This window comes from Ferrovibrio terrae, assembly GCF_943371255.1.
Classification (GTDB): domain Bacteria; phylum Pseudomonadota; class Alphaproteobacteria; order Ferrovibrionales; family Ferrovibrionaceae; genus Ferrovibrio; species Ferrovibrio terrae_B.
This window is the reverse complement of the sequence record NZ_CALRUC010000009.1, coordinates 1-57,671: the sequence shown is the minus strand read 5'-3', so window position 1 is coordinate 57,671 and position 57,671 is coordinate 1. Positions and strand designations below refer to the sequence as shown.

The 57,671-nt window shown below is 58.6% G+C and carries 51 protein-coding genes (1 of these 51 running past the window's edge); 2 read left to right on the top strand and 49 right to left on the bottom strand.

Annotated elements, in window-relative coordinates:
* The 41 genes from AAG799_RS03825 to AAG799_RS03625 all read right to left on the bottom strand — a co-directional run.
* Positions 1 to 171 carry the start of an undecaprenyl/decaprenyl-phosphate alpha-N-acetylglucosaminyl 1-phosphate transferase gene (locus AAG799_RS03825; RefSeq protein ID WP_341894475.1) on the bottom strand. 597 nt of this gene lie to the left of the window's left edge, so 171 of the gene's 768 nt are visible here — the first part of the coding sequence; the start codon lies at positions 169 to 171; its stop codon lies off the left edge, out of view.
* Positions 172 to 186: 15 nt separating this feature from the next.
* Complete coding sequence (locus AAG799_RS03820; RefSeq protein WP_341894474.1) at positions 187 to 1,272, bottom strand: hypothetical protein; 1,086 nt, start codon at positions 1,270 to 1,272, stop codon at positions 187 to 189.
* A gap of 9 nt (positions 1,273 to 1,281) precedes the next feature.
* A complete protein-coding gene (locus tag AAG799_RS03815; protein ID WP_341894483.1) occupies positions 1,282 to 2,394 on the bottom strand; it encodes a radical SAM protein in 1,113 nt (370 codons plus the stop codon).
* Positions 2,395 to 2,407: 13 nt separating this feature from the next.
* Entirely contained in the window at positions 2,408 to 3,565 is a 1,158-nt protein-coding gene (locus AAG799_RS03810) for a hypothetical protein (protein ID WP_341894473.1), read from the bottom strand.
* Positions 3,562 to 4,662, bottom strand: a complete 1,101-nt coding sequence (locus tag AAG799_RS03805) for a DegT/DnrJ/EryC1/StrS family aminotransferase (RefSeq protein WP_341894472.1) — start codon at positions 4,660 to 4,662, stop codon at positions 3,562 to 3,564. Before AAG799_RS03805 ends, AAG799_RS03810 begins: the two co-directional genes overlap by 4 nt.
* 4 nt (positions 4,663 to 4,666) lie before the next feature.
* Positions 4,667 to 5,770, bottom strand: a complete 1,104-nt coding sequence (locus tag AAG799_RS03800) for a DegT/DnrJ/EryC1/StrS family aminotransferase (protein ID WP_341894471.1) — start codon at positions 5,768 to 5,770, stop codon at positions 4,667 to 4,669.
* A gap of 14 nt (positions 5,771 to 5,784) precedes the next feature.
* Positions 5,785 to 6,867 (bottom strand): transketolase C-terminal domain-containing protein, encoded by a 1,083-nt coding sequence (locus AAG799_RS03795; protein WP_341894470.1) that lies wholly within the window; start codon positions 6,865 to 6,867, stop codon positions 5,785 to 5,787.
* Entirely contained in the window at positions 6,860 to 7,852 is a 993-nt protein-coding gene (locus AAG799_RS03790) for a thiamine pyrophosphate-dependent dehydrogenase E1 component subunit alpha (protein WP_341894469.1), read from the bottom strand. Before AAG799_RS03790 ends, AAG799_RS03795 begins: the two co-directional genes overlap by 8 nt.
* On the bottom strand, positions 7,849 to 8,847 hold the full coding sequence (locus AAG799_RS03785) for an SDR family oxidoreductase (RefSeq protein ID WP_341894468.1): 999 nt from the start codon (positions 8,845 to 8,847) through the stop codon (positions 7,849 to 7,851). Before AAG799_RS03785 ends, AAG799_RS03790 begins: the two co-directional genes overlap by 4 nt.
* Before the next feature lie 49 nt (positions 8,848 to 8,896).
* A complete protein-coding gene (locus AAG799_RS03780; RefSeq protein WP_341894467.1) occupies positions 8,897 to 10,450 on the bottom strand; it encodes a PfkB family carbohydrate kinase in 1,554 nt (517 codons plus the stop codon).
* Complete coding sequence (locus AAG799_RS03775) at positions 10,447 to 11,442, bottom strand: SDR family oxidoreductase (protein ID WP_341894466.1); 996 nt, start codon at positions 11,440 to 11,442, stop codon at positions 10,447 to 10,449. The genes AAG799_RS03780 and AAG799_RS03775 overlap by 4 nt, the downstream gene beginning before the upstream one ends.
* Before the next feature lie 101 nt (positions 11,443 to 11,543).
* Positions 11,544 to 12,749 carry a TIGR04372 family glycosyltransferase gene (locus tag AAG799_RS03770; protein ID WP_341894465.1) on the bottom strand — a complete coding sequence of 402 codons (1,206 nt, stop codon included), beginning with the start codon at positions 12,747 to 12,749 and terminating at the stop codon, positions 11,544 to 11,546.
* A gap of 36 nt (positions 12,750 to 12,785) precedes the next feature.
* Positions 12,786 to 14,369, bottom strand: coding sequence for a radical SAM protein (locus tag AAG799_RS03765; protein WP_341894464.1), 1,584 nt, complete (start codon positions 14,367 to 14,369; stop codon positions 12,786 to 12,788).
* 28 nt (positions 14,370 to 14,397) lie between these two features.
* Positions 14,398 to 15,492, bottom strand: a complete 1,095-nt coding sequence (locus AAG799_RS03760; RefSeq protein ID WP_341894463.1) for a 6-hydroxymethylpterin diphosphokinase MptE-like protein — start codon at positions 15,490 to 15,492, stop codon at positions 14,398 to 14,400.
* The gene (locus AAG799_RS03755) at positions 15,489 to 16,820 is read right to left on the bottom strand and encodes a hypothetical protein (RefSeq protein ID WP_341894462.1); all 1,332 of its coding nucleotides are present in this window, start codon (positions 16,818 to 16,820) and stop codon (positions 15,489 to 15,491) included. Before AAG799_RS03755 ends, AAG799_RS03760 begins: the two co-directional genes overlap by 4 nt.
* Positions 16,821 to 16,833: 13 nt before the next feature.
* Positions 16,834 to 17,661: an SDR family oxidoreductase gene (locus AAG799_RS03750; RefSeq protein WP_341894461.1), complete on the bottom strand. Its 828-nt coding sequence runs from the start codon at positions 17,659 to 17,661 to the stop codon at positions 16,834 to 16,836.
* Positions 17,658 to 18,596 carry a Gfo/Idh/MocA family oxidoreductase gene (locus AAG799_RS03745; RefSeq protein WP_341894460.1) on the bottom strand — a complete coding sequence of 313 codons (939 nt, stop codon included), beginning with the start codon at positions 18,594 to 18,596 and terminating at the stop codon, positions 17,658 to 17,660. The genes AAG799_RS03750 and AAG799_RS03745 overlap by 4 nt, the downstream gene beginning before the upstream one ends.
* Positions 18,597 to 19,904 carry a hypothetical protein gene (locus AAG799_RS03740; protein ID WP_341894459.1) on the bottom strand — a complete coding sequence of 436 codons (1,308 nt, stop codon included), beginning with the start codon at positions 19,902 to 19,904 and terminating at the stop codon, positions 18,597 to 18,599.
* Positions 19,901 to 20,539, bottom strand: a complete 639-nt coding sequence (gene hisH, locus AAG799_RS03735) for an imidazole glycerol phosphate synthase subunit HisH (RefSeq protein ID WP_341894458.1) — start codon at positions 20,537 to 20,539, stop codon at positions 19,901 to 19,903. The genes AAG799_RS03740 and hisH overlap by 4 nt, the downstream gene beginning before the upstream one ends.
* Positions 20,539 to 21,300 (bottom strand): glycosyl amidation-associated protein WbuZ, encoded by a 762-nt coding sequence (gene wbuZ, locus AAG799_RS03730; RefSeq protein ID WP_341894457.1) that lies wholly within the window; start codon positions 21,298 to 21,300, stop codon positions 20,539 to 20,541. Before wbuZ ends, hisH begins: the two co-directional genes overlap by 1 nt.
* A gap of 12 nt (positions 21,301 to 21,312) precedes the next feature.
* A complete protein-coding gene (locus AAG799_RS03725; RefSeq protein ID WP_341894456.1) occupies positions 21,313 to 22,638 on the bottom strand; it encodes an N-acetyl sugar amidotransferase in 1,326 nt (441 codons plus the stop codon).
* Complete coding sequence (locus AAG799_RS03720; protein WP_341894455.1) at positions 22,625 to 23,332, bottom strand: acylneuraminate cytidylyltransferase family protein; 708 nt, start codon at positions 23,330 to 23,332, stop codon at positions 22,625 to 22,627. The genes AAG799_RS03725 and AAG799_RS03720 overlap by 14 nt, the downstream gene beginning before the upstream one ends.
* Before the next feature lie 8 nt (positions 23,333 to 23,340).
* Positions 23,341 to 24,390, bottom strand: coding sequence for a nucleotidyltransferase family protein (locus AAG799_RS03715; protein WP_341894454.1), 1,050 nt, complete (start codon positions 24,388 to 24,390; stop codon positions 23,341 to 23,343).
* Positions 24,383 to 25,492, bottom strand: coding sequence for an FkbM family methyltransferase (locus AAG799_RS03710; RefSeq protein WP_341894453.1), 1,110 nt, complete (start codon positions 25,490 to 25,492; stop codon positions 24,383 to 24,385). The genes AAG799_RS03715 and AAG799_RS03710 overlap by 8 nt, the downstream gene beginning before the upstream one ends.
* A 16-nt stretch (positions 25,493 to 25,508) precedes the next feature.
* Positions 25,509 to 26,231: an acylneuraminate cytidylyltransferase family protein gene (locus tag AAG799_RS03705; protein ID WP_341894452.1), complete on the bottom strand. Its 723-nt coding sequence runs from the start codon at positions 26,229 to 26,231 to the stop codon at positions 25,509 to 25,511.
* On the bottom strand, positions 26,228 to 26,827 hold the full coding sequence (locus AAG799_RS03700; protein ID WP_341894451.1) for a NeuD/PglB/VioB family sugar acetyltransferase: 600 nt from the start codon (positions 26,825 to 26,827) through the stop codon (positions 26,228 to 26,230). Before AAG799_RS03700 ends, AAG799_RS03705 begins: the two co-directional genes overlap by 4 nt.
* Before the next feature lie 29 nt (positions 26,828 to 26,856).
* Positions 26,857 to 27,954: an N-acetylneuraminate synthase gene (neuB, locus tag AAG799_RS03695; protein WP_341894450.1), complete on the bottom strand. Its 1,098-nt coding sequence runs from the start codon at positions 27,952 to 27,954 to the stop codon at positions 26,857 to 26,859.
* Positions 27,955 to 27,956: 2 nt separating this feature from the next.
* Positions 27,957 to 29,132, bottom strand: a complete 1,176-nt coding sequence (gene neuC / locus AAG799_RS03690) for a UDP-N-acetylglucosamine 2-epimerase (protein WP_341894449.1) — start codon at positions 29,130 to 29,132, stop codon at positions 27,957 to 27,959.
* Entirely contained in the window at positions 29,129 to 30,301 is a 1,173-nt protein-coding gene (locus AAG799_RS03685; RefSeq protein WP_341894448.1) for a LegC family aminotransferase, read from the bottom strand. Before AAG799_RS03685 ends, neuC begins: the two co-directional genes overlap by 4 nt.
* On the bottom strand, positions 30,291 to 31,292 hold the full coding sequence (locus AAG799_RS03680) for an NAD-dependent 4,6-dehydratase LegB (RefSeq protein WP_341894447.1): 1,002 nt from the start codon (positions 31,290 to 31,292) through the stop codon (positions 30,291 to 30,293). The genes AAG799_RS03685 and AAG799_RS03680 overlap by 11 nt, the downstream gene beginning before the upstream one ends.
* A complete protein-coding gene (locus AAG799_RS03675) occupies positions 31,289 to 32,896 on the bottom strand; it encodes a hypothetical protein (RefSeq protein WP_341894446.1) in 1,608 nt (535 codons plus the stop codon). Before AAG799_RS03675 ends, AAG799_RS03680 begins: the two co-directional genes overlap by 4 nt.
* 2 nt (positions 32,897 to 32,898) lie before the next feature.
* Complete coding sequence (locus AAG799_RS03670; RefSeq protein ID WP_341894445.1) at positions 32,899 to 34,653, bottom strand: ABC transporter ATP-binding protein; 1,755 nt, start codon at positions 34,651 to 34,653, stop codon at positions 32,899 to 32,901.
* 13 nt (positions 34,654 to 34,666) lie between these two features.
* Positions 34,667 to 35,767 carry a radical SAM/SPASM domain-containing protein gene (locus tag AAG799_RS03665; RefSeq protein WP_341894444.1) on the bottom strand — a complete coding sequence of 367 codons (1,101 nt, stop codon included), beginning with the start codon at positions 35,765 to 35,767 and terminating at the stop codon, positions 34,667 to 34,669.
* Positions 35,768 to 35,928: 161 nt separating this feature from the next.
* Positions 35,929 to 37,134: a glycosyltransferase family 4 protein gene (locus tag AAG799_RS03660; protein WP_341894443.1), complete on the bottom strand. Its 1,206-nt coding sequence runs from the start codon at positions 37,132 to 37,134 to the stop codon at positions 35,929 to 35,931.
* A complete protein-coding gene (locus tag AAG799_RS03655) occupies positions 37,131 to 38,363 on the bottom strand; it encodes a glycosyltransferase (RefSeq protein ID WP_341894442.1) in 1,233 nt (410 codons plus the stop codon). Before AAG799_RS03655 ends, AAG799_RS03660 begins: the two co-directional genes overlap by 4 nt.
* Positions 38,360 to 40,159: an asparagine synthase-related protein gene (locus AAG799_RS03650; protein ID WP_341894441.1), complete on the bottom strand. Its 1,800-nt coding sequence runs from the start codon at positions 40,157 to 40,159 to the stop codon at positions 38,360 to 38,362. Before AAG799_RS03650 ends, AAG799_RS03655 begins: the two co-directional genes overlap by 4 nt.
* Positions 40,160 to 40,163: 4 nt before the next feature.
* The gene (locus tag AAG799_RS03645; protein ID WP_341894440.1) at positions 40,164 to 41,111 is read right to left on the bottom strand and encodes an FkbM family methyltransferase; all 948 of its coding nucleotides are present in this window, start codon (positions 41,109 to 41,111) and stop codon (positions 40,164 to 40,166) included.
* Entirely contained in the window at positions 41,090 to 41,947 is an 858-nt protein-coding gene (locus tag AAG799_RS03640) for an FkbM family methyltransferase (RefSeq protein ID WP_341894439.1), read from the bottom strand. Before AAG799_RS03640 ends, AAG799_RS03645 begins: the two co-directional genes overlap by 22 nt.
* Positions 41,944 to 42,627: a winged helix-turn-helix transcriptional regulator gene (locus AAG799_RS03635; RefSeq protein ID WP_341894438.1), complete on the bottom strand. Its 684-nt coding sequence runs from the start codon at positions 42,625 to 42,627 to the stop codon at positions 41,944 to 41,946. Before AAG799_RS03635 ends, AAG799_RS03640 begins: the two co-directional genes overlap by 4 nt.
* A gap of 164 nt (positions 42,628 to 42,791) precedes the next feature.
* On the bottom strand, positions 42,792 to 44,144 hold the full coding sequence (gene rimO / locus AAG799_RS03630; protein ID WP_341894437.1) for a 30S ribosomal protein S12 methylthiotransferase RimO: 1,353 nt from the start codon (positions 44,142 to 44,144) through the stop codon (positions 42,792 to 42,794).
* Positions 44,145 to 44,211: 67 nt separating this feature from the next.
* A complete protein-coding gene (locus tag AAG799_RS03625; RefSeq protein WP_341894436.1) occupies positions 44,212 to 45,522 on the bottom strand; it encodes an amidase in 1,311 nt (436 codons plus the stop codon).
* Positions 45,523 to 45,617: 95 nt separating this feature from the next.
* On the opposite strand from AAG799_RS03625, the gene AAG799_RS03620 reads away from it, so the two are divergent.
* Positions 45,618 to 47,372 carry a glucan ABC transporter ATP-binding protein/ permease gene (locus tag AAG799_RS03620; RefSeq protein WP_341894435.1) on the top strand — a complete coding sequence of 585 codons (1,755 nt, stop codon included), beginning with the start codon at positions 45,618 to 45,620 and terminating at the stop codon, positions 47,370 to 47,372.
* Between the two features lie 125 nt (positions 47,373 to 47,497).
* Complete coding sequence (locus AAG799_RS03615) at positions 47,498 to 48,625, top strand: glycosyltransferase (protein WP_341894434.1); 1,128 nt, start codon at positions 47,498 to 47,500, stop codon at positions 48,623 to 48,625.
* Here the strand turns inward: AAG799_RS03615 and AAG799_RS03610 are convergent.
* The 8 genes from AAG799_RS03610 to AAG799_RS03575 form a co-directional block, all read right to left on the bottom strand.
* Positions 48,622 to 48,954, bottom strand: coding sequence for a hypothetical protein (locus tag AAG799_RS03610; protein WP_341894433.1), 333 nt, complete (start codon positions 48,952 to 48,954; stop codon positions 48,622 to 48,624). The two genes, AAG799_RS03615 and AAG799_RS03610, sit on opposite strands and share 4 nt — an antisense overlap.
* Before the next feature lie 197 nt (positions 48,955 to 49,151).
* On the bottom strand, positions 49,152 to 50,825 hold the full coding sequence (hutU, locus tag AAG799_RS03605; RefSeq protein WP_341894432.1) for a urocanate hydratase: 1,674 nt from the start codon (positions 50,823 to 50,825) through the stop codon (positions 49,152 to 49,154).
* A 9-nt stretch (positions 50,826 to 50,834) separates the two neighbouring features.
* Positions 50,835 to 51,596: a histidine utilization repressor gene (hutC, locus tag AAG799_RS03600; protein WP_341894431.1), complete on the bottom strand. Its 762-nt coding sequence runs from the start codon at positions 51,594 to 51,596 to the stop codon at positions 50,835 to 50,837.
* A gap of 103 nt (positions 51,597 to 51,699) precedes the next feature.
* Positions 51,700 to 53,088: an amidase gene (locus tag AAG799_RS03595; protein ID WP_341894430.1), complete on the bottom strand. Its 1,389-nt coding sequence runs from the start codon at positions 53,086 to 53,088 to the stop codon at positions 51,700 to 51,702.
* Between the two features lie 33 nt (positions 53,089 to 53,121).
* Complete coding sequence (locus tag AAG799_RS03590; protein ID WP_341894429.1) at positions 53,122 to 54,423, bottom strand: ArgE/DapE family deacylase; 1,302 nt, start codon at positions 54,421 to 54,423, stop codon at positions 53,122 to 53,124.
* Positions 54,424 to 54,445: 22 nt separating this feature from the next.
* The gene (locus AAG799_RS03585; RefSeq protein ID WP_341894428.1) at positions 54,446 to 56,071 is read right to left on the bottom strand and encodes an ABC transporter ATP-binding protein; all 1,626 of its coding nucleotides are present in this window, start codon (positions 56,069 to 56,071) and stop codon (positions 54,446 to 54,448) included.
* A gap of 3 nt (positions 56,072 to 56,074) precedes the next feature.
* Entirely contained in the window at positions 56,075 to 56,917 is an 843-nt protein-coding gene (locus AAG799_RS03580; RefSeq protein ID WP_341894427.1) for an ABC transporter permease, read from the bottom strand.
* Between the two features lie 2 nt (positions 56,918 to 56,919).
* A partial coding sequence (locus AAG799_RS03575) for an ABC transporter permease (protein ID WP_341894426.1) occupies positions 56,920 to 57,671 on the bottom strand: 752 nt, incomplete at its 5' end.

Below are 57,671 nucleotides of genomic sequence, written 5' to 3'. Positions count from 1 at the left end.
CAGTGCCAGGCCCGCTGCCAAGCCGGGTCCGGCCAACTTCGGGATCATGCCGGCGGTATGCCAGCGGTCAGGCCGCACCTCAGCCATTGCACCACTCAGCGGCGCGATGCGGATACCCAGGTAGACGCCAGCGGCGGACAGCAGGAAGGCAAGGCCGGCAGACCAAAACATTTCGGTTGCCGGCATCTACAAGGCTCTTGTTACGATCGCGTGGAATCGGCTGGCGAAAGCCTCATGTCCCGCCCGGCTGGAGACGAAATGGCGGTAAACGGCCTGTCCCTGATGCGCAATTTCGACCACTTGGTCGTAATCGACCAAAGCTTCTTCCAGCTGTTCAAGCAGGTCGCTGCAATCCCAGCGATGGGTCAGGATGGTTTCTCCGACACGGAAGATGTCGGGCCAGGTCTCCATGTGGCTCATGTCCGGCTTGAGCAGGAGTGCGCCCGAGATGAAGCTTTCATAATCTCGATAATTGATTTCGCCGAATCCGAAGGGAGAAATCACAATGCGGCTTCGTTCCAGTTCCTTGAAATAGCCATGCCGCGACAATCGGTTTGTAGCCACCCGGTCGCCCAGCAGTTGTTTGACCTGCTGCCGCTGCCACGACACTGTTGCACGGGAATATGCCGTACTCATACGGCAGGATACTGCCAGGGATCGGCGTGCGGATGGTGAGCTGTAGCGCTGTGTTGGCGACAGTAATGCCGACCAGTGCAGTCGCCGGAAGAGGTGAGCGCGATACAATCCCATGAAGGAATAATCGGCCAAGCTGGAATTCCAGCCAATCCGAATCTTTGTGGCATCGGTCGGCGCGACTGTTGGCCAGGGCGGTGAAGGCTGTTCGTCGGCTATTCCCTGGACACGATGAGTGTAGTCAGTGTGCAGTCGGCCGCCATATAGAGGCGTGGCGTACAGGCTGCGATCGCGCAGCGCCTGGTTCTTGTAGTAACCCTGTACGAGCGGCAACACGGCGGCATTGACCCAGCCTGTGCTGTCGGTGGTGTCGAAGAACAGCACGGCGGTCTTGCCGGCCCAGACGGCAATGCGACTGAGCGCAGTTTGGCGGGTCTGGCTGTCGGCCCACTGGTCGCGGAAGGCCTTGCTGTCGACGATCAGGACGTCGCAATCTGTCAGCGCTTCATCGGCTGCGGCAAACAGCCTGACGGTCAGGCCGGCATCGCGCAGCAACCGGCGATGCAGAACAACCGGATACAGGAACGCCAGTCCATTCGGAGACGCGAAATCATCCGACAGGATATGGACGCGGGTCACGTTGGCCGGTCAGATGAAATTGAGGTGCTGCGGCTCCAGCCCTATGGGCCGATCCAGTTCGACCATGCCCTTGCGATGGGCATCGAGGGCTTCGTTGACCTTGTGTTGCAGGCAGAGCGAGCCGCACATCTTCTGGGCGTTGAATTCCGGTGAGGCCAGGTAGTTCATCACTTCCCAGTAGCGGTCGCTGGCCCAGATATCCTTGAAGCGCTGCTCGCAGATATTGCCGATGTGGAATTTCTTGTAGCGCTCGTTGAACAGCATGCCGCAGGGGGCGACCAGGCCGGAACCCGACATCTGGATCATGAACGGGGCGCCATAGCAGCGCTGATAGCTGCGCTCGTTTTTGGCCTCGATTTTCGACCATTTGACGACGACTTTATATTCGTCATCCGACAGGGCCTCGGCAGCGCGCAGGGTATCGTACAGCCGCTCATAGCCGTTGTAGTCGACGCCCAGGTCGCCATCCTCGTTGTCCGAACAATGCTTGATGACCAGGTAGTCCGGGCGCAGTTCCTTGCCCAGCTCGGCCAGCGGCATGATCTGGTCTTCGAATTCCGGCATCAGAACCATCTGCAGGCCGATAGTGACCGGCAGGTTGTTGCGCTTCTTGATGTCGACCATGTCGCGGATATTCTGGCAGACACGGTCGAACCAGTTCTCTTTCACGCCCATGATCTCGGCATAGCGTTTGCGCTCGCCGGCCGAGATGTTGACGCGCAGATAGGTCATGTGCGGCAGAATCTGTTCCAACTTCGGGCGGGTCAGCACGAAGCCGTTGGTGCCGACGGCCATGGAAAGGCCGAGTTCGGAGCCGCGACGGATGGTGTCGACGAAGACCGGCGAGATCGTGCTTTCGCCATCGGACACCAGGCTGATGCCCTTCACGCCGATCTCGGCGCAGTCTTCAAGGAAGTCGTAGATGATCTTCTGATTGATCACCTTGCGGTCGTTTTCCTGCAGCATGGCGTAGCAGTAGCCGCAGGCAAAGTTGCAAGCGCGTGTCAGCGCCATATCGATGGTGATCGGGGCGATGCGCTCGCCGCGTTCCCAGGCGCGCACGCGATCCGCGTGCCAGGCGATCTTGGTGCCGTCGAGGATCAGGTCCGTATGCTCAACCATGCCGGTCACGATGTCATGCTCCTGATTCGCTGAGGCGGCGAAGCTTGTTGTGGTCTTTAACTTCTGCCAGGAAAAGCTCCAGGCGGTTGTCGACATGCCGTTTGATGCTGCGTTCCAGCACCAACATATGATCGGCCGGATTCAGGGCACGATCCCCGTCGAGTGATATGACCACCCTGACGTCGTATTCAATGGCAATAATACTGACTTCCTGCGGCGAAACGCCGTCCTTTGAGAAGGCATTCTGCAGCATCTGGCGCCGTTCCGGTTCGCTTGCCTGCATCCAGACCGGCCCCGGAACGGCATCAAACAGGTTGCGCCAGGCAGTATAGCCTGTTTTATCCCGGTAATCTGCCAGTAACTGGCGGGCCAGGTGATTGACTACGGCAAAGGCCGGATCGCTGGCCTCGGGAATGCCGATGCCGGGCACCGGGGGCGGCACGGCGTCGCCGCGCAGCCGGTATTCCAGGCGGATGGCGCCGTGATTGGCGATCTCCAGAATCGGCAGGTCGACCAGCATCTGACACATGGCTTCGGCCAGGCCTGCAGCAACGGGAGTGCGTGCCCCGTCGTGACGCATGGCCAGGACCGTGTGGTCGGTGGAAATTGTCGCCTCCAGGCGCAACCCGTCGCAGATAGCGGTCACGATGGTGTTGTTGGTGGCGGGCCGCAGGTCCGGCGCCGGCTTTGCCGCAGCAGCTAGGCTGGCGATGGCACCGGCATAGAGTGGGCCGATCTGTGCCGGTTGCTGCAGGGGCAGGCGCGTCTTCGTGGCGCTGGTTTCCGGGCGGGCGTCAGCCTGCGAGGTCTGCAGGCTGCCCAGTCCGGCAGCCACCGGCCCGCTATCACCGGGCAGACGGACCTGGTCAAATTCCAGCACCAGACCTTCACTGTCGTCGCGCAGGCTGCAGGTGCAGCGCTCGGCCGCCTGGGCCATGAAATCGCTCTGGCGCAGCTCTGCGGCCAGGCTGGCCGGCAGCCGGACGGCCAGGGTTTCGCGTCCGGCGGTGGCCGCGGCATCCAGCAAGTTGAGCAGGCTGCGGCTGATATCCTCGTCCGGGACCCACAGGTCGAGATAGTCGGTCTGGAAGCCGAAACCGCGCAGGTTGTCGACCAGGTCGGTCTGGTAGCGCGAGACCAGCTTCACGTAATCGAGGGCGGGGTCGGTCATGCGCAGAACCCGTTCACCGTCTCGGCGACGTAATCGATGTCGTCGCCGGTCAGGAACTGGTTGATCGGCAGGGTCAGGATGCGCTGCGCCTGCCGCTCGGTGGCCGGGAAATCGCCGGCCTTGTGGCCCAGGTCACGCGCGGCCGGCTGCAGGTGGATCGGTACCGGATAGTGAATGGCCGTGCCGATGCCGCGTTCGCCGAGATGGCGCTGCAGCTCGTCGCGGCGATCCACCTGGATCACGAAGGTGTGGAAGGAGTTGAATTCCGCCGGCAGGCAGGGCGGCATGAAGATCGTCCTGGCATTCAGCCGCTGACGATAGGCTTGGGCGTTGGCGCGACGGGCGGCGACCACGGCATCGAGATGAGTCAGGCGATGCGACAGGATGCCGGCCTGCACATTGTCGAGCCGGGACACCACGCCCCATTCGGCCACGGTGTTGCGGTCGATCAGGCCGTTGTTGCGCAGGCGGCGCAGGCGATCGGCGACAGCGGCATCGGACGTGGCCAGGAAGCCGGCATCGCCCATGGCATTCAGGTTCTTCAGCGGATGCGCCGAAAACGCGCCGATATGGCCGATGGCGCCGGCATGGCGGTTGTTGTAGCGCGATCCCATGGCCTGGGCGGCATCCTCGATCACGGCGAGGTTATGCTTGGTGGCGATGCGCATGATCGCATCCATGTCAGCAACGCGGCCGGTCAGGTGCACCGGCATGATAGCCCGGGTGCGCGGCGTGATCGCTGCCTCGATGGCGGCCGGATCGATATTCTGGTCGGCCTGCACATCGGCGAAGACCGGCGTGGCGCCGGCAAAGAAGATCGCGGCCGTGGAAGCCACGAAAGAATTCGGCGGGGTGATCACCTCATCGCCGGCACCGATATCCAGCGCGCGCAGCGCCAGGATCAGGGCATCGGTACCCGAGGCGACACTGACCACATGCGGCACGCCGATATAACGGGCTGCGGCCTGCTCGAACTGCTCCACCAGCGGACCGCCGATCCACTGGCCGCTGGCCAGCGCCGCGTCGATGACGGGCGCCAGCACGGCTTTTTCCTCGGCATACTGGGCTGGCAGGTTGACATAGGGGACGGTACGCATGGGTTCAGCCACGCCCGTAGAAGCTGCGAACGGTTTCGATCACGTAATCCTGCTCTTCGCGGCTCAGATGCTGGTCGCAGGGGAAGGTGATGATGCTCCTGGTATGCGCATCGGTGACCGGGAACTGGCCGGCCTTGTAGCCGAGGAACTTGAGGCCATCCTGCTGATACAGCGGAACCGGATAATGCACTTTCGCCTCGATGCCGCGGTCGATGCAGTATTTCAGCAGCTCGTCGCGCTGCTCGGCGAACACGATGTAGAGGTGATAGACGATGCGCATGTCCGGCCGGCGGGGCGGGATGCGGATCTGCCTGATCTGGCCCAGCTGGCTGTCGAAATAGGCGGCATTGGCAATGCGGCGGTCGGCAATCGACTGGGTCTGCGGGATCAGCCAGTTGCCCACCACGGCCTGGATCGTATCCAGGCGCGAGTTGTAGCCCAGCAGCTCGATCTCGTCGCGATTGCGCATGCCGTGATTGCGCAGCAGGCGCAGCTGGTGGTCCAGCTTGTCGTCATCGGTGACGATCACGCCGCCATCGGACCAGACATTCAGGTTCTTCAGCGGATGCAGCGAGAAGGCGCCGGTGTTACCCCAGGTGCCGGCATTGCGGCCGTTCTGGGCGCCGAGGATCGACTGGCAGGCATCTTCGACCACCGGCAGGCCATGCTTCTGCGCAATCGGCATCAGCTTGACCATATCGGTCATGTAGCCGGTGAAATGCACCGGGACGATGGCCTTGGTTTTCGGTGTGATCGCCGCCTCGACCTGATCGACATTCATGCAGAAGGTGTCGTCGCAATCGACAAACACCGGCCGTGCGCCGATTTCGTTGATCGCACCCACGGTGGCGATGAAGGTATTGGCCGTGGTGATGACTTCGTCGCCATGGCCGACGCCCAGCGCCTTCAGGCCCAGCTTGATCGCATCGGTACCCGAGCCGACGCCGATGGCATGCTTGGTGCCGATCAGCTTGGCAAAGCTCTGCTCGAATTGGGTCAGCGGCTTGCCCAGCGTGAAATCGCCAGTCGGCACGAAGGCCTTGAGCTGGGCCCAGAGGTCATCGGTATCGGCGAACTGCTGGGGAAGATAGGAGTAACGGACCTTCATGATGCGTCGAACCTTCAGAACGGACCCTGGAAAGAGGGGTGCGGAATATCGAGCGGCACGCTTTCGCGGCCGGCGGTGAGCTGCTCGCGTAGCGCGGCGACGCGGCCGGCATCCAGGCCGACAGTTTCGGCAATGGTTGCCGCGATGTCGGGCGAGCGGGCATAGAAGGTGGCGGCCAGGGAACGCGAACTCGGCGTGGGGTGCTCAGGCAATCCGATGCGGCGCGGCGCTGCCTTCATCTGCAGGCAGCATTGTTCCATCACGCGCGATACGATCTCGGCGCCGACGCCATAGGTGGTGAAGCCGGTATCGACCGTGACCAGGCGACCGGTGCGGCGCACCGACTCAACGATAGCCGTGACGTTGAGGGGGCGGATTACCCGCAGGTCGAAATGATCGACCTGCACGCCGGCAGCCGACAGGGCCTCGACGGCCTGGATGGTTTCGAGAGTCAGGTAGGAGTTGCTGACTACCGTGACGTCATCGCCGCTATGCAGCTTGGCCGGACCATCGAGCGAGATCGGCGTGTTGCCGGTTGGCACATGGCCCTTCACGTAATGCATCCAGCGGTGCTCGATGAAGACCACCGGGCTGTCATCGGTAATGGCGGCCAGCAGCATGCCCTTGGCATCCTGGGCCGAGGCCGGCATGACCACTTTCAGGCCGGGCACATGGGCGAACAGTACCTCGAGACTCTGCGAATGCGCCGGGCCCTGGCCCCAGCCGCGGCCGACGATCATGCGCACGACCAGCGGCACGCGATGGGCACCGTTGGAAACGTAGTGCATCTTCGCTGCGTTGTTGACCAGCTGCTCCATGGCGAGCAGGCAGAATTCGACGCGCTGATGCACGATGATCGGGCGCAGGCCGTTGATGGCGGCGCCGATGGCAATGCCAGTAAAGCCGTTTTCAGCCAGCGGCAGCTCCACCACGCGGTCAGCGCCGTATTTATCCAGCAGGTTGGCCGTGGTGCCGAAGATCGCCTTGGGATCGGCCACGCCTTCGCCCATGACGATGACGGACGGATCAGCGGCCATGGCAATGTCAGTAGCCTCGCAGATGGCCTGTGCTGCGGTGATGACGCGTTGCTCAGGCATAGACGTGATCCGTGACAGTGCTGGGGTCCGGGAAGGGCGAAGCCTTGGCAAAGGCGAAAGCCTCGGCGATTTCGGCGGTCAGTTCGACGGTCAGCGTCTTTTCGGCAGCGTCGCTGAGGGTGCCATCCCGCTTGAGGCGAGCGGCAAACGTGGTTACCGGGCAGCGTTGCTGCCAGGACTCGAACTCGGCCATGCTGCGATAACCGATGTCGTTGTCGTAATTCGGTCCGCAATGCTCGCGCCAGCGATAGGTGTCGGCAACGATCAGGGTCGGGCCATGGCCGGCACGCGCGCGGTCGACCGCGCGTTTGGTGGCCTCGTAGACCGCGATCACGTCATTGCCATCGACCTGCTCCGAAGCCATGGCATAGCTGCGGGCCAGATCGGTCAGCGGCCGGTCCGGCTGGCGGTCGCTGAGGCCGGTGTAGCAGGAATACTGATTGTTCTCGAGGAAGAAGATGACGGGCAGTTTCTTCAGTGCGGCAAAATTTGCGCTCTCATGGAACACACCTTCTTCGGATGCACCATCGCCTAGAAAAGCGATGCAGACGCGGTCCTGCTTGGTATAGCTATATGACATTGCCGCACCGACGCCGAGCGGCAGGAACGAGCCGACGATCGGAATGCTGGCAATGATGCCGGCGGCATCATCGAACAGATGCATCGACCCGCCACGACCGCCGCAACAGCCATCCACACGGCCATAGATTTCAGCCAGCATCGCCTTCAGATCACCGCCCTTGGCCAGATAATGGCCATGACTGCGATGGCTGGAGATGATCTGGTCATTGCGGCGCAGAGCGGCACAGGCGCCCACTGCGGTCGCTTCCTGGCCGATCGAAAGATGCACCGGGCAGCGCATTTCCTGTTCGGAATAACGTGCGGCGATCTCTTCCTCGATCAAGCGGATGCGCAGCATGGCGCGATACAGGTCGTGCGAGAAGGCGGCTTGTTGCGGCTGATTGATCTGGGGCGCGGTGTTCATTGCAGGTGGACCTGCTGCATACGCTTGATGTTGAAATACATCGGGTTGTTCATCGGGTCGACCAGCTTGCCGGTCTCAATGGCCGCCTTCAGGCCCTGGACCGCGTCCTCAATGGTGTGTTTCGGCGTGAAGCCAAGCTCGCGCTGGATCTTGGTCGATGATACTTGGTAGGAGCGCAGATCGTCGGTCGGCAGCACGTCGACATTCACCTTGCCCACGACGCTGCGCACGATATCGGCGATATCCATCAGCGAATGGTTCTCGTAGCCGGCATTATAAATGCCGCCGTCGATCTGTTCAGCTGGCAGCTGCAGCGTCAGCAGATACAGGTCCGTCATGTCCTCGATATGCAGGTTCGGGCGCAGCTGGCTGCCGCCGAATACCTTGATACGGCCGGCATTGATGGCGTGGTTGGTCAGGATGTTGACGATCACATCCAGGCGCTGGCGCGGGCCATAGCCGCAGACCGTAGCCGGACGCAGCGTCAGGGTGGTGAAGCCGGGCTCGCGCTCTTCTTCCAGCACCTTCTCGCACATCGCCTTGAATTTCGAGTAATCGGTCAGCGGCTCGAGCGAAAGCTCCTCGGTGACCTGGGCTTCCTTCTTCACGCCATAGACGCTGGAGGACGAGGCGTAGATGAAGCGGGTGACGCCGGCGGCCTTGGAGGCTTTTACCAGCGGGCGGAAGCAATCGAAGTTGATCGACTTGCCGAGCTCCGGATTGAGTTCAAAAGAAGGATCATTGGAGATGCAGGCGAGGTGGATCACGGCGTTGCAGCCCTTGAGCGCCCGTGCCACGGCAGCAGGATCGCGCAGGTCGCCCTTCACCTCGGTCAGGTTCGGGTTGCCGCGATGGGGCGCGAAGATATCGTCGCCATAGAGGTAGAGGTCGAGCACGGTGACGCGATGGCCGGCCGCCAGCAGCTTGGGAACCAGCACTGATCCTACATAACCGGCGCCGCCGGTGACCATCACATTCCAGATCTTGTCAGTCATAATCGCCTTCTTTGTTCGAATAAGCGTCAAACCCGGCCAGGGAGGCGCTTTACTTCAGAAGTGTCGTGAGAAATTTCAACAACGGGATTTTTTCCACCGAACGGCGATGCCCGACGATGCCAACCTTAATTGCGCCCGCCGCATTTCCGATAAAAGTCAGTTGGTCCATCTCGCCGCCAGCTGCGGCCAATGGGGCTGTCACGGCAAAAAAGGCATCCCCAGCGCCGACGGTGTCGACCACGGTTTTGGTGAAAGCAGGTGCATGGACTACGCCCTTGCCGCGCTCATACCCAACGCAGCCATGCTTGCCATGAGTGACGACCACGCGCGGGCAGTCTATGCGCGATGGCAATATCTCGCTGGCGATGGCTTCGATATCGCTATAGCGATCTGAAACTGCCAGTCTGGCCTCTGGTGCGTCGATGCAGATGTAATCTGCACTCGCATATTTTGTAATCAGATTATAGCCCATGTTTGCGCTGTTCGACTGGGCGTTTACGGCGAGAAACTTGCTGTGCTGCCGCAATGCTGCAATCAGCGACGTGCTCAACAGGCCGTGACCAAAATCGGTGACGATAACAGCATCAAATTCCGCAGCTCGGTCGGCAATCGCCCGGTCAATGCCCGCTTCAAGTTCGGCTGCCAGCGGAGTGTCGTCCATGTAATAGACTTCAAACAGCTTGCGCAGGTAGCTTTTGTCAATGAAGCGAGCCTTGCGTGTTGTCGGCGCATTGGGTCGACGATAGGCATGCAGCTTCACATTTGCCTTTAGGGAGCGACGAATCAGGTCTTCATATTCGCAGTTCTCGCCAATCGTGGTGATGATTTCCACTTCTTTGCAGAAATCGGCAATATGATTGGCCGCGGCGAAGACACCACCTGCAAATACTTCACGGTCGCCAAACAGAGTCGCGATCATGTGCTCTTTGGGCGATTTCCCCATTGCGGAGACGTAATTGTAATCATCGATGATCGCATCACCGATCATCAGGATTCTGTAGTCCTTGATGCGGTCAAGCAACGCGGTGAAATTTTCGAGTGACTTCTGATTGCGGCGCGCTTCAAGGAATTCATCCAGGGTCGGATCGAAGACCGCCAGATGGCGATTGATCAGCGAGGATGAACTGAAGGTGATGTCGTCGGTGAACGCCACGGTGCCGCCATGGTTTTCCACGGCATGGCGCTCGGTGATGATGCCGCCCGTGATGTCGTCCTTGGCATCCTGGTAATCCTGACCCTTTACATAGACGCTGGGCTTGATGGCATGGATCGACGGCAGGGCAGTGGCATCGTGCACGATGCCGACGAAATCAACAAATTCCAGCGCGGCCAGCATTTCGGCGCGCATGTTTTCGGAGAAGACTGGACGACCGGGACCCTTGTTGACGAAGGCGTCGGCGGTGATGGTCACCACCAGTATGCTGCCGTTGCGCTTGGCCTGACGCAGATGACGCAGATGGCCGATATGCAGCAGGTCGAAAGTGCCATGCGCGAGGACGACGGTTTCGCCCTTGCTGCGCAGGCCTGCGACAATGCGGCCCAGTTCTTCGAGTGGCTTGAGCTTGGCGAGCGGCGACGAGGGAATAGCAAGCGAAATGGTCACTGGGCTGCCCCGAGATACTGGAACCAGTCGGCTGTTGCGGTATGGATACTGTCGGGAGTCCAGACCGGAGCCGTGCGCCAGTAATCGATATTCGCAATCATTGTGGCGACACCGGCCTCAAACGAAACCTTGGGTTTCCAACCAAGCTTCTGGCTGATCAGGCGTGTGTCGGCGAAGGTGCAATCGGGTTCGCCGGGACGCTTGGGGATATAGGTAATGGGGCCGCCGAGCAGTTCCACCAGGCGATTGACGCTGTAGGTGTTATCCGAGCCGACATTCATGCACAGGCCGGCGATATCTGATTCGGCAGCCTGCACGACGGCAGCAACGACATCTGTGACATAGGTGAAGTCGCGCGTCTGGCTGCCGTCACCCACCACCGTGAAGGGTTTGTTGGCGAGTTTCTGGGCAAGGAAGACGCCAAAGACGGCGCCATAGGTGCCGCTGGTGCGTGCTCGCGGACCATAAACATTGAAGAAGCGCAGCGAAACCGCAGGCAGCCCATAGGTCTGTGCCCAGTGCATCACATACTGCTCGCCGACATATTTGGTCAGCGCATAGGGGTACATCGGCCGCTTGTCGGCATTTTCTGGCGTCGGATAGACATCGGGAATGCCGTAGCAGGAGGACGAGGCGGCGTAGACGAAGCGCTTAACTCCCGCTGCCCGGCTGGCTTCGAGCACGCTGATCGTGCCATCGACATTGGCGCTGTGATAGGGGATTGGGCGCTGGATCGAGGGCACGATATCGGCCAAGGCGGCCAGGTGGAAAACCCAGTCGATGCCCTGGAACAGCGGCGCAATTGTCTTGCCGTCGGCAATATCGGCCACATGCAATTGGCAGCGCGGATTCTGGCGGGCTTCTGCCAGATTGCCGTCCGAGCCGCAGGCCAGATTGTCGATGACCAGCACATCATGGCCATCGGCCAGTAAACGGTCGACCAGGTGGCTGCCGATGAACCCGGCGCCGCCCGTCACGAGGGCTTTAACCACAGCAAAAACCTTCGATTAAAAACAGGTGGCGAAGTTATAGCCGATGCCAGCGAGGGGGGGAAGTTCGTTCTGTGAACATCGTTGTGTCTCCATGCAGGCGGCTAGCCCAGAAACCCGGGATGCCGGCGTAAGTAGCTGGTAGAAAAGGTAGATTTTAGCGGCCCGCCAAGCTGAAGCGGATAGTCTTCGTAAAGAGCAGCTATTCTCTCTCTACGTGCAATATCCACGTCATTTTCTACCCATTTCCCAGCAAGGCGCTCATTCATTTCAATCGCCAGGTCGAGAATTTCTTCAGGGCTGTTGTCCTCAAGCCGAAGGCCATGGCGGGCGGCATACTCTGGCCAAACGGAGGGAGAGGATGGGCCGCCGCCATTGGCAAGCAATTCCGGAAGAGTGAAGAGCCGGTTTTCGCGTTCAACGATGTATTTCTTCGGCATCAGCAGGCCGGACCAACTGTGCAGGATGCCCATGTTGAACAGATTGGCGATGGCTGCTGGCCTGCGGAACATAAACGACAGGTCGCACAGACCGGTGGTGTCCGACAGCAGCATGGCGCAGTGCGAAATCAGATAGATATCCAGCAATTCGCTGCGGAAGCGGCTGGCATAGTCGATGACGCAATTATGCTGGGCTGAAATGGTCTCGTCCACCACGGCGCCCATGCGGAAGCACCAGTAGCCACGGCGTGCGAGTTCCTCAGCAGCCGGCAGAAAGGTTTCGATCGCAGAATCGCGGATATTCTGAGTGGGGATTTCATCGGGGCGACGGATGCTCCCGGCTTTATGAAGTTCGCGCAGATAACTGCTGGTGCGTGAAAAGAAGCAGACAAATTTTGCATCGTCCGGTATTCCGCAGTGCTGTCGCATCTGCCGCCGCGCCTCGGCAATTTGCGTCGGAGTCAGCATGAAATGCTGCGGCGTTTCAGTGTACGCGCGAAAGTGATTTCTTGCCGCATCGCGTTGAGCATCACCAAGTGTCACGACATGTGCTGCCCTGCCAGGCAGACGTGCGTTGATGGCGCTGCAGTACCGAGCAAGCGGGGATATGTGCAGGTGTTGCTCGAGCAGTGTATCTAACACGCGATTCGCGCGTGGCTCAGTATGGAAGAAAAGATCGAGTGTATTTCTCGGGATAATTCCAAGATCGCGATCGGCCATATAGCCTTCCGCATGCAACGACAGGGTACCAATCGTATGATTGCGCAGGTTGCCGAAGCGTATCAGCAAAACCGGGCGAAGAAGGCGTGAGGCAAGTACAATTGCAACCGCCGCACAGGCATATAGAAGCGCCTTGATGAGAGGGCCCACGAGGATCGCTCGTCAGAGAGATTTAGCGCAATTGGCTCAGGCTGCTACAGCAGGTTTCTTTTCTCGAACGGCTTTGCCTGCCGGTGCAAACAGCGTTGAAGGCTTGCCTTCCGGGATATTATGGTTCTTGCGCCAGATCTGCTCGTATTCATCTATCCGACGGGTTTCCATATTGATCATCATTTCGCGCAGCCCGAGCAGTTCGACAGCATTGAAGTTATGAGATATGACGCCGGTTATGCGTGTCGCATCACCCAGTGCCAGTATGTAGGTCTCAAGGTCACCATCAAACTGCGCTTCGATCTGCTTCCGATAGACAGTGAACCACTCCGACCCAGGATATGCGGTGGCGTAGAAGGGTTTGACCACGATGCCAAGCCGCTTCCAAGCTTCCATATTCTCCCGGATCGACTGGAAGTCTTCATTGGGGAAACCGATGATTTGGTTTGGAATCGGACGGATGCCGGATTCCAGAGTCCAGAAGAAGCTGCGGATATTCGATTCTGGTGTGGCCCCCTTGCCGATGGTCTTCATCACATGAGGTGAGAAGCTCTCGTAGCCATAGACGAGATGCGAGCAGCCGGCATCGCGCATGACATTCAGGATGTCCTTTGTCACCAGGGTGGCGTGACTGGTGCCCGACCAATGTATGCCGGTCCAGGTGCCTTCCTCAGCATCCGGTGAGGTATCGAGGCGCGGCGCGAGGCCATTCTCGTGCCACAGTCGACAGATTTCCTTCATCCAGGTGCGCCCGGAATACTTGTCCATTGTCATCAGATTCTCGTCTAGGAACGTGATGAAATTGACATTGTATTTGTCGTAGACATGCTTGGCCATGCGCACGACGTATTCCGGACTGTGATACCGAATAGTCCGGGTGTAGTTGCCGGGCTTATCGAACTCGACATTCTGGCTGCCATCGGCATCGGTAACGTAACGCATATCGCCAGCGATACCGAGATGATAGCAATAACGGCAAATCAGCGAGCACCCGTAACTAACATTGAGATCGATGCGGCGGGTTGCCAGCATGCCTTCTTCAGAGAAAAGCACCTGACTGTTGGGGAAATACACATCCTCGAGCGGGAAAAGGTCCCAAGCAGGATAAGGCAGGCTATCAAGGTCTTCCAGCAGATCGCGCGCGGGACCCATCAGAATCTTGCCTTGAGCATCGCGGCTGATGGTGCCTGCAATTGATGGCCAGCTAGACTCGCCGGCATCGATCATCGCCAGCAGCTCAGGAAACGTGGCGAAGGCCTCGCCGATCACACCGACATCGACCTCCGGCAGGAAGCCCATGACTTCGCGCGGCAGAGAGGTCAGCACGCCGCCCCCAAGCATGATGATTGAGCGGGGGCATTCCTCACGCGCGACTTTCACGATTGACTTGATGGAGCCATAGGCTGTTGTGATGCCGCCCAGCGCAACAACATCCCATTCATCAGCGACCAGAACCTGCCGCAGCACGTCCTCGCCCTTACGCCATGCATTGGCGTCATAAACTTGGACCAGATGACCCTTTTCCATAGCAATGGAAGCAAGCAGGGCAATGCCATACGGCACATGGCGCGGAACGTCCTCTTCGCGCACCACGGGATTGATGAATAGTACCTTTGCCATCTCACTTTACCCTTTTGGTCCGACCGCCCTACGGGTGGCCGCTGTTGGTCGCATGCTCGGTGAGGAAAGTCACCAAATTACAGAACGTAATATTAGGGCCGAAAAGAATGCCCCCTTCTGTGCAATTGAATGTCTGACATTCACCATCGGCGACCATTTCAAGAAAACACTCCCTGTACCATTGATAGGCCGGATCGCTGATAAACCAAGCCTGAACATGCGGATTATACAGACGTGAGAATAATTCACCGACCCTAGATTCTCCAACTAAATCAACGGCTTCTCTGTAGTATTGGGTGGCTGAGTAGGGGGTGCTGTCGTAATAACCGAAATCCATGCCGGTGAGGGCGACGCGTCGCTTGCCCAATACTGCATCGGCGATCATCCAGGCGGCAGATCCGACATTGCCGCCAGCATTGAGAGCTGGAAAGCCATTCAGGTCGATCAGCTCCCGAGTGCGGCTGCCCGGTTTGTCGGGATCATCGAGCATGGGATTCCACCAGTAGATCGGCATCCCTGCATCCAGAACCCGTTCAACAACTGCAATAGAAGTCGAAGTGCTGAGCGCAATAGGCATATCGCGGGCATGTTGCCGCATTAGTGCAATGATTTCCTCGTTTGCACGAACCTCATTCGCGAAAACTGGATCGAGGTCTTGGCGTCGATAATAGTCATCTTCTTCGAGATCCTGCTCGCGCAGACTGGGGTCGCCGAACCATCGCACGATCCGGGTTGGATGCGGGTCAAGGCTTACCACCAAGTCGGGGACGACCCCATTGCGTAAGCAGTGGGCAATGCCGCTGTCGGTAGAGATGACGGTGTCACGGTAGCCATGGTCACGAAGAATCTGGGCCGGGTTCTGCCGACGAACACTGGGGCCAGCGGCGATTACGACAGCATTGTCATTCTGTCGCATGCGGTTCTTGCGCAGGGCAGCCAGTGACTGGCCTTGGGCTTTGAACTGGAAGTTGCGTTTGGCATTATCAATCGCATGCTCGCCGATGCGATCCCAAGTCATCTGATCCATATCAGAGATCAGGCTACGGACTAACGCACCATCTTCGCGCAAGGGTGCATCCACGACCTGATTCATGGTTTGGCTATCGGTATCTTCTACGGTCACGATCCGCCCTTTTTGCCGTCATCGCCCCAGACGACGCGCTTCTTTGCCACATAGGCGACAGACCCCCCCAGGCGAGCTTTGGCAGCTTTCTCGAACTTCTCTTCGAGAGTGTCCTTTTTGTCTGGCTCGACGACCACTTTCGTTTTGGTCTGGAAGTTGCCCTTCAAAATGTCCTTCACAGTGGTGTTTCCTTTCACGTTTTCAGGACGCTTGGTGCGTTCCGCGTAATCAGCATGAAGAGTCGCAAGAATAACATCCGCGGCCCCGGAGGGCGATGGCAATTTAGAATGGATCTGCTTCCAGAGCATATCAGCCGTTGCCGGATCCAGGCTGTGCCTTAGATCATCGGAAAGCGCCTCAGGTGATGTGGAAAGCAGGGCAAAGCCGGCGGTGGCGAAAGGGGGGTGATCGATGCCTGTGTCATGGGCGTGATGCTGCCGGATTGCGGGCTCGGTTAACAGATAAAGCACGGTGCCGATCGGCTGCCGAGCCTGTTTCTGAAGATGAATATGGTCGGCACCGCAGGATGAAAAGCACGTAACGACGACATCGGCGGCGCAAAGCGAGACTTCAGCTTTGTGGTTGGGATCTCTTTGCAAGGCGATCTGATGAGCTGCGAAAATATCCTGCATGCGGGTCAGTTCCGCGCGGGTTTCCTTGGGGTGCGGTCGGTAGAAAATCTGACCGTAAGGCGCCCGTAGCGCAATTGCTGCAGCGAGCGCATTGATACTTCGCTCATACCCATCCAGGAACCATGCCGGCTGCCCGTAGAAGCCGATGATCGGCCGACCCGGATCGAAGGCCTGGCGAGCCTTTTTCCGAATCGCCTCGATATCAAGCAGGGCATAGGATGCATGTTTGGCGGAGCCGGCCACGACAATCGCTGCCTGGTCGAGGCGTTTGCGCGTCAACTGGGCGGCAAAGTCGTCCAATACAAAATATGTTTGTGCGGTTACGCCAAAGCCCGGCACAACCCAGCCCGGGTAGTCCTGTAATGCGTATGTTGCGATGTTGTTGGCCTCAGCGAGGAGTGCTTCATCCAGACCGATTCTCGGGCCCGAAAGGCCGACCAGAATGGCATCAGGACGATGTAATGACAGTAAGTCACGGGCAGCTTTCCGCAATGCACCGGCCTGACTCATGTCGTCATCATCGACGGCGGCCTCCGGAAAGCGCAGCGGTGCTAACCCGGCCTCATTAAGCACTAACCATGCGGGCTGGTCGGCCACCACAGTGATCTCGGTATCGGCTGCCGCGCATAAATACGGCACAATCTCGGCAAGATGCCTTGCTGCTCCGGTATCCCGCGCTGAGACCATAATACGCAAGGGCAGGTTCCCTTCACCAGGCCGAAAGACCGCCATCAACGGCAATACATTGGCCGGTGACATAAGACGAAGCGTCCGAAGCCAGATACAAGACCGTCGATGTCATTTCGTTCTGGCGCGCCATGCGGCCCATTGGAACGCGGGCACCATATTTCTGAGTAAAGGCGTCATTTTGACCGCTCTCGACGCCACCAGGAGCAATGGCGTTGACGCGGATATTTTTTTCTGCCCAGTAGGCTGCAAGCCATCGCGTCAACCCGATCACGGCAGATTTGCTTGCAGAATACACAGCAGGGTTATTGATTGGACTGCCAAGATATTCAGACCCTTGGTAAATTCTTTGATCGGAAGCGAGTAGGCCATAGATCGATGATGTCTGAATGATGGTGCCACCACCCTGCAGCAGCATCTGCTTCCCTACGGCTTGGGCGACCAGGAACATACCGTCAATATTGACTGCCATCACTTTGCGCCATTGCTCAAGGCTGTAGTCCTCAAACGGCATGAAGAAGCTCTGGAAGTTATCTGGGAAATAAGCAGCATTATTCACCAAGATATCGATACGACCGAAGGTTTTTACGGTTTCAGCCACCATTGCGGTTACGGACGAAGGATCGGACACGTCGTTTACCAGACCGGCTATGCGACCAGGATAAGTAGAGGCTAGTTCCGTTACCGTCTTCGCGGTGGCGTCGGCATTGATGTCGGCAATTGCCACCGAGGCATTGTGCTGCAAAAAACCTGCGGCAAATTGTGGGCCAAGAATGCCTGCGCCGGCTGTGATGAGGACGACTTTTCCATTGAAGTCGAAGGCGGTGTGATAATTCACGGGCGTCGTCATGCTATCCCTCTCACGGATTCGCGATACAGCCAGCTACTCTCAGCTGCTGCACGCCTGACGGCCGCCATGGTTTCGACCACAAGCAGACCATGGTGATAATCACAGGCCATGCCAGTCGTACCGTCTAGGATGGCGCGGTGTTGCAGACGATAGGTTTCATCAACTGGCGGCATTGCCTGCAGAATAACTTCAGGGCCGGAGCGCAGAGTCCCAGTTTCGAGGTCGGCGTAAAATGTCGTTTTGTCTGTATTAATAACGGCACATCGCCGTGGAGTGCGGTCGAGATAATTCAGGTTGAGCGACAGTGCTGGACAGTTTTCGGTTTCGAGCAGAATCATCTGCAGGTCATCTGTTTCGATCTCAAGGCTAGAAACGCGACCGCCAATAGCAGTCAATCGCCGCCATGGGCCAAGGAGCCACAGGGCATAGTCGATTTCGTGGCTCAGGTCGTTGAGCGCGCCGCCTCCGCTTGCCAACAGAGCGGAAGATGTCGTTTGGTAGTCACGATGCGGTCGCCAGTCTGGCAGCCAGCTGCCGCAGCAGATTTCGGCAGATAGCACACGATGGCCGGTCAAAGCACTCTGCAAAGCGGCCAGGACTGGCGTGAAGCGCAAGTTGTAGCCGATAAAATATGGCCGCTCTTTCGCCAGCATGGGATAGCTATCAGAGTCGGCAAGCGGCTTTTCGATCAATACTGGGCCTTTGTAGCCGAGCATTTCCAGGGCTTGCAGTGTGGCGGCATGAGCGCTGGTTTCATTGGCGACCACAACATAGTCGAACACCCGACTGGAGAATGCCGCGGGAAGATCGGGATGGAATCGCGGGGCATCCGCCGGCCGACGGCTGACAACTGAAACTTCCAAGCCAATCTCAGAAAGTATCCTGGCGTGACGAGCGCCGATACTGCCGTAGCCGATAACCAGCGCCTTATCCATTCAAGCCTTCCATAACAAGGCGGCAAGCGAAGACGCTTTCGGCCAGAACAGATGTCCGCGCTCAGGCTTCGGTAGATCGGCTGGATTGGTCACTGCAATCTTGAAGGCAGCATCCAGCGTCGCATCATCGACACAGCTGATGCGGCCATGATTTGGGAAGAGGCTGCCCCCGGCGTTGCGGATTTCAGGAAGATAAAGCGCAGAATCGATCAAAGGCAGGCCGGAAACGTACATGTCATCTATGACACTGGTTCCATTCGGAACCGTGCAGACGCACGCATACTTGGCCAAAGCAAGCGGATGTGCATAGGTCAGGCGGATATCGAGATCGCTAAAAGCCGATAGCTCTCGCTTGAGTTCGGCGATATCGCAAATCACATGTGGTTTGAGCAGGACGCGGGCCTGTGGTGCAACGCGGCGGATTGACTGCAGGCTGCGGATCATCTGGTCGCGACATGCCGTCGGCCCATCCAGATCTGGTAGCTCGAGATTTCCCGGATAGAACATCAGGATATTGGGCTTATCGGCGACACTGATAGGCCGTTGTTCTATGTCCAGAATACCGACGCGCGTCAGAATCTTCTCCAGAAAGTCCTGCCAATGCGGGAACCAGCGCGAAGTACCAATGACTGCCATTGGCGCATTGGTGACGCGCCGTTGCTCCTGGCGCTGCAACGGGTGGAAGATCAGTTGCCGATCGGCCTGGAAGCGATGATGTATGGTTGATTTCTCCTGCGCCAAAAGTGAACGCAGCAAGGGAATCGACATCGGATAAGCAATGCCGGGAAAACCAATAAGAGCACCGCCGCCTGCACGAACAGCCATTGCAATAAGGCCGACTGGCCAGCGCGAAAAATCTTTACGATAGAACAACAGGGTTCTGTGTTTGCGTGCCGTCAGAATTTCCTTTGCCACCTGGAGCAGGTTTAAGCCACGCTGCAGCAAGTTGCTGACTTCGTGCCCACCGTAAGACAGGAATCGAATCGTTCCAATCGCCTGCATTCCGGCCCACAGAATATAGTTCTCTTTAACCTTTGCCATGTGGTCGCGGCGCAGGAATAGGAACTCGATCGTTATGTCTGGATGCTCGGCCTTAAGCTCAAAAGCGACAGGCAAGATCATATCCAGAGAGATCAGTTTGTTTTCGCAGATAATGACAATGCGTTCTGGTCGTGCATTCAGCGGAGCGGCGTAGCGCTCCGGCCATTCCACTGTGCCAAACAGACCGGGGCGAAAGTGAACAAGCGTTGTCTCGGAAACTGCTTCCGAGGTTTCATGGCCGTAAAAGAGAGGTGCAGTTGAGTTCATAGGTTGACGAAATTTCTCAGAATCTGAAGGCCAACCGGGCCGCTTTTTTCAGGATGAAATTGGCAACCGTGTATGTTGTCACGGCCAATCACGGCGGAAATCCGCCTGCCATCATAATCGCAATCGGCGACCCGATGGGCTGGTGTGGCCGGGTCAGCCATAAAGGAGTGAACAAAGTAGACCGATGCCGATTCTGGAAGATCCTTCAGCAAAGGATTCTCGATATTGGCGGCGGCAGGCAGTAAACGATTCCAGCCAATATGGGGGATTTTATGCGGTACATTGTCCGCACCGGTATTGGGAATTGCAATAACGCTGCCCGGAATTAAGCCGAGCCCCTCATTGCTGCCGAACTCTGTACTGGTATCGAGCAACATCTGCATGCCCAAGCAAATGCCAAGCAGGGGGCGGCCCGTATCAGCGAATCGTCGAATCGCCTCAGTCAAGCCATGACGGTCTAGGCCGGCCATGCCGTCGGCAAAGGCTCCAACGCCAGGCAGGATGACTCGATCAGCCCTTTCAAGCCCTCTGGCGTCTGAACACAACGCCGGCTCGCAGCCAACATGTGATAACGCACGGGTGACACTGAGCAGGTTGCCGACCCCATAATCGATCACGGCGACGGTTTTTGTCATTACAGGCTCCTGACCGACAGGCCAGCCTGCTTTGCAGCAGCGCGGATAGCGAGCATATCCTTACGTTTGTAGTGCAGGATGTCCGCCATGGCCACGGCATCGGCTTTGCCGTCCTGAACGGCGGCGACCAGGTGATCTATGCCACCCATGCCGCCGCTGGCGATAACCGGTATCGGAACGGCTGTGCTGACTGTGCGGATAAGGTCAATATCAAAGCCCTTGCGGGTGCCCTCTTGATCAATGGAGGTGAGCAGGATTTCACCGGCGCCGAGTTTCACGGCCTGCTTGGCCCAGTCCAGAACGTCGCGTTCAGTATGTTCGCGGCCATTATCGGTGTAACACTCCCAGCTACCGTTGGACTTCCGCTTAGCTTCAATTGATAGGACAACACATTGAGAGCCGAAACGATTGGCAATCTCCTGCAATAGCTCTGGCCGAGCAATAGCGGCAGTGTTCAGGCAGACTTTGTCGGCGCCGGAGCGTAGGAGGAGCTTCACGTCCTCGACGCTGCGGATACCGCCACCTACAGTCAAGGGAATGAATACATTCTCTGCAGTATGGCGCACGATCTCGGTCAAACTGTTGCGGCCATACAAGCTGGCGACGACGTCCATGTAGATCAACTCGTCGGCGCCGGCCTCGTAATACCGGCGAGCATACTCCTGCGGGTCACCGATAACGCGCAGTCCCTCAAGGCGCACGCCTTTGATCAGATTGGGGCCTTTGATGTCCAGTCGCGCTATCAGTCGTATATTCGCCATGTCTCTGCCCGCTTAGGTCTGTGGATTCTGCGCCGTACCCTGCCGCAGGCGCCACTGGCCGTTATCGAATACCCACAGATGTGGCGAACGGAAACGGTCCGCCAGCATCATGAAATATTCGCGGCTCATGATTGGCTGTTCGAACATGCGGGAGGCAACCGGGAACTTCTCAGGCAAAATACTCAAATACTCCCACAGTTCTTTTTCAAAGCGGGTCGGGAACTCGCCATCGAATTTGTTAACAAGGGCAACACCTTCCTCGCGAGTAATCTCACCGGAGCGGATTTCCTGCGCGGCGTCGTAAGTGGCACGCCCGATGCCGAATTTGATGTAGGTGCAGTAGTAGTGCAGGTCATCGATCTTGTCGTCGATGCTGTTGTATTTGCTGTAGGTGCCCGGGGTTCGTTCAGGGCTCGCCTCGAATCCGCCATGATCAACGGCGTAATAGTAGGCGCCCTGCGGATGCCATTTCATGTAGTAGCCGAGATAATGGACCTGAACTCCAACACGCTCGAGCTGTGACGGGTCGGCCGGCAGATAGGGATCAATGTCGATCGGCTCCAGGCCGAAATGCTTTTGCAGGTCGGCAACCGAGGTGCCGCCGAGGTAGACTTGCGATTTATCGGCGGCGGCAAAATAGCTCCATTTGCGGCGCGCTGAATCGGTATCTGATTGAGGATTGCCGTACTCTGCTTCGTTCTCGCCATAGAAAACCAGCGGTATCTCAAATCGGGCGGCCATCTTTGGTGCGAGATTCTTCTGACCAAGGATGAAGGGCTGGAACGGGTGGAAAAGGTTCTCGACTGCCAGGCGCGTTAGCAAACGGTGGATTAGTCCATTCGGCGTTACCAGGATATTGTCGAAACCGGCATCGATCCAGGCGCGATGGTTGCGCCAGCCCCAATCGGTATAGAGATGTGGCGCCCAGGTCACCGTCAGCGGGTGCATGCCGAATTCGTATTTCAGCTTGTGGGCAGCATAGAAGCTATCTTTGCCACCCGAGCCGGGCACAAGGCAGTCGTAATGGCCGTCGTTGCGGCGGAACTTGTCGCATAAAATGCGTAGTTCCTGCTCGCGTGCGGCCCAGTCGATTCCCTGCTTCTTGCGCTCAGCCACGCGGCACGCATCGCAGACACCGGACGCATCGAAGTTAATCGTCTGCTTTTTACTTGCGCGGGTATGAGCAAACTCAACGGCAGAATTTGGCCGCTGATTGGAGATGACGCAGGATCGGCAGTAATGCACGGCTTCCGGCAGGCCATAATAAGTGTCGGCGATGTTGGCGGAAGGCGTGTAAAGCGCCGGGTCGGCTTTGAAACTGGCTTTATACGGCTGCATTTTTCCTCACTGATAGATACGCTTCAAGCATGGAGAGGTCGAACTCGGTGTCGATGTCGATCGAGCGATCGCGCGGCATGATGTGACAGATCGTTTCTGGTGAAACAAAGCTGCTACGCCCTTTCAGCCAATCGCGGCGGGCCACATAAACTGCACCATTCAGTGCATAGGCAGATGGTAAATCCTGTCGTCGATAGCTGAGGGTGCGCGGGTCATCCAAAACAGGCTTCATCAGACCGGATTCACCGCGGAAGTACATCCAGAATGGACTTTTATCTGATGGTGTCACTGTGACAGCGGCCGGTGCGTTCGCCTGAACGCAGGCATAGATAGTGGCGTCGATGTCATCTGGACTGCGTAAGGGTGAGGTCGGCTGCAGCAAGACAACCCATTCAAAACCGCCACCGCAGTTTTCTACGGCATGATGAACGACATCGAGCATTGAGGCCGTATCAGTGGCTAGATTGGGAGGGCGTGTGAATGGAATCTCACAGCCCCAGTCCTGTGCGGCAGTCATAATTTCGGGGTCGTCACTGGACAGGATGGTGCGGTCAACTGTCTTGGCGGCAAGAGCGCTGGCCACAGTCCAGGCAATCAATGGTTTGCCACCGACGATGCGTACGTTCTTGCGCGGGACGCCTTTTGAACCGCCGCGGGCTGGAATTATAGCTAGAACTTTTTCCTTGCCGATCATGGTCAAATCTATCCGAAAACCCGGCTGAATTCTTCATTCGCACGTACGAAGTCTTCTGCCTTACCGATATCCAGCCAATACTCCTGGATTTTGTATGTATAGACTTGTTCGGTCTTGCCGCGGACGCGCTCGAACAAGTCTGGCATATTGAGAGAGGTACCGGAATCTATCGAGTCGAGGACTGCCGGGTTCAGTACATAGATTCCAGCACTCACCATGAAACGGTAAACCGGCTTTTCGGCAATACTGGTGAAGCGGCCCCCGGTGCTTTCGACTACGCCATACGGAACTTGGAATTCATGCTCCCGCACACACATTGTGGCGATGGAGTTGTGCTCGACATGGAAATTCACCACGTTCAGGAAGTCGAGGTTGGTGAGAATGTCGCCATTCATAACCAGGAAAGGCAAGTCCGGTCGTTCGGGTAGCAGGGAAAGCGACCCAGCTGTGCCAAGCTGTTCTGTTTCATGCAGGTAGGTAATTTCCGCTCCAAAACGGTGACCGTCACCGAAATGCTCGACAATCTGTTCTGCACGGTAATTGACTGAGATGCAGAAGCGGCGAAAGCCGAGATTGACGAAATGCCGCACAATGGTTTCCAGGATCGGCTGTCCACCCACTTCAAGCAGAGGCTTGGGTTTGTCGTGGGTCAGCGGACGTAGGCGGCTGCCTAGGCCGCCAGCCATTAATACGATCAGATTATCTTTCCATTCTGGTGATACGAATTCAGATAATGTTTCCAGGCCAATGATGCGCCCGGAAGCATCCAGCACGGGCACATGGCGCAATATGTGGGTTCGCATAATCGCCAACGCTGTGTCGCGGCTCTCGCCTTGACGCAGTATCTTTGGCTGACGATTCATGATCGTCGAGACCGGCTGGTCCAGTGGAATGGACTTCAGGAGTGCGCGACGAATATCGCCATCGGTTACCACACCTAACAGATGATAATCAGCCGTGGCGACCAACGCAAATTGCGCTGTGCCGCTGTCGATGGCCTCAAGCGCGCGGCGTATCGTTGCATCGGGTGGTATAACGAGGGAATGCCAGTTAATCATCAATCTTAATCCGCAGGTCGACGCTCGCGCGGTCTAGGCGCCAGCGCACAGGATAGTGAAGACGAAGCTCCTTGGGTGGCATTTGCCGGCGCAATGTGGAGCGACGGTTGCCTAGGTTATTAAACATGGGCGGGACCGCGAGTTTCATTTCGGGTTGAAGCAAGTAGGACAGATAGTCGATCAGCAGCGCTAGTTTTTCCTTGCCAGGAAAGCTAGGTAAAGACCAAGCGCAGTCTGTTGTTCCGGCATACAGCTTCAAAAGTTTATGCGCCTCATGTGCCGTTAGCAGATTCTTCTCCCGGCCGAAATCTATCAGTTCAACAGCATAATCGAGATAGAGATAACGAACGGCAAGAGAGAGAATCTTCAGAAGCTTGCTGCGCGCGAGCTGGGAATCAGCAGAGAGTCGATCAGCATAAAGGTCATAGAAGTCGCGAAAATAAAGGACATAAGCCGAATCGATTGGGCCTTTCTTTCCGCCGAACCGCGCGCCGACGCTACGCGAAGCCCGCGAAGTCTGTATGTCGAACAAGATAAATCCACAGTCGCGCAGCAACCGGTCAAGGTCGGAGAACTGCGTGGTGTCGCTCGAGAATGAAATAAACTTTATTTCAGAAACAACAGCGAGGCACTCCTGTTTTAACAGAGACGCAGCCCCCTGAAGTATGGGGAACTCTGTTCCTTCGGTGTCGAGTTTTATGAAATCTGGCGCCGGTAAATCTGCTGAACGCTGTAAGTCGTCCATGCGGGCACAGCGGATTTCAACTTCCTCGACATCTGTTTCTGTGCTGTCTGACACGAGAGAATTGCGGTTCAGGCTGGAATATGTGGGGACTGCTTTATGCACATGAAGGGTCGTGGTGCCCGACCGGTCGCTGAGTGCAACATGATGCAGTTTGACATGATCTGTCCCGGCATAGCGCTGCGCCAGCTTCTCGAAGCTGGCAAGAACCGGCTCAAAGCCATGAGCAATCCAGCAACCGGCGGTCGCAGCGCTATAAAGTGGGTAGATCTCACCGGCAGCGCCGACATCATATATGACCAGCGGACTGATATGGAATTCACTATGGAATTCAGATCCGAGAAAATGATCGAACCGCATGATCTCTGTATTCTTTCTATAGTCCGATGGTTGCAGAAGGCGAAGCCGGCGGACGGGTGGTCTTTACTATAAACTCGGCAAACTGCAGGTCGAATGGAGTGTCAATATCCAGGCTGCGCTCGCGCGGCACGACTACTGCCTTGACGCGTCCGTCGAAGATGTCGTTGGCGGTCATAATAAGTTGCGGCTTTACGGCATAGGCAACCGTAGTCAGATCGTATACAGGTGGGGCATCCTGGCGGTTGGCAATGATGCGGCCAGTTTCTACGGCAATCTTCACGCAACCGTCTTCATCGAAGCGAACCATGTTGAAGTACGGGTTGCGATTCGCTTCGGTGACAGTAACGACGGCATCGCAGCCGGTCTGGATTTTTGCAATGCAGCGTTCGAGGTCTTCGGGAGAGCGCAATGGCGATGTGGTCGGAACTGCCAGAAAAGTGTCGAAAGGGCCATCGGATGTCTGCACGAAATTAACCGCATGCCGCCAGGCGAGCCATTCCGGGCTACCGTCCTGCGCGAGATAAGATGGTCGTATGAACGGGACTTCGGCACCGAACTGGCGTCCCATGGATGCAATTTCATCATCATCAGTCGAAACGATAACTCGGCCTACGGATGGGCAGGAGCGAGCGCTATCGATTGCCCAGGCTAACAGGGGTTTTCCGTCAAGAAGGCTCAGATTCTTGCGAGGGATGCCTTTGGAGCCGCCGCGGGCGAAGATGAATGCGATCGCCTTCATACCGCCGTCTCCTTTCTTACAACCAGACCGGCACCAACATGCGCGCCAACCGGCATTGAAGTGGTGACAATGGTGCCGGCTCCGATTTTAGCATTGGCACCAATCACAACACCCTGCACAACAACGGAACCGCTGCCAATGTGCGTCGCGGCACCAATGCTGACGCCGCCACAGAGTACAGCGCCCGGTGCAATATGAGCATGATCGCCTATATCGCAGTCGTGATCGACACTGGCGGCAGTATTGATAATCGCATTCTGGCCGACGCGGGTGCCCGGCTGCAGGATGGCGCCGGCCATAATCTGGGCACCAGATTCGATGGTACAGCCAGAACCGACAATGGCGGCGGGATGTACAAGACTGACAAATCGCCAGCCGGCAGCGGTCAGGCGCTGATAGACAGCAATGCGGCGGCTGGGATCACCGGTGGAGCCTATTCCATTGGCCAGCAGGATACGTGCCTTGTCATGATGATCCAGTGCGTCATCGCTGCCCAGACAGGAAATGCCCAGCGGCCCTGCGCTGCCGGGCGATAGTGACGGGTCACAGACGCCCAGCACTGTAGCGCCGGTGCACTGTAATGCATCAATCACCACACGGGCGTGTCCGCCAGCCCCGATTACGATTACGTCAGCAGGCATGGGTCGATCTGTTCGTCGGCGACATAGTCGCGGTTGCTGGTAACTCCGATGAGATCCCACAGGTGGGCTGGATCAATTCCGTTTCCTGGTCGCTTGAGGCCCAGCTGGTTGAGGCTGATGGCCGCTCCGGCGGCAATGGGAGTGGCTGCCACCACGCTGCGGCGGGCGATCGAACGATTGGACAGTTCGATCGGGCGCGGCTGCTTATCGCCATCGCCCATGGCCATTTCGACATCGCGGATACCGCGGACCATCGCAATCAGTTCATCTGGCTCCAGTGAAGCCTTGTGGTCGGGACCGGGTAGGTTGCGGTCCAGGGTGAAATGCTTCTCGATCACTCGTGCGCCGCACGCCACCGCGGCAAGCGCCGCGGTAATCCCCTGCGTGTGATCGGAAAAGCCAACCGGCAGGTCGAATCGTGTTGCCAGTGTGTGCATGGCTCGCAGGTTCGTATCGGCAATCGGTGCTGGGTATTCAGTCGTACAATGCAGCAGGATCACATGCTGCGCCAGGAGTGCATGGCGCTTTGACAGGGCAGCCTTGAAAGCAGCGATGCTCGGTTGTACTGAAGCAGCTTCGCCATAGCCGAATGCCAAGGCACCGAGTGCAACCGCCACTTCGTCGAGATCGCTCATCCCGGTTGATAAGATGATTGGCAAGCCATGGCGGGCCACCGCCAGAAGCAGCGGAGCATTAGTCAGGTCGCCGGAGCCGATCTTGATCAGCGGCAACCGCATATCGGCAGCAAGGAAGTCCAGGCTCATGCCATCGAACGGGGTCGACAGGAAGGTAATCCCGCGTGTTCGACAATGGGCAGCCAGTTGATGATGAGCCTCGTGGCTGAGTTCCAGGCGGCGCAGCATCACCAGTTGAGATTCGTCAGCGCCTGTTTGGCGCTCCTGATAGGCCGCTTTTGGCGCGGATGCTGTGGCCAGTGCGTCGGCACGGAAGGTCTGGAATTTTACCGCGTCCGCACCGGCATCAGCGGCGGCATCAACAAGTGCCATGGCGCGTGCCACGTCACCGTTATGATTAACGCCCGCCTCCGCGATGACAAAGACCTGCTCCGGCAGCTGCCACATGATCAGATTCTCACTTGAGGAAGATCGACAAAGCTTTTACGGAGCAAGCCCGCTAACGGCTGAGTCATGAGAATCTGATGGATGCGTTCGGCGGCGCCACCACGACCATAAGGCGGCTCGCACTGCCTGGCTTTCTCGCGGAAGGAAGCCGATAGCGCTACGTGGATACTGGCGGCAATCGCGTCGGAATCAGCCGGGCAGTCCAGAATTGATGCGGCGCGTAACCGTCCGGCCTGCCGCTCACCGATATTCACGGTCGGTATACCCATAGCAGGCGCTTCGATGATACCGGATGAGGAATTGCCGACCACTGCGTCAGCTGTATGCAGCAGTGAGAGATAGCGCCGCATGCCGAGAGATGCAAAAACCTTGGCGCGCCCCACATTTCTCTCGGTCCAATTCGCAATCAGGCGATTGATCGCCTGACCGCCAGGGTCAGCATTCGCTTTAGTGAAAACAATGCGCGCTTCCGGCATGGTGTCCAGCGCAGAAAGCAGAGCTTGGCATCCGGTCAGCGGCGATTCTGCGTCCAATGTTTCGGGATGATACGTTACAATCAGCATTGGAGACTGCAATCGGAAGTCCAGATCTTTTCCCAGTGTTTCAGGAGGGATCAGGTCGACCTGGTTGATATTGTCTATGCCAAGCGCACCAACAGCAAAGACACGGTCTGGTGCTTCGCCCATCTGCAGAATGCGGTTGCGGTATACTTCGGTTGCCGGGAAATGCAGATGCGCCATCTTGGTGATGGCGTGGCGGATTGCGTCGTCGATAACGCCTTCAGTGAGTTCACCACCATGGATATGCGCCAGTGGGATGCCCAGCACCAGGCAAGCCGAGGCAGCGGCCAGCAATTCGATGCGGTCTCCCAGCACGACAACGATATCAGGATGCAGGGCATGGAGAGTCTCGGCCAGTGCCGCCAACCCACTGCCGACCGCTTGCGCTGTCGCCAGGGTTTCGCCGCCATCGATAGGCATGGGCACCTTGGTGATCCTAAAACCGTCAGCTTCGATCTCGCGATAGGTCAGGCCAAGGTCTGAGTTCAGATGGGCGGCTGTCGCCAGAATCTGCAACTCGATGGCAGAATCCGCCTGCATGCGCTGCAGCAAGCCAGAAAGCAGGCCGTATTCGGCCCGCGTACCGGTAATGACGCAGATGCGGCGGCGTTCGCTCATTGCACGGCCAGTTTCGGGCTGCTGGGCAGGCAGATCACCCGCGCGACCAGATCTTCGGTGCAGGACAGGTCGGCACGCGGTGCATCGCGATACATTGGCAGGCGATGCATCGGTTCCCATAATGGGCGTGCCATCAACCCATGGTCTTGAAGGGCCTGGAGGAATTCATCGCGTCGCTGCGGCTGTGTCAGTTTAATCGTATTGAGCCAGTAATTGCTTTGCGTGCCGTCCGGTTCATTGATGAAATCAAGCCCGTCTATTTCAGAACAGGCGGCACGGTAGCGTGCAGCCAGGGCGCGCTTACGGGCAACAAAATCCGGCAAGCGCTCTAACTGCCCCAGCCCGAGAGAAGCATTCAGATTGGGCATGCGGTAATTGTAGCCAAGCTGATCGTGCATGAAGGCCCAGCGATGCGGCTGTTTAGCGGTGGTGGTAATGTGGCGAGCACGTTCTGCCAATACATCGTCATCAATCAGCAATGCACCCCCGCCGCCTGTGGTGATGATTTTGTTGCCGTTGAAGCTGAGCACTGACATCAGACCGCCGGCTGCGGCCGGGCGATTGTTGCGCAGACTGCCGAGTGATTCGGTGGCGTCCAGGATCAGGGGAAGGTTGAAGCTCTGCGCCACTTCGGCAATACGGTCATCGCTGCTGGGGTGCCCCATCACGTGTACGGGGACCACTGCCGCAATGCGTCGCCCGCTCTGCCGGTTGCGCAGCCCTCCGCCCTCAGTTACCGCAATTTCCTGCAGGCGTTTGCGCAGGGCTTCGGGGTCGATGCCGAGCGTATGCTCTTCGCAATCGACGAGATGCGGGATGGCACCGCAGTAGGCGACTGCATTCGCCGTAGCGGCAAAAGTGAGGGCGGGAATGATGACTTCCTCATCACGCTCGACACCAGCCAACATCAGGGCGGCATGTAGTGCTGCCGTACCTGACACCATCGATATGGCGTGACGGCGATCGCATGTCGCTGCAAGCCGCGCCTCAAATTCCCTGACTTGTGGTCCGGCATAGGAAACCCAGCCGCTTTTCAGGCATGCCGCAACCAGTGCCTGTTCATGCTCTCCAAACTCGGGTTCATGCAGGCTGGCAGGTAGGGCGTTTGCCGGCAGAACGGCCGTCAATGCCTCTAGCGCAGCGGGAATGTTGAGTTGATTAGAGGACATAACGACCAACCCGGTAGCGCCTGAGATTGTCAGGGTTCTCAAACCACGTCACAGTTTGCTTCAGTCCCTTCCGGAAGCCGTCGAGGCCGCCATAATCCGGTTGCCAGGCCAGAAGTGTCTTGGCCTTGGTGTTGTCAGCCCATAGGCGCTCGACTTCGCTGCCGGCCGGCCGCAGACGCGCTTCTTCGGTTTCAATCTCGATGGTTGTGCCCATCGCTTCGGCAATGGCATGGGCTGTATCGCCAATCGAAATTTCGTAATCACTACCGATATTGATAACCTGTCCGATCGAGGCGGTGCTCTCAAGCACTGCAATGAAGCCTGCCGCAGTGTCGGCCACATAGTTAAAATCACGCGTCGGTGTGACCGCACCAAGCTTGATGTGCCTGCTGCCATTGGCAATCTGAGTAATGATTGTGGGGATGACGGCGCGGGCAGACTGGCGGGGGCCGTATGTGTTGAATGGCCGGATCACACCGACTGGCAATTCAAAAGAGGCATGGAATGACAATGCCAACTGGTCAGCGCCAATCTTGCTGGCGGAATAGGGCGACTGTCCCTGAAGTGGATGCTCTTCCGTGATGGGTACGAAGCGTGCTGTGCCATATACCTCACTGGTGGAGGTGTGAACCACTTTAGTCAGGCCGAGGTCGCGAGCGGCCTGCAAGACGTTGAGCGTCCCGCTTATATTGGTTTCGATGTAAGCCTGTGGAGCGCGATACGAGAAAGGGATGGCGATCAGAGCAGCCAGATGCAGTGCGGAATCGCAGCCGCGCATGGCTTCGCGCACGGCGAAAGGATCGCGGATATCACCGGCGACGACATCGAGGTTATCGCGGATTTCAGATGGGGACTCATCCAGCCACCCCCAGCTGTCAAACGAATTATACATCACAAAGGCGCGCACATCGTATCCACGCCGAACCAAAGCTTCGGTCAGGTGCGAACCAATAAAGCCGTCTGCACCCGTGACAAGCACTTTTCCAGTCATGGCGCATTACCTTCTGTAGGCTGGAATAGTGGGGCGAATGATGTATTTCTACTGATGGCCTGTGCATCCACCAGCATTGCAGGCAATCGGTCCCAGTCGGTATGGGCGCGATTGTCATCGTCATACCAGCCTGGAACAAACCGGATTCGCTGCGATAGCAGATCAGCTGCAACCGCATTCGGAGGGCAGTGCCCAAACTCAAAGGTAATGACTGGCTTTCCGCTGAACAGAATGTCCCGTAAAACGGTGGTGTGCAGATAATCCATGATCACCATGTCTGCTGAAGCCAGGGCCTCTGCGAAGCTGCCGGTGGCTGCAGAAACCCCCAGTTCCTGTGTAAAGGCTGTAGGCGCTGCTGAGGGCGAATCCGGGTGCGCACGGAACAGAACGTTATAGCCAAGGCGTTTCAGCTGGCTGAACAACCGCGCCTGCCAGTCGACTGCGACGGTATCGAATTCGATCGGCGTAATGGTCATCTTCTCGCCACGATATTGATTGGCCACGAACAGAATGTTCCGCATCGGCCCATCATGTGCAGGCGGCGGTAAAGACCCAGGCCTCTTGTTCGCTTGTATGAAGTCTATCTGGGGCCAATGATCCTGCATGCGAAAGGATTCGCGGCGCTGCGTGCGATAACCCTCGGCCTGCACGGCACTGAAAGTAATAAATGCGTCAGGCGTAACAAATTCCGTCAGATTAGCATCTGGCGCGTCAAAAAGGCCGATACCCGAGCCATGATCATGGCTAAGACACTTGCCGCCAACACGACGGACGGCAGTGTGCAGAATACGGCGGAAGATATAGCCACCGGATCCGGTCCAGAGCTGGGCTGGGAGGCGGTTGGGATGTTTCGCCAGCGATTGCAGATACCAACGGCAGACAGGTGCCGCTTCGTTCAGCCAAGCCCGCATATGTACAAGCAGACTTTCAGGCAATGCATCGCCGGCCGAGCGTGCGGCATTGACGAAGCCGTTGAGGATGGCATCGATGGTGGTTGGCTGTAGCTGGTAAGGCCGGAGATCGGCCGGCAGGGTATCGCTGGCCTCGCCGAACCAGTAGCGCAGGGACACGAGCACCGGCTTTTCTCCAATTTGCCGGGCATGCTCTCGCGTCAACGGACAGGGATTGGTCGCGATAATACGGTTGCGGAAGTCGACTGTTTCCGGCCAACGCCAGGACAGGCCGTCATCCTGCAGCAGACCATAGACTGGCCGCAGCAGCGCACGCCAGTGGGAAGCCGGAAATCGGCCACGCAGGAAGCCGATCCGATCGCGCTGGGGCTGCCAGAACTGGGCATCATCAGTGTGGTTGGACCGCAGCCAGCGTGCGGTGATCTGCTCGCCGCGCCGGGCGAAACGACCAAGAAGCACCGCGGCGAACCAACCGCGCAATGCCTCTTGCACGAATTCCATAGCCAGGATCGCCAGAAGCTCGCCATCCTCGTTGCCATTCGCGATTAGCGTGCGGACTTCAGCGGCATAGGCGGTCATGAACTGATCGCGGAAGATACCATGCTCACGCCAGGAGACCGGCCAGGCAAAACCCTTAACGCCCTCGTCGGTGATATCGAGGCTGGTCACGTCGAGCGAGCGTATGCGGTCCATTCTCATGCTGCCCCCTCAACCGGGTGCCGGCTGCATAACTGACCTGAATCAAGTTGGTAGACGTGATGCGCAGCATTGACGATGGCAGTCTGATGCGAGATGGCCAGGATTGTCACCTGCTGAGACAGTTCGCGCAGGGTCTGACAAATTGCAGCTTCGGTCTGGGGGTCCAGAGCCGTCGTGGCCTCGTCCAGGATCAACAGTCTTGGTTTGCGGACCAATGCGCGGGCCATTGCGATACGCTGGCGCTGGCCGCCAGAAAGCTGCAGGCCGCGTTCGCCGGCCGATGTATGGATGCCCTGAGGCAACCCGGCAATGAAACTGCCAAGGCCGGCGGCCTGCAGTGCGGCAATGGCATCGGTTTCCGACAGGGCCGGGTCTCCGAGGGTCACATTGACCAGGATCGACTCGGCAAACAGGCTGGTTTCCTGCGGCACGTAGCCGATGGTTTCGCGCCAGTCATGCAGGTTGATCTGGCGCAGCGATACCCCGTCCACCTGAACGTCGCCGGCGAGCGGACGATACAGACCGATCACCAGATCGGCGATAGTCGTCTTGCCTGAGCCCGAGGGACCGATCACCGCTGTGATCTGGTTTGCGGGAATGGTGAGGGACATATCCTTGAGAACGACACGGTCACCGTAGGAGAAGTCGACATGCGCGAGAGTAATTGCGTTGCTGAGTGCAGGAGGGGGATTGCCTTCGATCGGCTCCGCTTCGCTTTGAGCAAGCTTGGTGGTCTTGATGAGTGACCAAAGCGCACTTTCTCCGGCAACCAGGGACTGGCCAATCTTCTGGAAGCCCCCCACCGTCTGTGCTGCTCGCCAGAACAGCAGGGCAAGCACCATGATTTCGGTTATAGGAGCTACTCCGGCACTCAGAATGATATACAGGCCGCCCGCCATCACGACTGTGGCGACTGGTTCCTGCAGGCTGCGCACAGCGCTGGTTGCGACAACCTGGCGTTCGAGAGCTGCATTCAGGCCGCGCGCTTCGTGCTCCAGCAAAGGCAGGAAGCGTTTTTCCAGCGCCATCGATTTGATTGGCTTGATGCCCTGGATGGCGTCGACAAAGCGAGCCATCAGCGAACTCAGAAACTGCGTCTGCCCTTCGCCTGCTGCGCGCGCGATGCGAACGTAGCGGCTGAGCACGGAAATCATTAAGAAGCCGGTCACCAGCGCCCCCAGTGCTACCGGCAGGGAAACCAGCATGGCAGCACCGATGTAAATCACTCCCTGGATGATAATGACCAGCATATTGACGGCATAAAATACGGTACTGGCGGCCCGTTCCGGCTCGCCGCCCACGGCGTTGGCCAGACGGCCGGTCGGCTGGCTGACGAAGTAAGACCAGCGCGCGGCCAGCATGCTGTTAATAAAGTCCAGACGCAGGTCGGTCTGAACGCGGGCCATCATGTGCCCGACATACTTCATGCCGAACCAGGTGAGTGCGGATTTGAGCAGAACGATTGTCACCATGAGGCTGAGCAGGACCTCAAGCGATGGGGTTAGCCCCACCCGATCCAGGGCGTCGGTGAAGATGGCGGCAAAACGGCTGCTCCCCATGCCCTGTCCCACGGCAAGGCTGAGTAGTGGCAGCAGGGTGAGGATACCAAGGCCCTCGAGGATATTGGCAATCAGTAGTGAACCGATCACCGCGCCTGCTGCCATCGGATAGCGAAAGATGAATAAACGCAGGACGCGAAGGAGATTCTTCAGTGGCAACCGGCGGCGCAGGATTTGCAGGAATGACGGCATGGGTGCTGAATGCTCAGTGTTCGTCCAGGCCGATCTGCTTCGCTTTGCGGCGGGCAAACAGCCAGGGAACGGTGTGGCGCAGATGGTCGACCAGAATTCGCTTCGGGTTTTCGCGTATGAAGTCATCAACGGGCATGTAGCGCGTGCAGGTCTTGCAGACTTCAGGTAAGTCACCCTTCAGCCAATCCTTGCGGTAATTGGCCAGTTTCTCGCCTTTCCAGATTTCATCCAGTGACTGTTGCTTGATGTTGCCGATATTGATTTCACTCTCAAGGTCGGTGCAGATACAGGCGCCGACATTGCCATCCGCCAAGATATGCATGCGCCGATAAAGCTCAAAGCAGGGCGACTGCTTTTTCACCGAGACCGGCAGTGCCTCCGCCATATCGCAGCCCTGCGGTAGATCCTTCTGCTCGATCCGCCCCGACCAGGCGTCGTAAGATTCGAGGAACGAGATGTTGCTGCCACCGAACATTTCTTCGAATTTCCGGTATTCCGGTGTTTCCGACCACTCACCTTCGTCGCGTGCCACCCGCAGATGCAGCGTGACCAGTACTGGCGAACCAAGCTCGCGGTTGCGCTTGCCGATCATCTCGATATTGCGCAGGACCGTGTCATACTTGTCTTTGCCGTAATAGTGTTTGTAGCCCTCGCGGCTGCCCACATAGGTGGAGATTGCCAGGCGGGACAGTCCGGATGTCAGCAGCGCATCGGTTTCAAAGCGGTGCAGCAGGATGCCATTTGTGTAGAGCATGATCGACGTGATTGACGGCTGCGCAGCGGCATAGCGGATTTTGCGCAGCAGATGCTTGTCGACCAGGGGATCGCCCACGGTGGGGGTATAGTTGATTGAACCGCCGCCATGAGCGGCGAATTCGTCGATCGCTTTCTCGTAAACCTCCCACGGCATCACCGTTTTGGGACGCTCCATGTAGCGATAGGCGCAGAAGGTACAGTTGGCGTTGCAGATATTGGTGGTTTCGACGCCAAAATTGATGAAACGGCTTTCCATCAGGTGGCGGTAGAACGACACAGGCACCAGCCGCAGGCTGTTGGCAACCAGCCTTCGAAGCAGGTTCAGTCGGGGCGCTCGAATGAGGGTCTTGCGGCGCATATGCGGCCCATCTGGTCGCCTGCGGCCTCATACTGGAGGGGCGGCGGAAAGAACGGAAAATCCTAGGCGCAACAGGAAATTACGGCTAAATCCTACCTTGTTCGTCCCGTGAACGTCAAGAGCTGGATTGCAGATGTGAAGTCACCGGAAGATTGGGGTTTTCACTTAAGTAGTTGATAATAAAGAGATTCATAGCGTTCGACAACGCTATCCCAGGAAAACGCCTCGGCTCGGGACCGGGCCTGGCCGGTCAGGTGCTGCCGCAGGGCAGGATCCATCTTCACCTGGGTCATGGCAGTGGCCAAGCCCGCCGGGTCAGAGGGGGAGACCATCAGGCCGTCCTGTCCATGACGAATGATATCCCGGCAGCCGGGCGCGTCCGTGGTGATGATGGGCAGGCCGGCCGCCATGGCTTCGACCAGCACAATGCCGAAGGTTTCCATCAAGGATGGAAAGGCGAAGGCATCGCTCATTTGATAGAGCTGCACCAGCGGGTCGGATGGCAGCAACAGCTGGTCAGCCTGTGGACTGCCGATCTGTTCCACCAGCAGTGTCTCGGCTGCGATTCCGAGCTGTTCGGCTTCTGCCTGCAAGGCACTGGCCCCGAGTCCTGCAATTACAATGCGAAAATCAGTGGTGCCGGCCGCCTTCATCAAAGCTCCGGCCTGCAATAGCAGGCGATAATTTTTCTTTGGATGGTTGCGGCCAACAGCAAGGAATACAAAATCGGTTTCTGCAATGCCATGGCTGCGGCGGGTTGCCATGCGATTGCCGGTCTGACTCAGGCGTTCGAGGTCGACACCATTGGGAATCTCAATGATGCGGTCCTCGGCGACGCCCAGCGCTCGATACTCCTCTAGTACAGACGGTGTGATGGCAACGAGTTTGTCAGCTTGCGGCAACCAATGTCGTACCAGCGCGTCAACGGCGGGATCAAGGCGCGCGCCATAGCCAATGGCCGGCTGTCTTTGGATATCCTCACCCGCACAGCGCACCAGATGCGGGACGGCGCGCCATCGCCTGGCATAGTGAATCAGCGCAACGCCTGTGGGCCAGCCCATCGTACAATGCCAGATATCGAAATCATATTTTCGATATGCCCATTCGAACCAGGCATCAAGCACGGCAAAACCCAGAACCGGCATGCGGCGCAGCAGCCCAAAGGCTTTGGGTGGAAAAGCGATAACTTCATAAGGTAGAGACCAGCCGCTGCGTAGTGCCTCAACATGCGGCGTCTGCGCTATTACCACCGGACGATGGCCGCGTTTCTGCAGGCGCAGTGCAATATTGTGCAGGCCCACCTCAACACCGCCGAGTCCGGGCAGAAATGTGGATGTTGGCAGCGCAACAGTCAGTGGCCGAGTCATGCTGATGCCTTCAGTACGGCCGAGACATCCAGCTGGCCATCGCGCGGCAAGCGAGCCGTGGCCTGCAGCAGGCGGTGAAAATCGGCATCAATGCGGGCCGCTGATGCAACATCGGCAATCTCCCGGGCGCCTTGAGCCAGGGCTTCGGCGGGAAGTTCGGGAAGCTGTCGGGCAGCTGTCACCCATGCCGCGGTTTCAAGCGGGCGGAGAAAGCCGGTGCGGCCATCATCAATCCATTGGCGGAAAGCTGCTTCCGCGGCATTGGCCAGAACCGGAACGCCACAGGCCAGACTCTCCAGCATTGGTGTGGCCAGGCCTTCATCGTAATTTGGCAACAAGTATGCATCAGCGAGCAAGATATAATCTTCGGCAGTCACAAAGTTTGGCACCAGATGCACCCGAGTTTCCAGGTTCAAATCCAAGATGCGCTGACGCAAGGCGACCATGTAGGCTTCGTCACGCGACAGTAGAGGGCCTGAAGTGACCACGGGGCCAGCGAGAACCAGTTTGAAGCGCTCTGGCAGTTGCGCCAGCATATCCAGCAGAAAGATCTGGTTCTTCTGCGGCATGAATTTTGCCACCATCGACAGTACACAATCCTGAGTATTGAACGGTGTCAGACGTGTACGGAGGTCATCGCGGCGCTGCGGTTGGGGGAAAAACCGTGTCGTATCCACGGGATTAGGGCGAACCCAGACATTATCTGTGAAGCCCAATTCCCGGCAGCGTTCACCGAGGGCGGCCGAGATGGCGATAATCAAGGTGCGGCGCTTCAGATTGAGAAGATTGCCGTAACGCAGGCCGGGTAGACTCTGGCGGGGATCGGCCCGCGCGGTAACCAGTTCGATCACGAGTGCGGCATTGGTCAGTCGCGCCCAGAGAATGGCAGCCGCAGTCGAAGCTGACATGCCGAAAACATGCAGCAGGTCGTATCGGCGTCCAGCTAGCCGCAGCAGAGTCTGTACGGCTTCGAGCCATATGCTCCATGCCTGAGCAAGGCGCTGGCGCCAACCGCTCTCTTGCAGGCTCCGGAACCGGCAGGCGATACGCTCGACAGGAACGTTGTCGTGGCTGTAGCTCGCGTTTCCAGGGAATTCTACGGAATTGGTCAGAACTTTCCAGCGCAATGCGGCGCCAGCCGCGGCCAGGCGGCGATAAGTATTGTGAATGCGCAGGCCAGCGCCGGCATATTCAGGGGGGAATTTACTGCAGACAATCTGGACCTTCATGCGTCCGCTTCCGGTGTCAGGCAGCGGTCGATCGTCACCAGAAGATTCAATAGTACCGAGTGGTCATGTCGGCCTGCCGCATGGTCTGCGATGCTGTCGCGGATTTTTCCGCTGTCGAAGATATCCAGCATTTCCAGCGCCGGCGATTCCGGCAAGGCAGCGACCAGGTCCCGGATATGCGGATTGTGTTCCAACGACGCGCGCGCCGGCGGCCATGAACGTTCCCACCAGGGTGGCATGGCGCGGAACCGAGGCCCAAGCGCTCGGTTTGCGGCAGCGCGAGCCCAATGGATCGCAGTTTGCATTCCGAGGCTACGCCGCGCCGTGATGTTCGTGTTGGCGTTACGAATGCTCATCATGGCCGGGTTACACAGATCAATTGCCTGCATGAGGATGGCCCAATTCGCCTTGTCTTGCGGCGAAACTGCGAAGGCCATGTCGAAAAGGCGGTTCTCCAGTGCCGGGATCCGGCAATCCGCCCAGCCGCGAATCGAGGCGGCCATTGGGAAGGAATAGTGACGGGAGAAGTTATGCAGATGCATGTATTCCCACTGGCCATAGGCATCAGCTCCGGCTGCGCGCGCGCGTGCCATGATGCTGTTCACCGAGTCATGCATACGCGCTTCCAGATCAGGCCGTGCATTCTTGCGGATCACCGACCACGGGTCGGATGTTTTGAGCCGATAGCTGACACCACGGGTGAACTGCCCGGCCGGATCGTGGCCAATCGGCTGCAACTGATACATCAAGGTTTCGCGGCCAGCGATGCGCAGTGGTTTTTTGGGTTGATACAAGCCGGCGAAGAACACATCCAGTGCTAGGCCCAGGAAGATGCTATCGGCTTTCGGCAACACAGCGGAACTGTAAGGGGCAAACTGGAATTCCGGGTAGATCTGCATACCTGAGAGCCAGACGCTGTCCTCGACCAGATCATTCAGCATGTCGTGTGGCCGCTGCACAAAGACATGCTCGGCTCCCGCGGCAGCTGCCAGTTCAGCAGCAACTTCAAACTCGTTGTTTCGGGTCAGGCAGGTGGTAAAGCATGTCGGCATAACCGGCGCGGCGGCCAGCAGTGCGCGACTGTCCAATCCGCCGCTCAGCATCAGACCATAGCGTCGACCATCCGACATATGCATCGCCATGGCGTCTCGCAAGGCGTCGGCCAAATCCCCAGCGAGGGTCTTGCGATCTAGTGCAGAGGGAGCAAAAGACGGCATCCAGTATTTCTGGACCCGAGGCGCAGACATACCGCGTGTGAATGTCAGGATCGATGCGGAGTCAAGATACTGCGTGTTGCTGTCATAGGTGTGGGTGCCGAACAAGCGACGGAAATGCAGGAACTCAAAAACCGCGGCCGGATCTATGCGTGCTTTTCCATTGCGCAGCAGAGGGTCAAGCACGGCTTTGAAAGACGTCGACAATTGCAGCGTGTCGCCATCCTGTCGGAAGTAAAAGGCCAGCGATCCGAAGCGATCATTGATTACCGATAGGGTCGCTGTCTCGGGATCGTAAATCTGGATGAGGAAGGATCCATTCAGCCCCAGGGCGAAGCCGAATTGATCCTGCACGCTGTCAAAGCTGCGCAGAATGGCAGCATCATCAATTCGCCCCTCGGCAATCGGGTTGCCCCAGATCACCAGAACTTTGCCACGCCTCCGGTATAACCTCGCCTCAGGGTGGAGATTTTCCGCCCGGATGTTCAGACGGCCATCATTGAAGAGATCGTTTCCGGTCTCGGCCGCCGCCGGCGCGTCCGGCCTGAATCTGACCGAGAGCTGGAAGCGGCGCGTGGACAAGCGGTCAGGTCCGTTTCTGCAGAAGAACCGTGCGGGCGCCGCCGATCTTGCAAATGAAGTCTATAGCGTCATCGTTGCCGACATTTTCATAGATCACGCGCTCGACGTCGTCGGTGCGCACGCTTTCCACACCGCGATAACCACGGGCATTGATCAGTGCGGTGCCGCGTTCCGAGGAGGATGCGAGGTAGCGCACGTGGTAGCCGAGGTTAAACAGCTTGCGTAGCGGAGTTTCCATGTCGTGCTCGGCGCCATACCGGGACAGATGTGTCTCGAAAATAACCATCGGCGCCAGTTCGCCAGCGGCCACAGCGTCGATCATGCCGTTGAAGACTTCGACTTCATGGCCTTCGACATCCATACGCATCAGATCCGGTTTGCCATACTGCTTGGCCAGTTCCGGCACGGTATAGGTACGCACCTGCACGCTTTGGCCGGAAAGGTGTTTTGCGCCTGTGCCGGTAGTGTGGAAGGTATTGAGATTTGACTGGTGCGCGAGGAAAAATTCGCGATCGCCCGGCTGATCGGATACAGCTCCGGCGATCACCGGTACGCCGCTATGGCCATTAAGGGCCAGATTGCGCTGCAGGAGTTCGATGTTGGATGGCGATGGTTCGATAGCCACCATTCGGCCGGTCGGCCCAATCAGCGCCATTTCCATCAGCACGTAGTAGCCAATGTTTGCGCCGATATCGAGCACGCTCATGCCCGGCTTCAGCACCTTCTCCAGGATAATCTTATGGTCGATCTCGCGGGTTCGGAACAGCATCAGCGACCTGCAGATACCGCGATCTTGCATGTCGAGCAGCATGCGGTAATTGTGAATCGGCCGCTCGATAAAGCGGCGATTCAACACGCGGTGCTCGATATTTGCTGCCGCCAGATTGAGTACGGCATTGGCAAGTATGGCCGGACCCCGGGTGCGAAGGGTCAGGAGTGCATTGGCAAGCATGATATGTCCTTGTCTTGCGGCAAAAGCAGGTATTCCCGCAAGCGGAATTGCTCGACCGGAGTACCGTCGATTTCAAAGCAGCGATAGCCTTGGTTGGCGATCAGGGCGATGAGGGCATCCACGCTACTGCCAAGCAGTTTGAGCTCAGTCGGGTGAATGCTAAGGAATATAGTCGGGCGGTGGCGACGCAGTGTTTCGGTTGCACCGCTTAGGACACCGTACTCGGCACCCTCAACATCGATCTTGATCACATTGGGTACGAGTCCGAGCCGGCTGCAATACTGATCCAGAGATATCTGGCGGCGCGTAGTCTCCACAAACTGATCGTGGTCGCGCTTGATAGCTAATCCATTGCGGCCACTCACCCAGGTTTGTTCGAAGAAGGGTACTGCATCCTGTTCGTCGCTGCCGATCAATGCATCAACAATGACGACATTGTTGGCCTGATTTGCAGCAACATGAGCGCGCAGGTACTGCAGGTTGGCGGATGACGGCTCAAAGCAGTGAACCTGGCCTTCGGGGGCTAGGACAGTGCTCATTGGCAAAGCTACCAAGCCGATATGACCTCCGATATCAAGCACGCAGCGCGCGCCGCGGCAGGCTTCGATGCAGGCGCTGAAGCCACCGTTATGGGCGTCGCCCCAATGTTCAAAGTTGCTGAAGGCGAATTCGGGCTGCAGTTTGAACGGGCCATAGGGACCAATATGCTGCGGCACCGTGCCGAACCAGCCGGTGCGACAGGCGCTGCGGTACAATTCTCCTAAGCGAACCCAAAGCGGCGCCATGAACTTCAGTGGCCCATGGCGCAGGCGGCGAAGCGTCGCTATTGCACTCATGCTTTTTCGGCTTCTTCGGTATCTGGCAGCTTGGCGGCGTCATTAGCAACAGCAGCGGCCGGTTTGCTGCGTGATATATTCAGCATGCGTGGCACCAAGATGCGATCTGGTGCGACCTCAGTTGCCAGCCTGTCGTAAGTAGCCTGCGAATTGCTTAGTGCGGTCAACAGAACTGCATCCCAAGGTCCAAGTTCACTCAGGCTCGGTTTTGACGCCAACCCGGCCAGGCTGCCGCCCTTAGGGTCGGCAATACCAATCACTTCAATGCTCTGGTCACGACTGCACAACAAAGCCACTTCTGCCAATTCACTTACTCCGTAGAGCGCAATGCGGCGCCAGCCGCGCGTGTTGCAGTCGCGCAGCAGCAATTCGCATTGACGTCGGGCGGCGCGGAAAAACCCGAAGGAGGAGTGAAGGTATTCGCTAGTGAGCCGGCTCTTCTCACGAAAGCCCTGAGCCGTGAGATAGTAGGCGTAACGGCGCGGCGGGGCTGAAGTGATTTTGATCAGGCCCTTGCGGATGCAGCGCTTGAGATAAGCATTGGCCAAGCCGAGGGCTATGCCGAGCTCGCTGGCAATGGTGCGCTGCGTGATCAACTGGTTGCTTTCCACCGATGTCAGGAGCGCCAGCACGATTTCGGCATCGCTGCGTCCAGGCAGTGTCTTGTCGTCCTCGTCCATGGGCCCAGTGAAGGTGGCAGGAAGTGGTTTTGGCGATCTTATTTGGTTCATTATATGAACGTCAATCAAACGATAACGCCTTGGCAGCGCGCCACATTGGTCAATGTGCAATATTATTAATATATTTCAATGACTTAAAATTTAAGTATTGCACGCTGACTGGCTTAGTGGCCGACAATACTTCCGCTCAGATCGTAGGCGGTGGCCTTGTCGATCTTGACCTTCACCATGTCGCCGACTTGGACGCCGGCAGCATTCTTGACCTTCACCAGACCGTCGATTTCAGGGGCGTCGGCGAAGCTGCGGCCAATGGCAGTGGTGCGCTTGGCCTCGTCGATCAGCACATCCAGGGTGCGGCCGACAAAGCGTTTTAGCCGCCTGGCGCTGATCTTTTGCTGGGCGGCCATGAATCGCTCCCAGCGTTCCTGTTTCACGTCGTCGGCCACATGGCCTGCCAGATCATTGGCGGCTGCGCCTTCAACATTCTCGTATTTGAAGCATCCGACGCGGTCGAGTTGCGCTTCTTCCAGCCATTGCAGCAGGAACTCAAAGTCCGCCTCGGTTTCACCGGGGAAGCCGACGATGAAGGTGGAGCGGATCACTAGGTCCGGGCAGATTTCGCGCCAGGCGCGGATGCGCTGCAGGACCTTTTCCTGATTGCCTGGGCGGCGCATGCTCTTCAGGACGCGCGGCTCGGCATGCTGAAATGGGATGTCGAGATAAGGCAATATTTTACCTTCGGCCATCAGCGGGATGACCTCGTCAACATGCGGATAAGGGTAGACATAGTGCAACCGCACCCAGGCGCCGAGGCTGCCCATAGCATCTGCCAGTTCGGTCAGGCGTGCCTTGACCTTTCGCTCGCGCCACTGGCTCTCTGCGTGCTTGATGTCGACGCCATAAGCTGAAGTGTCCTGCGAGATGACCAGAAGTTCCTTTACGCCGGCCTTCACCAGACGTTCAGCTTCAAACAGCACATCGTTGGATTGTCGGCTTTTCAGCTTGCCGCGCATGGAGGGGATGATGCAGAAGCTGCAGCTGTGATTGCAGCCCTCGGAAATCTTCAGGTAGGCATAGTGGCGTGGCGTCAGTTTGATGCCTTGAGGCGGCACCAGATCAACGAAGGGATCATGCAGCGGGGGGACCGCTTGATGCACGGCTTCGACCACGGCTTCATACTGCTGCGGCCCTGAAATCGACAATACGTCAGGGAACATGCCGCGGATTTTTTCGGCTTCCACGCCCATGCAGCCGGTGACGATGACGCGGCCATTCTCGCGCATCGCTTCGCCGATCGCTTCCAGCGATTCCTGCTTGGCGCTATCGAGGAAACCGCAGGTATTGACCAGCACGACATCGGCCGAGTCATAGGAGCCGGAGATGCTGTAGCCTTCGGCGCGCAGCTTGGTGATGATGCGCTCGGAATCGACGAGGGCTTTGGGACAGCCGAGGCTGACAATGCCGACTTTGGGGGCGGTCGCGGTCCCAGCGGATGTGAGGGGGGCAGGCTTGGTCATGACCGCGGCTTATACGCTTGATTGCGCGTCCTCGCTAGCCCATCAATAACCCTTTAATTACAATACTTTATGCACATAAAGCGGTTTGAACAGCCGCAGCCATGCGCAGCAACCGGTGGTCATGGCCATTGCGCGTCACCAGCATGATGCCAACCGGCAGGCCGCTGACCGGGAGCGGCAGCGAGATGGCGCAGAGATCGAAGAAGTTTGCCATGCTCGGGTTGCGCAGCAGCAGCAGGTTGGCGGTGGTGAAGGCAGTCTCGTCATTGGCCAGATCGGCGATTTTCGGTGCCGTGATTGCCGTGGTCGGCAGCACCAGGGCATCGAGATCGGTCAATCGGGCATCCATGGCGCGGATCAGTTCGGCCCGGCGGCGCTGGGCGAAGACATAATCCATTGCTGGAATGGTTCGGCCGCGTTCGATCCGGCCACGCACCAGAGGGTCGAAATCTGCCGCGCGGCTTTCGAACCAGTCGCGATGGATATGGGCGGCCTCAATGGCGGCGAACGGCCCCTTGCCGGTCGCCTCCAGCATCGGTGCCAGCAGATCCAAAGGCTGGTCGCTCAGAGAGACGCCGCTCTTGCCCAACACTGCGAGGGCAGCGTCAAATCCCCGGGCCACGGCAGCATCCAGGTTGTCCAGCAGCAGGCCGCGTGGAACGCCGAGCCGCAGGCCGTTCAGGGACACAGCGGGCAGGGGTGCCAGCATTTCACCGGCCATCACCGCATCAGCAATGGCGCAATCGGTGACAGTGCTGGCCATCGGGCCAATGCTGTCAAGCGAGAAGGAGAGCGGAAACGCGCCCGTGGTCGGGACGCGATACTGGCTCGGTTTCAGGCCAACGATACCGCACAGTGCTGCCGGAATACGAGTAGAGCCGCCAGTATCCGAGCCAATGGTGATCTCGGCCATGCCGTCAGCAACCGAAACGGCGCCGCCGGAACTTGAGCCGCCGGGAATGCGGCTGCGGTCGGCCGGGTTGCCCGGTGTGCCGTAATGCGGATTGATGCCGACGCCGGAAAAGGCGAATTCAGTCATATTGGTCTTGCCGATGATGACGGCACCGGCAGCCCGCAGGCGGGCAATCGCCGGCGCCTCGACAGTCGCCGGGGCGGCATCGCGCAGCAGCTTGGAACCGGCAGTGGTGGCCTCACCGGGTATATCGAATAGATCCTTGATCGAAATGATGCGGCCATCCAGGGGGCCCAGCCCGAGGCCGAGCCTGGCCCGGGCATCCGCCGCGTCGGCGGCGGCACGGGCGCCTTCGGTATAGAGCCGGATCATGGCCCGATGTCCCTCACCTGCCGGATCCGCGATCCGGGCCAGACAGGCTTCCAGGCGATCCCGGCTCGAGCCGGTGGCGGCGGGTTTGGTCATGCGATTCTCCGACAGATAAACTCCGGCACTATCGCCCATTTGAATTTACGAGCAAGAGCTAGCGGGATGCGCCGCGGTGGCGCATATTTCAAATCATGAGCTTCGTTGCGATCTACGCCCGGGTGCTGGCACTTCTGAAACCCGAGCGGCGCCTGTCGGTGCTGCTCGCAGTGGCCAATATCGGTCTCGCGGGTGTCGGTTTCATTGAACCGATCCTGTTCGGACGCATCATTGATGTGCTGTCAAATTCTGCCGGCCTCTCGCCGGACGAGAGCTGGTCGCAGACCATCGAATTGCTGATGATCTGGTGTGGCGCTGGTCTCGCTGGTATCTTTGCTGGCATTATGGTCGCGCTGCATGCTGATCGGCTGGCCCATCGCCGTCGCCTTGCCGCGATGGGCCTCTATTTCGAGCATGTGCTCAGCTTGCCGGCCGCGTTCCACTCAGCCACACATTCCGGCACGTTGCTGAAGGTCATGTTGACCGGTGCTGACAACCTGTTCGGCCTCTGGCTCGCCTTTTTCCGCGAACATCTCTCCACTTTTGTTGCCGTTCTCGCATTGCTGCCGTTGTCGCTTTATCTGAACTGGCGGCTTGGCCTGCTGCTGATCGGGTTGATTGTGGTGTTTGCACTGGTCAGTGCCATCGTGGTTGCCAAGACCGAAAAAGCCCAGGGCCAGGTCGAGGCCTATCATTCCGAACTGGCGGCCCGGGCTGGTGATGCACTGGGTAATGTGGTGCTGGTACAGAGCTTTGTGCGTCTTGCCCTGGAGGCACGCGAGCTCGCGCTGGTCATGGAGCGCCTGCTCAAAGCTCAATTCCCGGTACTGAATCTCTGGGCACTGATGACAGTGCTGAGCCGCATGGCATCCACCATCACGATCATTGCTATTTTTATGCTGGGCAGCTGGCTTCACCTGCATGGTCAGACCACCGTTGGCGAGATCGTGAGTTTCATGGGTTTTGCAACCATGCTGATCGGTCGGCTGGAAGCGGCGATGGGATTCGTCAGCCGCATGTTCTTCCAGATGCATTCACTCGGCGAATTTTTCCAGGTGCTTGATACTGAATCCGCTGTGCGTGAGAAACCCAATGCTCGTGATATTGGTACTCTCAAGGGTACTGTGGTCTTTGACCACGTCACGCTGTCCTATGATGACAAGCGCCCGGCGGTTACTGATCTCAGCTTTGAGATCGAAGCCGGCAAGACTGTGGCCCTGGTCGGCCCGACTGGCTCGGGTAAAAGCTCGACTATGGCGCTGCTCAGTCGCCTCTGGGATCCACAATCAGGCCGTATCCTGATTGATGGCACCGATATCCGCGATGTGACGCTGGAAAGTCTGCGCCGCAATATCGGTGTTGTATTCCAGGACAGTGCGGTGTTTCACCGCTCGATTGCCGATAACATCCGCGTCGGCCGGCCTGAAGCCAGCGATGCCGAAGTCGAGCAGGCGGCCAAGATGGCTGAGGCGCATGATTTCATCCTGCGTCAGAGCTATGGATACAACACCGTGGTCGGCGAGCGCGGTGTAAATCTGAGTGGCGGCGAGCGGCAACGACTGGCGATTGCCCGCGCTCTGCTAAAGAATCCGCCAGTGTTGATCCTCGACGAGGCGACCTCGGCGCTGGATGCAGCCACCGAGGTGCGGATTCAGAAGGCACTGGACACACTCATGCAAGGCCGAACCACCTTTATCATTGCCCATCGTCTGGCTACGGTCCGGCAGGCCGACTTAATTCTGGTGCTACAGAACGGTCAAATTGTCGAACGCGGTAGTTTTCAGTCTCTGGTGGCCGCCGGGGGGCTTTTTGCCGATTTGGTAAAGACACAGTTTGGCGGAGCGCATTGAGTGCGCGGGCTCTGGCTTTACTTTTACAAACGAACATCTGAATATATTCACGCAAAAAATATATCTGCTGACTGCGGCTTAATACTCCAACCTATCCCACGATGACTCCCCCCCCCGCAAGGCCATTGCGCCTGACCGTTGTGATTGGTTCGCTGGAACGCGGCGGAACGGAGCGGCATCTTTTGCAGGTTTTACCGGGCTTGGCGCGTCGCAATTTCTCGGTCGAAGTCTTCTGCCTCAGCCACAAGGGCTCGTTGGCCGGCGACCTGGTCGAGCACGGCGTAGCAGTGATCGGGCGGGATCACAGGTCCAGCCAGCGTGCAATCCGGATGGTGCAATTGTTGTTCAGCACTTTTTATCTGGGGCTGCGCCTGCTGTTCCGCCGCCCCGACTTTGTCCACTTCTTCCTGCCGGCAGCTTACATTCTCGGTACGCCAATTGCCTTTCTCACCCGCTGTCGCATTCGCGTGATGAGTCGGCGGAGCCAGAACAACTACCAGCGCGCGCAGCCCTGGATCGGTAAAATCGAGCGCACCTGGCATCGCTGCATGACGGCTGTGATCGGTAACTCGGAGAAAGTGGTCAGCCAGCTTGGTGAAGAGGGTGTGTCGGCTGATAAACTGCATCTGATCTACAATGGCGTCGATCTTGCAGCCTTTACCGCCGGGCCGTCACGACAGGCAGCGCGTGCCAGTCTTAACATCACCGAGGGTACTCTAGTTCTGGTTATCGTTGCGAACCTGATTCCCTATAAAGGTCATCAGGATTTGTTGCAGGCCCTCGCACTGGCCAATGCGGATCTACCGGAAGATTGGGTGTTGCTTTGCGCTGGTCGTGACGATGGCATCGGCCCGCGTCTGCAGGATCGTGCGCGATCGCTTGGCCTGGCGAGCCATGTTCGCTGGCTCGGATCGGTCGAGAATATTCCAGCACTTCTGCCGGCCGCGGATATTGGCTTGCTGGTATCGCATGAAGAAGGTTTTTCAAACGCCATTATCGAATATATGGCTGCCGGCCTTCCGGTGATCGCCACCGATGTTGGCGGCAATGGCGAGGCTGTCGGCAGCGGTGAGACAGGCTTGATCGTGCCAGCGCGGGATTCTGTCCATCTTGCTGAGGCAATACGCAGGCTGGCTGATGACAAGGATATGCGCCTGCGTATGGGAGATGCTGGGCGCGATCGCGCGCAGGAACGCTATGCCCTGGGCACCTGCGTCGAGGCTTACATCAAGCTGTATCGCGAGTTGGCCTAGCGCCAGACGCGGCGCAGCCTGTCGGCTTCTGCTGGCGGGGGCTCTGGTGCGGCAACGGGCTTGGGAGTCGCGTCGCGCACAGCCTGGCGTTCTTCCCAAGCCTGACGCAGTTTCTCATGCCCCTCGATGCTTTGTACGGTCAACTCACACTCCGTGGCGATGCTCTGCATCACCATCTTGTCGAGTTTGGCGTAAGTCTTCATGCGGGTAATAACGCAGTCCTCACGCTTGGGCGTGACGCCTGGTGTATAAAAATTCGCATCAGCGTTGCGCGCGGAAGGACGCAATGTGTAGCCGATATAGCCCAGTATCAGAATGACGGCGACCATTCCGCCCGCAGTGATTAGGCGGCGGCGGTCAAAACGTCGCAGAAGGGTTGACGTAGCGATGGTGCTTTCCTCGGGAAATGATACCGCAGCATAGCGTAAAAATACCCCGAGACAGGTTAAGAATTGTGAACGGCCATGGGCTTTGGATTGGCAGATTTCCAATCAACCCGCTGTATGGGCAGCCAGATTTCCCTTTTTCAGCCGGCCAGGAAAGGCAGGGTCAGTCCTTGCTCTCGGGCGCAGTCTACGGCCAGGTCATAGCCGGCATCGGCATGACGCATCACGCCGGTGCCCGGGTCATTCCACAATACGCGTTCCAGGCGTTTTGCCGCTGCCGCAGTGCCGTCGGCAACAATGACGACGCCGGCATGTTGGGAAAAACCCATGCCCACGCCGCCGCCGTGATGCAGCGACACCCAGGTGGCGCCGGAAGCGGTGTTCAGAAGTGCATTGAGCAGTGGCCAGTCGGAAACGGCATCAGAACCGTCCTTCATTGCCTCGGTTTCGCGGTTGGGACTGGCGACCGATCCGGAATCGAGATGGTCGCGGCCGATCACGATGGGCGCCTTCAACTCGCCCCTGGCTACCATCTCGTTGAAGGCAAGGCCTAGGCGATGGCGCTGGCCCAGTCCGACCCAGCAGATGCGCGCCGGCAGGCCCTGGAAGTGGATGCGCTCCCGCGCCATGTCGAGCCAGGTGTGCAGATGCGGATCATCGGGGATCAGCTCCTTCACCTTGGCGTCGGTCTTGTAGATGTCTTCCGGGTCACCAGACAGCGCAACCCAGCGGAACGGACCAATGCCGCGACAGAACAGTGGCCGGATATAGGCTGGTACGAAGCCAGGGAAGTCAAAGGCTTCGGCAACGCCTACCTCCTTGGCCATCTGGCGGATGTTGTTGCCGTAATCGAAGGTCGGGATGCCCTGTTTCTGGAAATCCAGCATGGCACGCACATGGGCCGCCATTGAATCCTTGGCGGCCTTGATCACACTTTGCGGATCGACATCCTTGGCCTTTTCCCATTTTTCCAGTGTCCAGCCGGCGGGCAGATAGCCGTTCAGCGGATCATGGGCACTGGTCTGGTCTGTAACGGCGTCCGGGCGGATACCGCGCTTGACCATCTCGGGCAGGATTTCGGCCGCATTACCCAGCAGACCCACCGAAATCGCCTTGCCGGCTGTCTTGGCTTCATCGAGCAGAGCGAGTGCTTGGTCCAGCGTTTCGGCCCTCTTGTCGAGATAACCGGTACGCAGCCGCATCTCGATTCGAGATGGCTGGCATTCAATCGCCAGCATCGAAGCGCCGGCCATGGTGGCGGCGAGGGCCTGTGCACCACCCATGCCGCCCAGGCCGGCGGTTAGAATCCAGCGACCCTTCAGGTTGCCGCCATAATGCTGGCGGCCCATCTCGACGAAGGTTTCGTAGGTGCCCTGCACGATGCCCTGGCTGCCGATATAGATCCAGGAGCCGGCCGTCATCTGGCCGTACATCATCAGGCCCTTGCGGTCGAGTTCGTGGAAATGCTCCCAGGTTGCCCATTCCGGCACCAGGTTCGAGTTGGCAAGCAGCACGCGTGGCGCATCTTCATGGGTACGGAACACGCCGACCGGCTTGCCCGATTGCACCAGCAGGGTTTCGTCGGGCTTCAGTACTTTCAGGGCCTGCTGGATCTGGTCGAAGGCCTGCCAGTTGCGGGCTGCCCTGCCGATGCCGCCATAGACCACCAGTTCTTCAGGCTTTTCGGCCACATCGGGATCGAGATTGTTGCGCATCATCCGATAGGCGGCTTCGATCTGCCAGTTGCTGGTATGCAGGTCGCTGCCATGCGGACTGCGGATGACTCGGGTGTTGTCGCGACGGTTATCGGACATGGCGGCCTCTTAAAGGTAGGTGCGCTTCGACGTGCCGTCGGCGCGGTAGGAAAAGCGGGTGGTAAATCGATGCGCGTGACCGGGGTGCCACAGCATCGCGGCGGTGACGATTTGGCTGCCCGACCAGGTGCGGCGACGCAGGCGCAGGCAGGGCTCGTTCGCGCTCATTTTAAGCAGTTTGCGGATTCGCGCATCCGGCATGGCTGCCTCGACGATATGCTCGACTTCGGTTGCGGGTGCCGTCTGCATCAGGAATTCATTGGGTGTGATGGCAGTGAAATCGGCATCGAGATAACCGGGAGCGGTGGCTGGATTGACAAATCGATCCTCCACCTGCAGCGGGATGCCATCGGCCATATGCACCAGTACGGAATGATAGACGGGGGCGTTGGCATTGAGGCCGAGATCGCGGGCGATATCCTGGCGCGCCTTCTCGGCGTTCAGCAGTTCGACGCGTGCGACATGGCGCTGGCCACGCTCGGCGATTTCCTCGGCAATATTACGCAGCTCGACAAGGTTGAAGATCGGCCGCTTCTCGGCAACGAAGGTACCGGTGCCCTGCACCCGCACCAGCAGGCCCTCATGGGTCAGTTCGCGCAGCGCCCGGTTCACCGTCATGCGGCTGACCTTGAGCTGTTTGACCAGGGCGCTTTCCGATGGCACCTGGTCGCCGGCGCGCCAGTCGCCGCCCTCGATATGCTTGACGATGAATTCCTTGACCCGGCGATACCGCGGCGTCGGCCCGTTCTGCGTGGCTGCTGACCCGGACATCGGTTTCCCTGCCCCTGAAATGTGACCAGGGCCAGTATAAGTTCAATTGTATATACAAGTCCAGCCGGGCTGGATCAGGACCGCCAGCCCGGTTGACCGATGGTCACGGTTCCGGCCAGGGACGCAGGGCCGGGCGCATCTGCTCATAGATATGAGCCATGCGCAGTACGCCGGCATCGTCAAATCGCCTGCCGGCGATCTGCAGGCCGATCGGCAGCCCATCGTCATCATAACCGGCGCAAATCGAAGCCGCCGGTTGTTCCGATTGGTTGAACGGCGCGGTGAAACGGATGTGCTCCGATTTGAATTGGGGGTCGTTGCCGGGCGCGGCTTCCTCGGCGTCGTAGGCGGTGATCGGCGAAGTCGGGGTCAGCACATAATCGTAGGGTAGGGTGGCGGCGACCGTGGCTTCACGCAGACTGAAGACCTGGCCGAGGGCCCGCATGACATCGACGGCGGTATAGCCCGCCGCCGAGCGACACCAGGCCGCGATATAGGGCAGCACCTTCGCCTGGCGCTCTGGCGGCATGGCGGCGAAATCGGTATAGGCGCGCGACTGGAAGAAGGTGTTGAGGCCGTCGGCCATTGCCGGGGTCATGAAGGACTTGATCGGCTCGATGACCGCACCGGCCGACTCGAACAGCTTGGCGGCTCGCTGCACGGCATCCTTCACCGCCGGCTGAACCGGGATACCCAGGCCCGCGTCGAGCAGCAGGCCGATCTTCAGGCCTTTCACCTCGCCATCCAGCAGCTTGGGATAGTCCTGTTCCTGATAAGGCAGCGACATGTAATCACGGCCATCCGGCAGGGTCAGGTGGTTCATCAGCAGAGCGCTGTCCATCACCGTGCGCGTCATTGGACCGGTGACCCGTCCGAGATAGGGCGGATTGATCGGAATACGTCCCAGGCTCGGCTTCAGCGCGAAAATACCATTATAGGCGGCGGGCAGGCGCACGGAGCCACCGATATCGGTGCCGAGCGCGAGCGGGCCATAACCGGCGGCGATGGCGGCACCGGCGCCGGATGACGACCCGGCAGTATTGCGTTTCAGATTCCACGGATTGCGTGTGGTGCCGTGCAGGCTGGAAACACCCGACGCCAGCATGCCGAAATCCGGCATGGTGGTCTTACCGAGGAACACGCAGCCGGCTTCGCGCACGCGGGCTGCCGGGGGCGCATCCACACTGCTCGGCGCCAGAATCGCGGCTGCCGTGCCCACCGGCGTGGGCACGCCCTTGCTGGCGATATTCTCTTTCAGGGTAATCGGCACGCCGTCCAGCGGGCTGAGTTGCTGGCCCTTGCGCCAGCGCTGCTCCGAGGCTTTGGCCTGCGTCAGGGCACCCTCGGCGTCAATGACATACATGGCATTGATCTTTGGTTCCCATAGTTCAATGCGCTTGAGCGCTGCCTTGGTCGCTTCCACCGGCGAGATGGCGCCGGTGCGGTAGCCCATCCAGAGATCATAGGCACTCAGGTTATGCAGCTCGGTCATAGCGGCCTCGTGGTAAACGATTTTTTTATATGTTTAGAGACGGTTCACGCCACACCAGCGCGCAGTGAAGGTGGCCAGAACGCTGGCAACTTCCATCATGCTGTCGATCGACACCCACTCGTCGATGCCATGGATATTGGCAGCTGTCGGGCCATAACAGGTGGCCGGGATATTACCGTAGAGATTGAAAAAGCGCGCATCGGTGGTGCCGGTGAAGGCATTGAACGCGACATCGCTGCCCGTGACGCTGCGATGGCAATCCGCCAAAGTGGTCACCATGGGCGTGTTGATGTCGAGCACGAAGCCTTCCGCCTGAAATCCTTCGTAGATTACCTTGTATTCAATGCTGTTGTTCTGTGGGTGCTTACGGTGCGCCTCAGCGAAAAGTTTTTCGACGGTCTCGCGGACCTCTGCCGGGGTGATACCAGGATAGAAGCCGAGGCGAATGTCGGCGCGACAAGCGGTCGGCACCGAGGAAGCCCATTCACCGCCCTGAATTTTTCCGAGATTGAAATTCACCGGATGTTCGTGCGCATGGTACTCGGCATGGCGACCTTCCGGCGCGTTCCACTGATGCTCCAGTTTTTTCAGCTCGCCGAACATGTAGAGGGCGAAATCAATAGCGGCGACGCCGGTATGGGCCACCGAGGCATGCACTGGCTTGCCGGCCACTTCCAGCGCCAGCCACATCACGCCCATCTGGGCATGCATGATACCGTTGAAAGGTTCAGGGATGATCGCGGCATCGGCTCGATAGCCCTGCACCAGGCAGGCGAGCGCCCCGTTTCCAGTGCACTCCTCTTCCACCACTGACTGCAGGATCACTTCGGCGGCCGGTTCGACCCCGAGTTTTTTCAGCGCCTTCATCGCGATGATATAGGCGACGATGCCCGACTTCATGTCGCCGCCGCCGCGGCCATAGAGCTTGTCACCCTCGATCCAGGGTTCAAACGGCGGCTTGGTCCACAGGGCTTCGGCGCCGACCGGTACCACGTCGATATGACCGTTGAAAATCAGTGATTTTCCGCGCGTGCCCCGGCGTGGCTTATGGATGCCGACGATATTGTGGCGGCCATCATAGGAGACGATAGACGGTGAGTAACCCGGATGGCTTTTGAGTTTGGCTTCGTCGATGGCGAATTCATCGATCTCAAGGCCCATTGCCTCGAAAACGCTGCGTACCAAATCCTGCGCACTTTTCTCGTCACCCAGCAGCGACGGGCAGCGCACCATATCAGCCAGCAGATCGGCGGCCTCACTGCGCAGGCTGTCGACCGCATTCTTGATATCCGTCAGGTCGACCTGATCAAGAAGTGCTGACATCGCATCCTCCACGCGGGATTCCAGGGAGATTGGCCTAACTGGCCAGTTCGGCCTCCAGCCAGTCGCGGCCCGGTAGGGCCGCAAACAGCTGCTTGGTGTACTCATGTTGCGGCGAAGCGAAGAGTTTCGCAGTTTCGGCAAACTCCACGATCTTGCCGCGCTGCATCACCGCGATACGATCACACAGCCGGGCAGCTACGCGCAGGTCATGGGTGATGAACAGAATGGCAATGCCGAACTGGTCGCGAATGTGCTCCAGCAGGTCGAGCACCTGGGCCTGCACCGAGACATCGAGCGCCGATACAGCTTCATCGGCGACCAGGATTTCCGGCTCCATGGCCAGGGCGCGGGCAATCGCCAGACGCTGGCGCTGACCGCCGGAGAACTGGTGCGGATAGCGGTCCAGCGCATTGACATCGATGCCGACGATATTCAGCAGCTTGCGGGCGCGTTCCAGCGCTTCAGCGCGCGAGACGCCGTAGTTCAGCGGACCCTCAATGATCGACTGCGCCACGGTGCGGCGCGGGTTGAGGGACCGATAGGGATCCTGGAACACCACCTGGATGCGGCGGCGGAACGGGTGCAGGGCGCGCACGCCAAGATGGGCGATGTCGGTATCGTCCAGCATTACCTTGCCGCCGGTCGGGTCGATCAGGCGGGCGACACAGCGTGCCGCTGTTGATTTGCCTGAACCGGACTCGCCGACGATACCAAGTGTCTGCCCCTTATACAGGTCGAGCGCGATGTCGTCCACGGCACGCACTTCGCGCGTACCCTTGAACATGCTGGTGGTGACATAGATTTTCTGCAGATGCTCGGCGCGCAACACCGCTTCGGTGGTGATCGGCGTGGCTTCGCGTGGTCTCAGGCGAGGCACGGCCTTGATCAGCATCTTGGTATAATCGTGCTGCGGCCGGTAGAGCACGTCTTCGGTCTTGCCGCTTTCCACCACCTCGCCATAACGCATCACCACCACACGGTCGGCGATATCGGCAACGACGCCAAAATCGTGCGTGATGAACAGCACGCCGGTGCCGCGCTCGCGCTGCAGGTCGCGTAGCAGCTTCAGGATCTGCGCCTGTGTGGTGACGTCCAGGGCCGTGGTTGGCTCGTCGGCAATCAGCAGGGCAGGCTGAAGGGCCAGTGCCATGGCGATCATCACGCGCTGGCGCTGACCGCCCGAGAGCTGATGCGGATAGGAATTCAGCAGGCGTTCCGGATCGGGCAGATGCACATCGGCAAACAGCTGCTGCACCCGCTCTTCGGCACTGATACCGCGGCCCTTCCAATTATGGGCCTTCAGCAGTTCGACCACCTGCTCGCCGACCCGATGGACCGGGTTGAGCGCGGTCATGGGTTCCTGGAAGATCATCGACATGCGGCTGCCACGTAAGGCGCGCAGGCGGGCCTTGGAAGCCTTGCGCAGGTCTTCGCCTTCCAGACGGATCTCACCGCTGACAATCGGCAGACTGCCCAGCCCCATCACGGTGCTGGCGGTAACCGATTTACCAGAACCGGACTCGCCAACCAGGCAGACAATCTCGCCGGGCAACACCTCGAAACTGATATCCTGCACCGCCAGGCTGCGGTCGCCGCCCTTGGGCAGGGCAACGGACAGGTTTTTGACACTGAGGACCGGTGCGGTCTTGGGCTCTGACATGGTTCAGGCTCCCAGCCGCTTTTTCATGCGCGGGTCCAGCGTGTCGCGCAGGCCATCACCCAGGATGTTGACGGCCAGGATGGTGACAGCCAGGAAGCCGCCGGGGAACAGGATGATCCAGGGCGCGCGCTGAAACACGCCGCGACCTTCGGCGATGATATTGCCCCAGGTGGGAATTTCCGGCGGCAGGCCGGCACCGAGGAAGCTGAGGATGGCTTCCACCAGGATGGCGGAAGCGCAGATGTATGTTCCCTGCACGATCAGCGGCGCGAGCGTATTGGGCAGGATGTGCTGGATCAGGATTTTCACCGTCGGCGTACCGAGGCCGACGGCCGCCTCGACATAGGGTTCCTCGCGGATCGACAGCACGACGCCGCGCACCAGGCGGGCAACGCGGGGGATTTCAGGGATCACGATGGCAACGATCACGGTGAGCAGCGAGGCGCCGCTGAGCGAAACCAGTGCAATGGCCAGCAGGATGCCGGGAATTGCCATCACACCATCCATGGCGCGCATGATCGGTCCGTCGAGCCAGCGGATGTAGCCCGAGACCAGGCCGATCACCAGGCCGATGGAGATGGCGATACTGGCCACACAGGCGCTGACCAGCAGGGAGATGCGGGCGCCATGCACCACACGGGTCCAGACATCACGGCCCAGCATGTCAGTGCCCATCATGAACTGGTCCGACGGGCCGCGCAGGCGGAAGCGCGGCGCAATGCTGCCGGGGTCATGTCCGGTCAGCAGCGGTGCCAGCAGGGCGACGATCAGCAGCACCAGCAGGATGCCGCCACCGATCAAGACAGAAGGATTGCGAAAGGCCGCATGACGAAAGACTTGCCGCATGGTCAGTAACGAATCCTGGGATCAAGCAACACATAGGCGATGTCGATGGCCAGATTGATCAGCACATAGACACCGGAGAACACCAGGATGATACCCTGAATGATCGGATAATCGCGGCCGAGCACGGCATCCACCACCAGGCGACCGATACCGGGGATGTTGAACACGGTTTCCGTGATCACCACGCCGCCGATCAGCAGGGCAAAGCCGATGCCGATCACCGAGACGATCGGGATGGCGGCGTTACGCAGCGCATGGCGCACCAGCACCACATGCTCCTTCAGGCCTTTGGCATGGGCGGTGCGGATATAGTCCTCGTTCAGGACCTCCAGCATCGCCGTGCGCGTGATGCGGGCGAACAGCGCAATATAGATGAAGCTGAGCGTTACCGTCGGCAGCGCGATGCGCTCGAGGAAGGCCGGCAGGCCATCGCGCAGCGGAGCAAAGCCCTGGGCGGGGAACAGGTCGAGCTTCATCGAGAAGACATAGACCATGATATAGCCGAGCACGAAGACCGGGATCGAGAAGCCGGCCACCGACAGTGCCATGATGCCACGGTCAAACCAGCTGCCCTGCTTCCAGGCGGCCAGAATGCCCATCGGCACGGCAACCACGATGGCAAAGATCAATGTGGTGAGCGCCAGTGACATGGTGGGTTCCACGCGTTGGCCGATCATGGTGGCCACCGGCTGTTTCGACAGCACCGACTTGCCGAGATCGCCCTGCGCAAGCTGACCGATCCAGGTGATAAACT

Coding starts and splice junctions, on each gene's coding strand:
- AAG799_RS03815 (WP_341894483.1), bottom strand. CDS start 2,394: ATGGTTGAGCATACGGACCTGATCCTCGACGGCACCAAGATCGCCTGG.
- AAG799_RS03810 (WP_341894473.1), bottom strand. CDS start 3,565: ATGACCGACCCCGCCCTCGATTACGTGAAGCTGGTCTCGCGCTACCAG.
- AAG799_RS03805 (WP_341894472.1), bottom strand. CDS start 4,662: ATGCGTACCGTCCCCTATGTCAACCTGCCAGCCCAGTATGCCGAGGAA.
- AAG799_RS03800 (WP_341894471.1), bottom strand. CDS start 5,770: ATGAAGGTCCGTTACTCCTATCTTCCCCAGCAGTTCGCCGATACCGAT.
- AAG799_RS03795 (WP_341894470.1), bottom strand. CDS start 6,867: ATGCCTGAGCAACGCGTCATCACCGCAGCACAGGCCATCTGCGAGGCT.
- AAG799_RS03790 (WP_341894469.1), bottom strand. CDS start 7,852: ATGAACACCGCGCCCCAGATCAATCAGCCGCAACAAGCCGCCTTCTCG.
- AAG799_RS03785 (WP_341894468.1), bottom strand. CDS start 8,847: ATGACTGACAAGATCTGGAATGTGATGGTCACCGGCGGCGCCGGTTAT.
- AAG799_RS03765 (WP_341894464.1), bottom strand. CDS start 14,369: ATGGCAAAGGTACTATTCATCAATCCCGTGGTGCGCGAAGAGGACGTT.
- AAG799_RS03750 (WP_341894461.1), bottom strand. CDS start 17,661: ATGACGACGCCCGTGAATTATCACACCGCCTTCGACTTCAATGGAAAA.
- AAG799_RS03745 (WP_341894460.1), bottom strand. CDS start 18,596: ATGGATAAGGCGCTGGTTATCGGCTACGGCAGTATCGGCGCTCGTCAC.
- AAG799_RS03740 (WP_341894459.1), bottom strand. CDS start 19,904: ATGAACTCAACTGCACCTCTCTTTTACGGCCATGAAACCTCGGAAGCA.
- hisH (WP_341894458.1), bottom strand. CDS start 20,539: ATGACAAAAACCGTCGCCGTGATCGATTATGGGGTCGGCAACCTGCTC.
- wbuZ (WP_341894457.1), bottom strand. CDS start 21,300: ATGGCGAATATACGACTGATAGCGCGACTGGACATCAAAGGCCCCAAT.
- AAG799_RS03725 (WP_341894456.1), bottom strand. CDS start 22,638: ATGCAGCCGTATAAAGCCAGTTTCAAAGCCGACCCGGCGCTTTACACG.
- AAG799_RS03720 (WP_341894455.1), bottom strand. CDS start 23,332: ATGATCGGCAAGGAAAAAGTTCTAGCTATAATTCCAGCCCGCGGCGGT.
- AAG799_RS03715 (WP_341894454.1), bottom strand. CDS start 24,390: ATGATTAACTGGCATTCCCTCGTTATACCACCCGATGCAACGATACGC.
- AAG799_RS03710 (WP_341894453.1), bottom strand. CDS start 25,492: ATGCGGTTCGATCATTTTCTCGGATCTGAATTCCATAGTGAATTCCAT.
- AAG799_RS03705 (WP_341894452.1), bottom strand. CDS start 26,231: ATGAAGGCGATCGCATTCATCTTCGCCCGCGGCGGCTCCAAAGGCATC.
- neuB (WP_341894450.1), bottom strand. CDS start 27,954: ATGTGGCAGCTGCCGGAGCAGGTCTTTGTCATCGCGGAGGCGGGCGTT.
- neuC (WP_341894449.1), bottom strand. CDS start 29,132: ATGAGCGAACGCCGCCGCATCTGCGTCATTACCGGTACGCGGGCCGAA.
- AAG799_RS03685 (WP_341894448.1), bottom strand. CDS start 30,301: ATGTCCTCTAATCAACTCAACATTCCCGCTGCGCTAGAGGCATTGACG.
- AAG799_RS03680 (WP_341894447.1), bottom strand. CDS start 31,292: ATGACTGGAAAAGTGCTTGTCACGGGTGCAGACGGCTTTATTGGTTCG.
- AAG799_RS03675 (WP_341894446.1), bottom strand. CDS start 32,896: ATGGACCGCATACGCTCGCTCGACGTGACCAGCCTCGATATCACCGAC.
- AAG799_RS03670 (WP_341894445.1), bottom strand. CDS start 34,653: ATGCCGTCATTCCTGCAAATCCTGCGCCGCCGGTTGCCACTGAAGAAT.
- AAG799_RS03665 (WP_341894444.1), bottom strand. CDS start 35,767: ATGCGCCGCAAGACCCTCATTCGAGCGCCCCGACTGAACCTGCTTCGA.
- AAG799_RS03660 (WP_341894443.1), bottom strand. CDS start 37,134: ATGACTCGGCCACTGACTGTTGCGCTGCCAACATCCACATTTCTGCCC.
- AAG799_RS03655 (WP_341894442.1), bottom strand. CDS start 38,363: ATGAAGGTCCAGATTGTCTGCAGTAAATTCCCCCCTGAATATGCCGGC.
- AAG799_RS03645 (WP_341894440.1), bottom strand. CDS start 41,111: ATGCTTGCCAATGCACTCCTGACCCTTCGCACCCGGGGTCCGGCCATA.
- AAG799_RS03640 (WP_341894439.1), bottom strand. CDS start 41,947: ATGAGTGCAATAGCGACGCTTCGCCGCCTGCGCCATGGGCCACTGAAG.
- AAG799_RS03635 (WP_341894438.1), bottom strand. CDS start 42,627: ATGGACGAGGACGACAAGACACTGCCTGGACGCAGCGATGCCGAAATC.
- rimO (WP_341894437.1), bottom strand. CDS start 44,144: ATGACCAAGCCTGCCCCCCTCACATCCGCTGGGACCGCGACCGCCCCC.
- AAG799_RS03625 (WP_341894436.1), bottom strand. CDS start 45,522: ATGACCAAACCCGCCGCCACCGGCTCGAGCCGGGATCGCCTGGAAGCC.
- AAG799_RS03620 (WP_341894435.1), top strand. CDS start 45,618: ATGAGCTTCGTTGCGATCTACGCCCGGGTGCTGGCACTTCTGAAACCC.
- AAG799_RS03610 (WP_341894433.1), bottom strand. CDS start 48,954: ATGGTCGCCGTCATTCTGATACTGGGCTATATCGGCTACACATTGCGT.
- hutU (WP_341894432.1), bottom strand. CDS start 50,825: ATGTCCGATAACCGTCGCGACAACACCCGAGTCATCCGCAGTCCGCAT.
- hutC (WP_341894431.1), bottom strand. CDS start 51,596: ATGTCCGGGTCAGCAGCCACGCAGAACGGGCCGACGCCGCGGTATCGC.
- AAG799_RS03595 (WP_341894430.1), bottom strand. CDS start 53,088: ATGACCGAGCTGCATAACCTGAGTGCCTATGATCTCTGGATGGGCTAC.
- AAG799_RS03585 (WP_341894428.1), bottom strand. CDS start 56,071: ATGTCAGAGCCCAAGACCGCACCGGTCCTCAGTGTCAAAAACCTGTCC.
- AAG799_RS03580 (WP_341894427.1), bottom strand. CDS start 56,917: ATGCGGCAAGTCTTTCGTCATGCGGCCTTTCGCAATCCTTCTGTCTTG.